Here is a 57,039-nt window from a genome sequence, read left to right as displayed (position 1 = left end):
TCCAGGTCTTGACCTGGACGTGCCCGAGGTCGAGTTCGCCTGCCTGTGCGGTCAGTTCGACTTGGCGCACTGGCGCTCCGGCCTTACGCCGGGCTGCCTCGGCGCGCCCGACCAGCGGCGAGGACGGTCCGATTTTGGCCGGTGCCGCGGCCGATCCTCCGGACGAGCAGGCGGCCAGCCCGAAGGCGGCGGTCGCGCCCGCGCCGAGCACGAGGAAACCGCGCCGGTCGAGCAGGCGGTTCGGGGCGGTCGGCGAAGGGTCGGCAGGCGTCATGGGGTCCTGATTCCGTTGTCGTTGCGGGGCGGGTGTGCTGTGAGGGGAACCTTCACGGACTCTGAGTCTCAATGCCAGGAACTTAAGGCTGTGACGTGGACGCGCTGCTGCCGTGTCTCTGCAGCTCGGCTGACTCGATCCGGTTGAGCGCACGTCGCTGTGGGCCCCGGGCCCGGGAGCGGAAGCCGGGCAGGAGTCCTTCACGGACTTCACGGCACAGCCATATGGTGACAAATCGGTCATTTTCGGCACTATTGGCGTCCTTTGTGGACGGTCAGCGGGCCGCGTCGACGCGGCTTAAGTTCCTGGCATTGACTCTGAGTCCCTCATGGTTCCCTCACGGCACGTCGCGTCCTCCCGGAACAGCTCCGGGGGCCTACTAGAGCCGATAGTACATATCGGGCGGGTCAGCCGCTCCCGGCGCAGACGACGGTAGGCTCCGGGTTGTAGCGCACGTTGCGGGTGTGCCGGCTGAGTTCCTTGCCGCCGAGGTCGCGGATCACCCGGGTGTCAGAGGCGGTGAAGCCGGGCTTGCCCTGGACCGGCTTGCACGAGGCGTCGGATTTCGTGACGGTCGGCGGGTTCACGAAGTCGTGCTTCGGGCCGGGGACCGACTCGACGTTGACGTGCTTCGTGCCCCACAGTTTGACGGTGATCGACGAACCCGTCCAGATCGTCTGGATCGCGACGCCGGTGGCGGAGTCGTTGGCGAATTTCAGGTCGATCACGCTGCTGCCGTCCGGGTTCTGGAACACCGTTGCCTCGCGCGCCGCGGGGTAGCGGCTGATGTAGAAGCTGTGTTCCTTGTGCCCGGCGTCGGTCATCCCGGCGAAGTACGCCGCGTTGTAGGTCGTGGTGGCGAATTGCGAAATGCCGCCGCCGACTTCGCGGGCGGGCACGCCCTCTTCGATCACGCCGGCTTCGACGTAGCCCTGCGGTGTGCCGCGCGGGCCGGTGTAGCCGTTGAGGCTGAACGTTTCGCCGGGCTTGACGATCGCGCCGTTGACCTTCTGCGCGACGACGCGGATGTTCACGCCGGAGTCCGCGGCGAACCCGGTGGTCGTGAACTCGCCGATGACTTCCTTGATGCCGAGGCTCTTGACGGCGTCGGTCGTGACCTTCGCCGGCGCGTCGGTGTATTTCGCTTGCACCGCCCGTTCTCCTGGTCCGGTGATCGCCTTCAGGAGACCGGCCAGGGTCTGGTCCCAGTCGATCTTCCGCCCGTCGCTCGAGGGCGCGACGACGGGAGCGCCGCTGGAGAAGTCCATCCGGGCGTCCTGGCCCGGCTTTTCGGTGGCGGAGAGTTTGTCGACGACCGCGCCGAGCTTGTCTTTGTCCAGGCTGGGCACCAAATTTCCGTTGCCGCCGGGCCGGAAGCGCAAGGCGGCCGCGATATTTTCCGGGGTCACGGCGACGTCGCGTCCCTCGCCCCGCACGGTCGCGGCAGCCGACACCGCCGGTTTGGCTACCTGCTCGACCGCTCGCCGGACCTGCTCGGCCGGCACCTTGGGCTGGAGCGTCCGGATCGGCAGCTTGACGTCCGCGGCGTGCGCCCACTCCGTCACGAGAGCCTGGCGGGCCGCGGTTTCGTCCAGCTCCTGCCCGGATTCGGGCTCCACAGGCACCGGGGTGGTGCCGTCGAAACGCACGTCGCCTTCCGTCATGGGACGGTCGACGGCCGGGCGGAGGCCGGCGATGACGGCGTTGAGCGCCTGGTCGTCTCCGCTGGACACCACGCGGAATTCGCGGTCTCCGAACAGCGAGCCGAGAAGACCCCACGGGGTCAGGGACTGGGTTCCCGCCTGGGCCACCGTGGCGGTGTAGTCGACCTGGATCTTCGCTGACGCGGGCACGAACTGGGCAGTGCGGTCGCCCGCGCTGATCTGGACGGGCTGGGCGAGGCGAGGCGTCAAGGCCGCGGTCAGCTTGGCCTGGGCCTCTGCCGGGGACAGCCCGCCGACCGCCACGCCGGCGACGGTGGTGCCGCCGGGCACCTCGCCGGCCGTCGCGATCGCGCCGACCACGTACGCCACGGCCAGAAACCCCGCCGCCGCGGCGAGCGCGACAGTCAGCGGTCGTCGCCACCAGGGGCGCGCGGCGGCATTTCCGCCGCCAGGTCCCTGGTCGTCCGGATCCGTCGACGGCCAGCTCGCGTTGTCGGTCGCTGGATGCAAGAAAACCCCCGGGTCGCCGTGGTTTCGCCGCGTGCGGCGGCGCGCAGGGTGTCCAGGCTACTATTGACCATAGTTTCCGGGTCGGGCGGCCCAGCGCCAAGGGATCCCGCCGTCACATCGAGGCCAGGTCTCCGCGCAGGGCGGCTAGCGCGAGCCCGGCGAGCGGGCCGAGCACGAGGGACCCGGCTGCCGTGACGTACGCGGTCGCGGCGGCCCAGCCGCCGGGAACGGCCGGGTTCGGCCCTCCGCCGCGGCGGAGGGCGGGGGCGATCCAGCGCAGGTAGTAGAACAGGCTCGCCGCGGTATTGACGGCTGCTACGACGACGAGCCACGCGTAGCCGCCGTCGAGGGCCGCGGTGAAGATCGTCAGTTTGCCGGCGAACACCGCGGTCGGCGGGGTCCCGACCAGCCCGAGCAGGCAGACAACCAGGCTGAGGGCGAGCCACGGCTGCCGTCGCAGGAGCCCGCGGTACTCGTCGATGGTCCGCCGCCCCGGCAATGCGCACACCACGGCGAAGGCGCCGAGGTTGGTCACCGCGTAGGCACCGAGGTAGAGCAGCATGCTGGGCAGGGCGAGTTCGTTGCGCCCGGCGACGGCGACGGCCATCAGAAGGTAGCCGACCTGGCTGATCGTGGAGTAACCGAGCAGGCGGCGGACGTCGCGCTGGAAGAACGCGGCGAGGTTGCCGAGCGTCATGGTGGCGGCCGCGACGATGGCGATCAGCAGGGCCCAGTCGACGTGCGAGCCGGTCATCGCGGCGGCGGCCAGCCGGTACGCCGCGATGACGCCGCCGATTTTGGGGACGGTGGTGAGGAACGCGGCGGCGGGCGGGCGGGTTCCTTCGGTGACGTCCGGGATCCAGAAGTGCGCCGGGACCGCGCCCATCTTGAACAGCAGTCCGGCGAACACGCCGACGAAGCCGACGGCGACGGCGGCCGCCGGGGCTGTGCCGAGGGCCTTCTGCAGGTCGGCGTAAGCGGTGGAGCCGCCGACGCCGAACAACACGGTGGCCCCGGCCAGCATCGTGATCCCGAGCAGCGCGCCCAGCAGATAGAACTTGAGCGCTCCCTCGGTACCGGCGTCGTCTTTGGCGAACCCGGCCACCGCATACAGCGGGATGCTCGCGAGCAGGTACGCGGCGACGAGCAGCAGCAGGTCGTTGGCTCCGGTGAGGCCGATCGTGCCCAGCGCCGCGAGCAGGACGAGGACGTACCACTCGCTCTCGCGCGGCGCCGACCGGAACTCCCGCGCGCTCACGCCGAGGGTGAGCAGCACAGCGACCAGGACGATGACGCGTCCGGCGTTGGTGCCGACATCGACGGCGTAGCTGCGGCCGAAGACGGTGCGGACCGGGTCGCCCCACACGGCCACGGTCGCGGCCAGCCCGCCGACGCAGGCGAGTGCGGCGAGGAGGCGGACCGGCCATTGCTTCCGGCGCGGAAGGTAGGAGCCGAGCAGCAGGCCAGCGACGGCGACGGCGGCGAGGATGATCTCCGGCAGCAGTGCGAGCGGGTCTTCGTTCATCGTCTCCACGGCGCGGTCACCGGGCCAGGAGGTTCAGGACCGACCGCGACGCGGGTTCGATCAGGTCTAGCAGGAACCTCGGGAAGATCCCGAGCACGACGGCGAGCACCAGCAGGGGTGCGATCGAGACGCCCTCGGCGACGGTGAGGTCGGCGGCCGGCGTGCCGGGCTTGCCGAGGAACACTTTCTGGAACGCGCGCAGGAACAGCGCCGCGGTCACCAGGATGCCGAGGAAGGCCAGCACGGTCGCGACCGGGGCGGCGCCGAGGGAGCCGGTGAAGATCTGGAACTCGGCGATGAACCCGGAAAACCCCGGCAATCCCAGCGAAGCGAAGGCTGCCGCGGCGGTGAGGCCCGCGAAGCGGGGCGCGCTGGCGGCCAGCCCGCCGAACCGGTCGAGATCGTAGGTGCCGCCGCGTTCGTAGAGGACCCCGGCGAGGAGGAACAGCGCGCCGGTGATGAGGCCGTGGCTCACCATCTGGGTGACCGCGCCGGTCACGGCGAGTTCGCGGGCTTCGGTCGCCGAGCTCGCGGCCATCCCGGCCGCGCCGATCGCCAGGATGATGTATCCCATGTGGTTGACCGAGGTGTAGGCGATCATTCGCTTGAAGTCCCGCTGTCCCAGCGCGACCAACGCTCCATAGAGGACGCTCACCACGCCGACGACCACGAACACGACCGCGTAGCGGCGCCAGGTGTCGGGCAGGATGGGCATGGCGATCCGGATGAATCCGTAGGTGCCCATCTTCAGCAGCACCCCGGCCAGGACCGCCGAACCGGCGGCGGGTGCTTCGGTGTGCGCGGGCGGGAGCCAGGTGTGGAACGGCACGGTCGGAGTCTTGATCGCGAACCCGACGCCGAGCGCCAGCAGCACCAGGCCCGCGGCCCAGCCGCCGCCGGCCAGCTGGTTCTGGCGAGTCAGCTCGACGATGTCGAAGGTGTGCGGCGACGCGGTGACGTACAGCGCGATGAAGCCGACGAGCAGCGCGAGCGACCCGACGAAGGTGTAGAGGAAGAACTTGAGCGCGGCCCGCGCGGCGTCGCGGTGGCCCCAGCCGGCGATCACGAAGTACATGCCCACAATGGACAGATCGAAGAAGACGAAGAACAAGATGAGGTCGAGCGCCACGAACAGGCCGAGGCTCACCGTCTCCAGGAACAGAAACAGCGCGGCGAACGACCGTGCTCGCTTCTGTTGGCGCAGCGAATAGACCGCGCAGGCGAGGAACAACCCGGCCGTCAAGACGACGAGCGGCAGGCTGAGGCCGTCGACCCCGAGGTGGTATCCCGAGCTGATGCTGGGAATCCACCGCAGGTTGACTTCGTAGGCGTAGCCGTCGCCGCCGGGGCGGGCCGCCCACAGGACAATCGTCAGCAGGAAATCGGCCGCCGCGACGGCGAGCCACCACCAGCGCACGAACCGGTCGGTGACGCGCGGGATCGCGAACGGGACCACCGCGGCCGCCAAGGGCAGGAACACCACGACGCTGAGCACGCGTCACCTCACGTTCGTCACAGGAAGATCACCAGAATGGCCAGGACGCCCAGCGCGATCGCCGCTTGGGCGTAGTAGTGGTGCAGCTGCCCGGTCTGCGGCCGGCGCGCGAGCCGGCCGAGCGCTTGCGCGCCACCGGACACACCGCGGACGACGGCCTCGATCGACACCTCCACGCGCAGATCGGCCACCCGGGCCAGCGCTGCGGCGGTCGCCGCTGCCGCGCGCACGCCGCCGTCCACGACCCGGTCGTCGAAGCGGGCGAGACTGCGCGCCAGCCAGTCGGCCGGCACGACGAAAGCCCGGTGCGCCAAGCGTTCCAGCCGCAACCAGTCGGCCAGCGCTCCGCTCTCGGGCAGCGTTCGGGCACGGGTCCAGGCCGCGGCCCCCGCGACACCGGCGACGGCGATGACGCCGGACGCGGCCAGCTGCGCCCAGCCGGGCTCGACGGGCTCCGAGGCGCCGAGCAGTTCCGCGAACCGCCGCGACAGGCCGGGCACGCCGCCGATCCCGAGCAGCGCGGCGGCGGCCGCGAGGACCGGCAACGGCACGAGCAGCAGCGCGGGCAGGCGGTCGCCCGGCGCGGCGTCGGCAGGAGCCCAGAGGATGGTCAGGACCCGCCCGACGTAGGCGCCGCTGATCAGCGCCGCGGCCAGCCCGGTGACGTACAGCGCCGGCGAGTGCGCGAGCGCGGACGCGAGCACCGCGTCCTTGGTCACCCAGATCGACAGCGGCGGCACTCCGGCCAGCGTCAGCGCGCCGATGCTGAACACCGCGCCCAGTAACGGATACCGCCGTGCCGCGCCGCGCAGCTGATGCAGGTCCTTGGTGCCCAGCCCGGCCAGCCAAGCCCCGGCGCCGAGGAACAGCAGGCTCTTCGTCGCCGCGTGCGCGACCAGCTGGCCGGTTCCGGCCGCCTGGCCCCCGGCTCCGGCGGCGAGCACCATGAACCCGATCTGCGAACACGTCGAGGCCGCCAGCACCTGCTTGAGGTCCCGTTGCACCACTGCCACCACGCCGAGGACGAGCGCCGTCGCCACCCCGGCCCACGCAGCCGTGTCCGCCGCCCAGCCCGTCGCCGCCAGCAGCGGCTGCACCCGGATCAGCAGGTACGCCCCGGCGGCGACCATGGTGGCCGAGTGCAGCAGCGCCGAGACCGGGCTGGGGCCGTCCATCGCGCGGGAGAGCCAGAAGCTGAACGGCAGCTGCGCGGACTTCCCCAGTGCGGCCAGCACCAGCCCGGCCGCGACGGCGTCGCGCCAGCCGCCCGCCGCGCCGGGGAGCCCGGCCAGGGAGAGCCCCGGGACCCCGCCCGCCAGCGCGGCGCCTGCCGCGAGATACAGGCCGAGATCGCCCGACCGCGTGGCGAGAAACGCGATCGCCCCGGATTCCACCCGGTGGTTCTCCCGCCACCAGAAGCCGATCAGCGCGTACGAGCAGGCCCCCATGACTTCCCAGGCCATCAGCAGGACGACGAGGTCGCGTGCGGTGACGGTGACCAGCATGGCCCCGGCGAACACCAGCATCAGCCCGTGAAAACGCGCCCGGGATTCGTCGGAGCCGAACTCGCCGGCCGCGAACACCAGCACTGCGACCAGAATCGCGGCGACGGTGATCACCATGACCGCGGACAGCCCGTCCACCGCCAGCCCGATCGGCAGATTCGCGAGCAGCGGGACACTCGTCGCGGGTCGCGCGATCGCCGTGGCCACCGCCAGCACGAGCGTCACCACGGCGGTGCCCACCCCGGCGGCGGGCGCGATCCGGTCGCCGCCGCGGCGCGAGAGCAGCAGCGCCGCGCCGGCGACGAGGGGGAGCCCGATCAGCAGCCACAGCGTCATCGGATCAGCCCTTGAGGTCGGCGGCGGAGTCGGTCAGGTCGACGTCGCGCCGCCGGAAGATCGCCGTGACGACGGCGAATCCGATCGCCATGTCCACCGCCATCAGCGTCACCGCCACGAGCACGACGACCTGGCCGTCGGGCCGGTCAGGGGAGGCGAAGTACCAGAAGGCGGCTCCGGCGACGATCACGGCGTTCGCCATCAGCTCCAGGCCCATCATGATCATCACGATGGACTGCTGCGACAACGCGCCGTACAGACCGACGCTGAACAACGCCGCGCCCAGCAAGAGAAAAGCCTGCAGGGTCACCGGTTCAGCCCTCCTCGCACCGGATCGTCCGGCCGTTTCGCGTCCAGGCGATCGCCGTAGCGGTCATACCGGCCGCGATGAGCCGCCAGCACGATCGTGGCGACCATCGTGGCGAACAGGCACAGCCCGAGCACCATCATCACGAGCATCTTCGAGCCCATCAACGCTTCGCCCAGCGCCCGCGTCGGGTCGGCCGGACGCGGCCGGCCGGAGGTCGGCCACCGCACCAGGAAAATCCCGGCCGCCAGCGCGGCGAACACTCCGCCGGCGATCGCGAGCGAGCCCTTCTGGTTGTGCACCATCGTCATCGGCATCAACCCGGCCGGGTTCATCATGTACATGATCATGAAGACGACCATCACGACCATCTCCATGATCATCATGAGCACGACCAGGATCCCGAGGTAGGCCAGGTTCAGCAGCAGAAGCGTGCCCGCCGCGAAGACGAACGACGCCAGCAGCGCGAAGGTCGCCCGCGCCATCGAGTCGACCCGGAACACCGCGACGCCCGTCGCGACCGCGGCGACGGCGCAGACCCAGAACGCGACCTGCGTCCACATGCGACTGCTCCCTTCCTCAGCGAACGAGCACGACGACGGCGACGATGAGCGCCTGCACCAGGGTGACCGGAATCAGCACGACCCAGGCGATCTCCTGGTAGCGCTCCATTCGCACGGTGGGGAGCCGCCGTTTCAGCCACACCAGAACCGCGAGCACCGCCAGCGTCTTGACCAAAGACCACAACCACGGCGGCAGCGCCGGCCCGGCGCCCCCGCCGAGGAACAGCGGCACCGCGAACGCCGCCCCGGACACCAGCAGCAGCCAGCGTCCGCCGAGGAACACCAGACGGTCCACACCGGACAGTTCGGCGGCCGCCCCGCCCGCCGCGTCCGCACCGACCGGATGATCGAACGGACCCCAGAACGCCATCGCCGGAACCGACAGCAAATACCCGACGAACGCGGCCGGCATCCACACGACGAACCACAGCGAACCCTGCGCAGCCGCCACATCCGACACCCGCAGCGAGCCCGCGCCCAGCGCCGCGGTGATCAACGCGAACATGTGCGGCAGCTCGTAGGCCAGCCCCTGCGCGATGAACCGGTAGCCGCCGACCAGGCCGTACGCCGAGTTGGCACCCCAGCCGACCAGCCAGACCGCGGCCCACGCCACCACCTCCATGGCGTTGAACCAGACGATGCCGATCGAGAAGTCCGCGACCGGCCACCGGCCGAGCGGGGTCGCCAGCGACGCGAGCACCGCGGCGACCAGGAGCGCGAACGCCCCGCTCCGTCCCAACAGGACATCCGCCGCCAGCGTGCGCCGCCGTTGCTGGACAAGAAGTCCGCCGATGTCGCGCAGCGGGAGCGTCAACGCCTGCCGTGCCGGTGCGCCCGCGGTTCGAGCGGTGAGCACGGCGTCCGCCGACGCGGTCGCCGCGGCGAGGGCCACCAGCACGAGCGGCAGGAGCAATCCCGCCCACCAGGGCAGTTCGTCACCCATGGGCCGCCCGCATCCGTTCGAGATCGGGGTCGAGACTCGCGATGATCAACCGTGCCGCCGCGAGTTCCGCGCCGGCCAGCAGATCGGGCAGGAGCGCGAGGATTTCGTCCGGGTCCTCGACGGCGGCCGGTGCGGTGCCGGTCGCCTCGTCGAGCCAGCGGCAGAGGCGATCGGCGGTGTCGCCGGCGAACGGTCCGCGGTCGAGCCGTCCCAGTCCGGCCAGCGACCAGCGCAGCGTCCTCGACCGCCGGACCCGGCGGGCCCACCGGGTCAGCTGGCCGTCGACGTCGCGCCCGGCGAGCAGATCGTCGCGCAACCGGCCGGCGGCGACCGCGGCGTCGTCCCAGCCCGCGACGGACAGCAGCCGCACGCAGCTGTCGAGCCGCCGCGCGGCGACCCGGGTGCTGTCGAGCGACACCGTGTCCCAGAACGGGGTCACGACGTGCGCGTGGCCGCGTACTGTCTCGACTTCGGCGTCCTGGATCACGTCGCCTTGCAACGTCGTCCGCACCAGCAGCCCGGCCGGCCACGCGGGCAGCACCGGGCCGAGCGGCACCGCGAGCCGGTCGAGTTTCAGGCCGTCGCGGTCGTCGGCGCGGTCCGCCATCGCGATGCCGCCGGGCATGGACATGCCGCCCATGTCGTGCCCGCCCTCGCCCATGTCGTGGGCTTGGTGGCTGCTGTGGTCCATGGCGTTCTCGTGATGTCCGCCGTGCTCCCTGCCGGGTTCAGCGTCGCCGCCGTGGTGCACGGCATGGCCGTGCCTGCCGTGGTCGTCGGCTGGAGGCTGGTGGTCGTGCGCTGCCTCGTGGCGTTCCTGGCCGGTCTCCGGCGGCAGCGTCCCGGAACGGAGCTGCTGTTCCGCCTCGGTCAGCCTGGCGTCCGCCTCGGCGGGATCGGCGATGTCGGCCCGGGACCGGGGCCCCGGGACGACGCGCCACACGGCTTCGACGAACGGGTCCATCGCCGGATCCCGCGGTCCGGCGACAATCAGCAGATTCGCCTCGGCCGGGTTCAGCGCGGGACGCCAGCCTCGCCGGCGGAACCGCCGTTCCACGGCGAGCCGGGCGGCAGTTCCCCCCACCGTGCTGACGAGCAGCGGCCGCACCGAGATCCGCTGGAGCAGCCACGTGGTCAGGTCCATCGGAACACGCCTTCCCGCCGTGCGTACCAGACTCCGGCGAAGAGCACGGCGAGGAACGCGAACATCTCCACGACCGCCGTGGTCCCGACCTCCTTGACGACCAGCGTCCACGGGTACATGAAGACCATCTCCATGTCGAAGGCCAGGAACACCATGGTGATCGGGTACCAGCGGACGTGGTAACGAGACACCGCGTGCTCCGCCGGGGAAGCGCCGGAGAGGAACGGCAGGACGTCCCGTGCGGTCGGCGCGAGCCGGACCAGCCGCGCGACCGCATAGCCGGCGGCGACCAGCAGGACAACCGCGGCAAGGGCCGCGAGCGCACCCAGCACTCCGCCTCCTCGGTCCACGTCGGTCTACTACGGAGCTTAGAGGGCCGGATCGGGACCGGCAGCTCGACGCTCCGATACGGGTACGGGGTAAAGCTATCGACGAGTCTGCCGGGCAGTCGACCCGGGATCAACCTCGGGGTGGAAGCAAGCGAGCGAGATCGTTCGTATGGTTCGGCCATGGCATCGACGCACGACAGCTTCCCCGCGCGAACCGTGGAGCTGGAAGACGGCAGGCGGGTCGCGTTCGAGGAGCGGGGCGACCGCGACGGATTCCCGGTGCTCCGGTTCCACGGCACGCCCGGGTCGCGGTGGGAACAGTTCCCCGGCGAAGAGGCGACGGCCGGACTCGGCGTCCGGCTGATCACCTTCGACCGTCCCGGCTACGGCCGCTCCGACCCGCGGCCGGACCGGACGCTGCTCGACGTCGCCGGCGATGCCGAGCAGCTGGCGGATGCTCTCGGTGTCGACGCGTTCGCCGTGACGGGGATGTCCGGCGGTGCGCCCTTCGCGCTCGCGACGGCATGGTCCTATCCGGACCGAGTGACCGCGGCGGCACTCACGTGCGGCATCGGACCCCTCGACCGGCCGGGCGCGTTGGAGGGCATGCACGCGCCGAACGCGCGCGAATTCTCGTGTGCGGCACAGGAGCCGGAGCGGTTGGAGAACCTTCTCTCCGACGGGAGCCTGGCGGCGGACTTGCCTGCGGAGGAGGTGCGGGCATTCGGCGAGATCGACGGGCTCGGCGAAGCGCTGGCACCAGGCTTGGCCGAGGCGGCCCGGCAAGGCTGGGTCGGGGTGCTCGCGGACGACCTGGCATTCGTGCGACCGTGGGGATTCGACCTGGCCGCGATCACCGTCCCGGTGTCGCTGTGGCACGGCGACCGCGATTCGCTGGTCCCGTTCCACCACGCCGAACACCTCGCGGCACAGATCCCGGGCGCGACCCTGCACCGCTGCCGGGGCGAGGGGCACCTCGCGATGTTCGGCCGTCAGGAGGAAGCGCTGGCGAGTCTGCTCCCGCGGCTGATCCGCGGGGGTTGCCGTCAGGTGGCGACGGGCAGGTCGGCCAGTCGCCATTCGAGCATGCCGTAGGCGAGCCGCCGGGCCGGCCGGCCGCGGGCGGTCAGCAGCCGGACCGCGTCGTGGGCGAGCACGCAGTAGGCTCCGCGGCAGTAGGCGACTATCTCCTGATCGGAGGGGAGCTCGGCCAATCGCGCGGCGAGTTCCTCGAACGGAACGGAGACTGCGCCGGGAATGTGCCCTGCGGTGTATTCCTCGGCGGGCCGGACGTCGATCACGGTGGCCTGGCCGGTACGGACGCGGTGCAGCAGCTCCTCACGGGTCACTTCGTCGATGTCCGGTCCCAAGTAGGCCGCGCGGGCGGGCTCCACGTCGGAGAGATGCTCGCTGGCCACGCTGCGCACCAAGGCGTAGAGGGAAGCGACATCGCCACCGGAGAGCCGGTAGTGGATCTTGGTTCCTTCGCGGCGGGTCGCCACCAGTCCGGTCTGCTTGAGGGTCTGCAGGTGCGCTGAGGCGGTGCTCAACCCCAGTTCCGCGGCCCGCGCCAGTGAATCGACCGTCCGCTCGCCCTGTGCCAGCAGATCCAGCAGCTCGAGTCGCTTGCCGCTGCTCAGCGCCTTGCCGACGCGGGCGAACTGCTCGAACAACGCGGTCTTCGCGCCTCGCTCACCCATCGTTCTCCAATCATCCTTGGAATAATGTAGAACGGAACCCGTGCGGGCAACCCGTCCCGCCCGCGAAGCCAGGGAGGTGCCGGGTGAGCACGGTCGAGATCGTTCCGTTCGTCGACGAAGGACTGGGCAACTCCGCCTACCTGCTGGATCTCGGCGATGGCCGCGCGATGGTGGTCGACGTCAGTCTCGACTTGCGTGCGACCTCCACCGCAGTCCGGCGCCGCGGGCTGACGGTGGCGTTCGCCGCTGACACCCACCTGCACGCCGACTTCCTTTCCGGCGCCCGCCAGCTGTCGGCCACCGAGGGCACGCAAGTGCTGGCCTCGGCGGCTGGCCACCGCGAGTTCGCGCACAACGGTCTGCGCGACGGTGACGAGGTCGACCTCGGCGGGCTGCGGCTGCGCGCATTGGGCACGCCGGGTCATACCCATGAGCACCTGTCGTTCCTGCTGCTGGACGGCGACAAGCCGGTCGGCGTGTTCACCGGTGGCTCGCTGCTGGTGGGCGCGGCTGCCAGGACAGACCTCGTCTCGCCCGAGCAGACCGAGGCGCTGGCCCGCGCCCAGTACGCGTCGCTGCGGCGACTGGCCGCGCTGCCGGACAATGTGGCGGTGTGGCCCACCCACGGCGCGGGTTCGTTCTGTTCCGCCCCGCCGGGCGCGGAACCCACCAGCACGATCGGCCAGGAGAAGACCACCAACCCGCTGCTGAGTGCCGCCGACGAGGACTCCTTCGTCACCGCGCTGCTCGGGTCGCTGGGCAGCTTCCCGCCGTACTTCCTGCGCCTGGGCGAGATCAACCGCCGCGGACCCGGCGTGTTCGACCAGCCTCCGGCGCTGACCGGCCTGGACGTCGCCCAGACGCGATCGCTGCTCGCCGATGGCGCGCTGCTGGTGGACGTGCGACCGGTGGCGGACTTCGCCGCCGCGCACGTGCCGGGCGCGTTGTCCATCCCGCTGCGGCCGGTGTTCGCGTCCTGGCTCGGGTGGCTCGTCCCGCCCGACCGGCCGCTGGTCATGCTGCGCAACCCCGATCAGGATCCGGCGGAGATCGCCTGGCAGGCCACCAAGATCGGCTACACCAACCTCGCGGGGGAGCTCACCGGCGGCCTGGCCGCGTGGGTCGCTGACGAGCAACCGACGACTACGACCCGGCTTGTCGGACCCGGCGACGTCGGTTCGCCGGTGCTGGACATCCGGCAGAGCCCGGAGTTCGCTGCCGGACACCTGCCCGGCGCACTGCATCTCGAACTCGGCGACGTGTCCCGCCGGGCGACCGAGGTGCCGCACGGGCCGCTGGTGGTGATGTGCGGACACGGCGAGCGCGCGATGGGCGCGGTCAGCCTGCTCGAACAAGCCGGCCACCGCGACCTCGCCGTGCTGACCGGCGGCCCCGACGACTGGGCGGCGGCCACCGGTCGCCGGCTGGAGACCGGAACGTGAGCGTCGCTGGCGGGCTTCGGTTGGGGATTCGCGCCAACCTGGCCCAGTTCAGCCTGCTGGTCGCGGTCAACGCCTTGGTCGGCGGCGAACTCGGCCAGGAACGCACCGTGCTTCCGCTGCTGGCCGAACAAACCTTCCACCTGACCGGCTACACCTTCCTGCTCACCTACGTGCTCGCCTTCGGCATCACCAAGGCCGCGACCAACTACGTCGCCGGCGCCTTTTCCGACCGCTACGGCCGCAAGCCGGTGCTGCTGGCGGGGTGGCTGATCGCGCTCCCGGTGCCGCTGATGTTGATCTGGGCGCCGTCGTGGGGCTGGGTCGTGGCCGCCAACGTCCTGCTCGGGGTCAACCAGGGCCTGACCTGGTCCACCACCGTGATCATGAAGATCGACCTCGCCGGACCGGCCCGCCGCGGCCTGGCGATGGGCCTGAACGAGGCCGCCGGGTACATCGCGGTCGCGGTGACCGCGCTGGCCACCGGCTACCTCGCCGCCCGCTACGGACTGCGGCCGGCGCCGTTCCTGCTCGGCCTGGCCTACGCTGCCCTCGCCCTCGGCCTGGCCACGTTCGCCGTCCGCGAGACCCGCGAGCACGCCCGGCTCGAAGCCGCCCAGCACACCGCCCGCGCCGACGGGCGCCACGATCACCTCCACGCTGGCCTGACCGACAACCAGGTCTTCGCGCACACCAGCCTGCGCGAACCCGCCTTGTCCGCGGCCAGCCAGGCCGGCATGGTGAACAACCTCAACGACGGCCTCGCCTGGGGCCTGTTCCCCATCCTGTTCGCGACCGCCGGGCTGTCGGTGGCCCGGATCGGGATCCTCGCCGCGCTCTACCCCGCGGTGTGGGGGCTCGGGCAGCTGGTCACGGGGCCGCTGTCGGACCGTTGGGGCCGCAAACACCTGATCACCGCTGGCATGCTCGTCCAAGCCGTAGCCCTTGCCCTCATCGCGGTCGCCGACGTGTTCGCGGTGTGGGCGGTGGCGGCGGTGGTGCTGGGCGTCGGGACCGCGCTGGTCTATCCGACGTTGCTCGCCACGATCGGCGACGTTGCCCACCCGGCGTGGCGCGCCCGCGCGGTCGGGGTCTACCGGCTCTGGCGTGACGGTGGCTTCGCCGTCGGCGCTCTGCTCGCCGGCATCGTGGCGGACCTCTGGGGCCTGCGCGCGGCGGTGTGGGTGGTCGCCGCGATCACCGCCGCCTCCGGGCTGATCGTGGCGATCTGCATGTACGAAACACATCCACCAGCCAACCGCAGCACCACCGCCCCGGCGCGGGAGAAAGGCGCATCGTGACCGTCCCCAGTGGACTCGCCGAGGGTCCGATCTACCTTGACTACAACGCCACCACCCCGATCGACCCGGCCGTCGTCGAGGCGATGCTGCCGTACCTGACCGGCGGGTTCGGCAATCCCTCCAGCGACCACCACTACGGCGTCGCGCCCGGCGCGGCGCTGGAGCATGCCCGCGGCCAGGTCGCCGCCCTGGTCGGCGCACGGGACGGGCGGATCGTGTTCACCGGATCCGGCTCCGAGGCCGACAACCTCGCCCTGCGCGGCGTGGTCCTGGCCGCCGAAACCGACCGGCCGCACGTGATCACCCAGACCATCGAGCACCCCGCCGTCCTGCAAGCGTGCCAAGCGTTGCGGCGCCACCACGGCGTCGAGGTGACCTACCTGCCCGTCGACGCCGACGGCGTGGTCGACCCTGCCGCCCTGGCCGCCGCGTTCACCGACCGCACCGTGCTGGTGTCGATCATGGCCGCCAACAACGAAACCGGTGCCCTGCAACCGATCGCCGAACTCGCCCGCGTCACCCATGAGCACGGCGCGGTGTTCCACTGCGATGCCGCCCAGGCCGTCGGGAAGATCCCGCTCGACGTGACCGATCTCGACGTGGACCTGCTCACCGTGGTCGGGCACAAGATGTACGCACCCAAAGGCATCGCCGCCCTCTACGTGCGCCCCGGCCTGACGCTGGAACCTCTGGTGTACGGCGGCGGGCAGGAACACGGCCTGCGCGCCGGGACCGAGAACGTCGCCTTCGCCGTCGCACTGGGCACCGCAGCCAAGCTTGCGTCCGCCGATCTCGCGGCAGGCGGACACCGCCGCGTCCAAGACCTGCGGGACCGCCTGCACGACCAGCTCACCAAGCGCCTGCCTGGTCGGGTGCTGCTCAACGGACCCGCGGCGGCGCGGCTGCCGAACACGCTCAACATCAGCATCCGCGGCGTGACCGGGCACAGCCTGCTCGCCGCGATGCCGGGCATCGCCGCGTCGACCGGCTCGGCCTGCCACGCCGGCAACCACCAGCCCTCGCCGGTACTGACCGCGATGGGCCTGGATACCGACCGGAGTATGTCCGCACTGCGGCTCTCTCTCGGCCGCTGGAGCACCCCCGCCGACGTCGACCGCGCCACCGACTTGATCACGACCGCAACAGGAAGCAGGGATTGATGACTGAGCCGAAGGTGACCACCACGCCCGCGCAGCCGCGGCCCGGCTTGTCCACCCGGTGTGTGCACGCCGGCGACGTCCGCGATCCACAAGGCGCCATCCACCCACCGCTCTACGGGCACTCCACCTTCGCCTTCAACTCCACCGCGGACCTGCTCGACGTTGTCGAGGGCCGCACCGAGGGCAACCTCTACACCCGCTACGGCCTCAACCCCACCATCCGCGCCCTGGAACGCAAACTTGCCGACCTCGAAGACGCCGAGACCGCACTGGCGTTCGGGTCCGGCATGGCGGCCGAAGCCGCGACTTTCCTGTCGCACATCAAAACCGGTGAACACATCGTGTGCCTGGGCGACGTCTACGGCGGCACCTTCGAACTGCTCGGCGAGAACCTGCCCCGCCTCGGGATCGAAACCACCTTCCTCACCGCCGGCGAAGTCGACCGGCTCCCGGACGTGCTCACCGACCGCACCCGGATCGTGTTCTTCGAAACCCCGTCCAACCCCGGCCTCGACGTCTTCGACATCGCCGCGATCACCACCCACGCGCACCAGGTCGGTGCGCTGGTCGTGGTGGACAACACCTTCGCCACCCCGGTCAACCAGAACCCGCTGCACCACGGCGCCGACCTGGTCATCCACTCCGCCACCAAGTACCTCGGCGGGCACAGCGACCTGACCGCCGGAGCTGTCGCCGGCCCCGCCGAGCTCCTCGCCCCGATCGCCGGCTGGCGCAAGAACCTCGGCCAGGTCATCGCCCCCGAGATCGCGTCCCTGCTCGCCCGCAGCATCCGCACCCTGGTCGTCCGGGTCCGCGCCCAGAACACCGCCGCCACCGCCGTCGCCGAGTTCCTGGCCGACCACTCCCGCGTGGCCAAGGTCAATCACCCCAGCCTGGCCGCCGGAGACCAGGCCGCCGTCGTCAAAGCGCAGATGCGCGGCCACGGCGGGATGCTCAGCTTCCTCGTCGATGGCGACGCCGCAGCCACCGCGGCCGTGGTCGACCGGCTGCGCGTGTTCAGCATCGCGGCCAGCCTCGGCGGCGCGGAAAGCCTGGTCACCCAGCCCATCACCACCACCCACCACGGCCTCGATCCGGCCGAACGCGCCCGCCGCGGCATCGCCGACAGCATGGTCCGCCTGTCCGTCGGCCTCGAAGACGCCGACGATCTCATCGCAGACTTGGCCCAGGCCCTCGACGGCACGGTCGTACCCAGCGGCGGGTGATCGCCCGGACAACAGCATCGAGACAGTTCAGCCTCGCATTGGTAGCCGTCGCTGGGTGGGCAGAGCAGCAGCCGTCGACTCGGATCACCTGGCTGCCGCGCCGCGGCGCGGTCAGCGCAGCGTTCGGCGGCGGCACCGCGGATCAGCTTCCGGGTGACGAACTGCGGTGGGCTTTGCTGCGTGAGCTCGCCGGCAGTGATCGGCGGGTCGGCTAGCTCATCACCGCTGTCGCGCAGCGATCAAGCTGCGTATGCGGTTTCTCTGTAACGGTCGTCGATTCGAGTACGCCGTCGAGCTGAAACGTGAGGACGGTGAAAACGGGCTGCCGTCATGGCCGGCGGATCGTCAGCGGCAACGACGTTGCCGTAGTGCTCGTGGCAGCGTTCGTGGCAGGAGCGCAGCAAGCACACCCGTCGCTGTTCTCTGTCGCTGTGGCAAGCGGAATCTGTTGCGGGGAAAGCGATTTGGGTTTCGCCGCACCGGCGAGAGGACGCAGACGTCCGGCGCGGACGCCGTTGCCGATGACGAAGACTTCGGCGAGTTCGTGGATGAGCACGACAGTGGCCAGGCCGAGGACGCCCAGCGCGGCGAGCGGCACGAGAGTGAGCACGATCGCCGCGGACAGTCCGATGTTCTGCAGCATGATCAGCCGGGCGCGGCGGGCGTGGGCCAGGGCTTGGGGCAGGTGACGGAGGTCGGTGCCCATCAGGGCGACGTCGGCGGTGTCGATGGCGACATCGGTGCCCATGGCGCCCATGGTGATGCCGACGTCGGCGGTGGCCAGCGCTGGAGCGTCGTTGACGCCGTCGCCGATCATCGCGACCGCACCCCGGTGCCGTGTGCGGAGCTGTTCGATGAGCGCGGCTTTGTCGGCGGGATGCAGTTCGGCGTGCACGTCGGTGATGCCGGCCTGCGCGGCCAGCGCGGTGGCGGTGCGGATGTTGTCGCCGGTGAGCATGGTGACCGACACCCCCGCCGCGCGCAGCGCGGTGACCGTCTCGACCGCTTCGGGGCGCAGTTCGTCGCGGATGGCGATGAGTCCCAGCACGGTGCCACCGTGTTCGACGACGGCGACGGTCGAGCCCGCGTCCTGCAGGCGACTCACCTCGTCCGGTAACGCCTCCGGCTGGATCCAGCCGGGTTTCCCCAGCCGCGCGGGACGGCCCTCGACCGTGCCCTCCAGACCGGCACCGGGCACAGTCGACACATCGTGTGCCGCACCCGGTTCTGGTGCGGCGGCGAGGATCGCGGCGGCGAGCGGGTGTTCGCTGCGGGCTTCGAGCGCGGCGGCCACCGCGAGTACCTGGTCGGTGCCGGTACCGTCGGCGGCCACGATGTCGGTGACGACCGGTCGGTTGCGGGTCAGGGTGCCGGTCTTGTCGAGCGCGACTGCGCGGACCGCGCCGAGGGTTTCCAGGGCGGCGCCGCCCTTGACCAGCACGCCGAGGCGGCTGGCGGCGCCGACCGCGGAGATCACGGTGACCGGCACTGAGATCGCCAGCGCGCACGGCGCCGCGGCGACCAGCACAACCAGCGCCCGTTCGATCCAGGTCGCCGGATCGCCCAGCAGTGCGCCGAGTCCGGCGATGAGCGCGGCGAGGACCATGATCGCAGGCACCAGCGGGCGGGCGATGCGGTCGGCGAGACGCTGGCGGGCGCCCTTGCGCTGTTGTGCGTCCTCGACGATGCGCACGACCTTGGCCAGCGAGTTGTCCTCGACCGTGGCGGTGGTCTCGATCATGAGCACGCCGTTGGCATTGATGGACCCGGCGAACACCACGTCGCCCGGTCCGGTCTCGACGGGCATCGACTCGCCGGTGATTGCCGAGGTGTCCATTGAGGACCGGCCTTCGCGGACGATGCCGTCGCTGGCGACGCGTTCCCCGGCGCGCACCACCATTCGATCGCCGACACGCAATTCATCCGGTGTGATCGTGGTCTGGACGCCGCCGTGCAGCACGGTGATCTGGGTGGGCACCAGGGCCAGCAGGGCGCGCAGGCCGCGGCGGGTACGGGCGAGTGAATAGTCTTCGAGGGCTTCGCTGATGGAGAACAGGAATGCCAGTGCGGCGGCTTCGGCGAACTGGCCGAGGACCAGCGCGCCGGCCAGGGCGATGGTCATCAGGGTGCCGACCCCGATCCGCCGCTTCCCCAGGGCACGCAGAGTGCCGGGCACGAACGTCCAGCCCCCGATCGCCGCTGCCAGGAGGTGCAGCACGACACTGACGATGTGCCAGCCGACGAGTTGGGCGAGGAAACCCGCGCCCAGCAGGATTCCCGCGACGGCGGCCAACTGGAGTTCGCGCACCTGCCAGAGCCGCTGCGGAGTGCCGCCGTCGTCGTGCGTGTCGTCGTGGCCGTGCTCATCTGGCCCGCAGCAAGCGTCACTCATGCCAGCTCTCCGGTCACCGGGACGCCGACAGCGGCGCCGAGCAAGAGGTGTCCGGTCTGGTTGAGCCGGTACATGACCAGCTTCCCGTCCCGGCGTGAGTCGACCAGCCCCGCCGAGCGCAGTTGCCGGAGATGATGCGACACCAAGCCCTGAGCGGCGCCGACAATCCAGGCCAGGTCGCACACGCACAGCTCATCGCCGACATGCAGGGCGTGCGCGATCCGGAACCGGGTCGGATCACCCAGCGCGCGCAGCCGCTCGGCACGCACGGTGACCTGCTCCGCCGCGGGCAGGGCGGCTCGCAGGGACTCGGCGTGGTCGAAGTCGATGCACAACAGCTCGCAGCGGTCGTCGCTCATATGCTCAATCTAACGTGTGTAGATATGTTCGGGCAATCGTGACGGGTGGCGCATCCGCATCGGCGGCGCGGTCGAGACGCAGGCGGCTCGGATCGGCGCGGGCGGCTTCGCCGCGGGGATCAGCTCGCCGCACAAGTTCTCGGCACTGCGGTGGTCGGGCCAGATGCGGGTCAGAGCCCGAACGCGCCGCCTTCGATGAGGATCAGGAGGCCGATCCCGACCAGTACGACCGGGAGCACGACGTGGCCCCAGCGCGCCAGCGCGCGGGCGACCACCGGCCGGGCGGCGAAAAACCGGCCGACCACGCACCAGACCGCAACAAGAGCGAGGAAGACCGCGGCGAACACAACCAGTCCGCCGGTTCAGGCGGTGGCGAAGACCGGCACGTACACGCCGATGTTGTCGCCGCCGTTGGCGAAAGTGACAGCCGCGACGGCCAGTACCGCCGGGCCGTTTCCAGTCTTGGCCAGCTCGTCGTCAGCGTGGCGCTCGCGCCATGCCTGCCATGCCGCCCGGAGGCCGAGCAGCAGCGGCATCAGCCCGAGGTAGGGGACCGCCTTGTCCGGAAGCAGGCCCGCGCCGAGCGCCCCGACGATCGAGGTGGCCAGGATCGCGGCGAACCCCAGGTACTGCCCGGCCACCACGTGCACGGCGGCCCGGCGATCGTCGCCGGCCTGACCGAAGAACAGGGCCAGAATCACGAGGTCGTCGACGTTGGTCACCGCGAACATGCCGACGGCCTGCCCGGCCTGCCCCAGCACCATCCTGGATCCCCCGTCCTCGCTCGCCACCGTAGGAACCTACGGGCCGGTGCTACCAGGCCGGTCGGATGGCAGGGCGATAGGACCGATGCGCCGTCGGCCAGATCATTCCGGCGGTGCACTTGGCGGGCCTGCGCTGCGCGCGGTGGCTGCAGCGGCGCGCGGTTCGGCGTCACGACGAGCGCCATCCGTCGCCGGGCGCACGACTGCGCGGCGGGATCAACGTCGTTCGGGAAGCGGTGATCCGGAAGGGCTGGCACAGGCGCGGCAGGCTGGGCGCCATGCTGCGCCGACTCGACCGGCACCTGCCGTAACGATATCGGCATCGCTCGCCTTGACCCTGTACCGGGGTACAGGGTTCATGCTGGTGAGGTGCGAACGAGTCAGTTGGCCGCGCAGGCCGGGGTGAACACCGAGACGCTGCGCTACTACGAGCGTCGCGGCCTGTTGCCTGAGCCGGATCGCACCGTGTCGGGATATCGCGCGTACACCTCCGCCGCGGTTCGGACGGTGCGGTTCATCAAACGCGCCCAGCGACTCGGTTTCACTCTCGACGAAATCGCGGAGTTGCTGCACCTGGCCGACGGCGGCCCCGACAGCTGTGACTCGGTCCGGTCGATGGCAGGGGCCCGGGTCGCCGATCTGGAGCGCCGCATCGTCGAACTGCAGGCCATGCGCGACGCACTGGGCCGTCTCGCCGGCACCTGCGACAAGCCCCGCGAACAACGGGAGTGCCCGATCCTGCACGCGATAGCCCTCGACGCCCCACCGGGAGAAACATTGTGATCACGACCGACTCGACGGGGCGATCCCCGGTCGATCCTCGCGACGGCGCTTCGGGAGTGCGCGTCGAACTGCTGTCCGCGCCCGGTTGCCCGAACGTCGCCGCGACCCGCCAGATACTCGTGGACTGCCTGGCCGAACTCGGCCTGTCCACGCGCCTGATCGAGCGCGTCGGCCGCTACCGGTCGCCGACCGTCCTGATCGACGGCGTCGACGTCATGAGCCCGGCAGCAGGCGACCGCGTCAGCGGAGATGCCTGCCGGCTTGATCTGCCGAGCCGGGACCGGGTGCTCACCGCGCTCGCCGCGATCCGCACCGGGCGCAGCAGACCGCTCACCCTGGACTCGCTGCGCGACGCGGCGCGAGACGGCACCGCGGCGCGCGCGGCTGCGCTCCCCGGCACCGTTCGTGATCTGCACCGCGAGGTGCTTCGCGCGTTCCTGACCACCGGTCGGGCACCAGGCCCGGCGGAGCTTCAGTCGATCGGCGACGCGGTCGGGGCGAGCCTGCCGGAAGCGTTGCGCCGCCTCGGCGAACTCGACTTGGTCCATTGTGGACAGGACGGGCGGGTCCGGGTGGCGTACCCGTTCTCCGGCGAGCCGACCGGGCACGTCGTGCAGCTGCCGGATTCGCCGGCGACAGATGCCATGTGCGCCATCGACGCCCTGGGCATTGCACTCATGACCGACCAGGACGCGGTGGTCACCAGCACCGACCCCTCGACGGGACAGGCTATCTGCGTGCGGCGGCGTGATCGGGGATGGCTGTGGGAACCGGCTGCCACGGTCGTGCTGCTCGCGCAGGCCGTCCGGGCCGGAATCGCGGCCGAGTGCCTGTGCCCGTCGATCACCTTCCACATCGACCATGACCACGCCCGCCGCTACCTGTTGCAGCATCCGGAACTTCGGGGCTCGATTCTCGGCCAGCGGGACGCAGTCGAGATCGCCCGCTTGTCCTTCGGCTCGCTCTTGACCGGATAGCCGTTCACGCCGGGGTTCTCCCGCGATTGCCGTGCCGGGCAACTTCCGGACGCTGCCCGCGCGAGCCGAAACCGGGGCAGGATGGGACATCCGAGGCCACTGTCGTCGTGCTCGTCTATGAACGCAGGTCATTCACGAAGGCCTGAACTAATTCCGGCGAGGGGGGACCCGGAGGCAACGCTCCCCTCCGGGGGTCTAGATGCATCAAACTAGGTTGATGTATTGTCCGTCGCGTGCCGACTGCTGAACCGTCCGAACCGCCGCCCTTCGTGCGGCTGGCCGGCGACCCGCTGCGCTGGCGGCTGATGCGCGAACTGGCGCAGAGCGACCGCAGGGTCCGGGAGCTGGTCGAGGTGGTCGGCCAGCCGCAGAACCTGGTGTCCTACCACCTGGGGAAGCTGCGTGCGGCGGAGCTGGTCACCGCGCGGCGAAGCAGTTTCGACGGGCGCGACACCTACTACCACCTCGATCTGCGGCGCTGTGCTGATGCGTTGACTGAGGCGGGGAGTGCGCTGCACCCCAGCCTCGGCGGACCGCGCACCGACCGGAAACCGGTTAAGCCGCGCGTGCTGTTCCTCTGCACTGGCAACAGCGGACGGTCGCCGATGGCTGCGGCGCTGCTGCGCCACCGCACGGGGGCAGAGGCGGTCAGCGCGGGCAGCCATCCCAAGCCGCTGCGCCCGGAGGCGGTGCGGGCGATGGCCGAGTACGGCATCTCGCTCGCCCACGAGCCGACGCACCTGGACGCGTTCCGGCAGCGGCGTTTCCACTGGGTGATCAGCCTGTGCGACCGGGTTCGCGAGGTCTGCCCGGAGTTTCCCGGCCGTCCCCGGACGATCCACTGGAGCATTCCCGACCCGGCGCGGGACGCGGACGGCTACCCGGCCTTTCGCCGTGTTGCCGCGGAACTCGACACCCGGATCGGATTCCTGATGGCAACCATTCCCGAAGAAGCGAGCCGAGCATGACCACGGAGCTGGTGAGCGTGCGGTATCTGGTCGGCGACGTCGAACCGTTCGTCGGCTTCCGCACCGCAAAACTCGGCTTCACGATTCAGCTGAATGTGCGTAAGGCCGGTGTTGAGTTCCGCCGGGACATCGTCACCGGCCCCGGAGGCCGCCAGCCCGTGTTCGAGGACGCGGCAGGCAATCCGGTCGAAGCGTTCCAGCCCGCCGTCTGATGACGCCGAACCCCGAGCAGGAGCCGATGTCCGACCACCCCGGGTCCACGTCCGAACCGGCCGCTGCCGACGTCGTGCCGAGCCTCGGCACGGTCCTGAAAGAATGGGGCCGGATCGGGTGCATCGGGTTCGGCGGGCCACCGACGCACATCGCCCTGCTCCGCGCATTGTGCGTGCAGCGGCGGAAGTGGTTGTCGGAGCAGGAGTTCGAGGACGCGATCGCGGCCTGCAACCTGCTGCCCGGCCCGGCGTCCACCCAGCTCGCGATCTTCATTGCCTGGCGGGTGCGCGGCCGCGTGGGCGCGCTGGTCGGCGGCGCCGCGTTCATCGTGCCCGGCCTCGCCGTCATCCTCGCGCTGGCCGGCTTGTTCCTCAGCGGCTCCCAGCCGGCCTGGGTCCGCGGCGCGGGCGCCGGAGCCGGTGCCGCAGTGGCGGCGGTCGCCGTGCACGCCGGAGCAGGCCTGCTCCCGGCCGGCTGGCGTCGCGCGGCGAAGACGAGCAGGGTCCGCTGGAGTCTCTACGTCCTTGCGGGCGGCGCGGCGGCTGCGACGCTGGGGCCGTGGCTCGTCCTTGTCTTGCTCGGTTGCGGCGCCATCGAACTCACCGTGTACCGCGCTCGACGTGGCGGCTCGGGGCCGGCGTTGCTCGCCGTGCCAGCCAAACCGCTGGCCGCCGCGGCGGCGGGCGTCGCCGGGGCTGGGGTGTTCCTGTCGGTCGCGTGGGTGGCGCTGAAGGTCGGGGCACTGTCCTATGGCGGCGGCTTCGTGATCATCCCGCTCATGCAGAACGACGCGGTCAACAACTACCACTGGATGACGGGCGGCCAGTTCCTCAACGCGGTCGCGCTCGGCCAGATCACCCCCGGCCCTGTCGTGCACACCGTCGCGGTGCTCGGCTACGCCGCAGCGGGACTGCCCGGCGGCATCCTCGCCGCGGTCGTCGCGTTCTGCCCTTCCTTCGCCTTCATCCTGTTCGGCGCCCGCCACTTCGACCGGCTGCGCGGCAACCAGCACGTGCGGGCGTTCCTGGACGGCGCAGGCCCCGCCGCGGTCGGGGCGATTCTCGGATCGGCTGTCCCGCTGGCTCTCAGCCTGACCCAGCTCTGGCAGTACGCCGTCCTGGCCGGCGCCGCGATCCTGTTGCTGGCGCTCAAACGCGGAGTCGTCACCACACTGCTCCTCGGCGCAGCCGCAGGATCGCTGCTCGCGATCGCCGGAGCCGCGATCCCGCACTGACAGATCGGCTCTGCGGCAAAGCCAGCGGCCCGAACGGCAGACCGGTCAGCAGCGGCCGGAGCGGCTTGCGTCCTCGACGGTGGCGATCCGGTCGACGAGCGGGCCACCCGTGTCCAGCAGCGTCCGGAGGCCCTCCAGGGGTTCGGGGACGAGCCGGTACCAGCTCCAGGTGCCGCGGCGTTCGCGGGTGAGCAGCCCCGCGGAGACCAGGACGCGCAGATGGTGGCTGAGCGTGGGCTGGGGCATCGCGAACTCTTCGGCGAGGTCGCAGAAGCAGGCTTCGCCGCCGGGCGAGTGGCGGATCAGGGAGACGAGCCGGATGCGCAGCGGGTCGCCCAGCGCCTTGAACAACGGCGCGGCCCGCTCGGCGTCGGCATCGGCGACGACCGCGGCCGGTTCGGCCAGCAGCAGCGTGACGGGGGTCGGAGTGTGCCGGTGTTCGGCAGCCATTCGTCCTCCCGTCGTTCGGTGTGCCGTATTCGACCATACTCGCTGGATTGACAAAGTTCGATCCAATCGAGTTCACTTGCATTGAGAGAAATCGATCCAAGGGGTTGGGGGGTGCCAGACGGGCAGCCGCTGGCGGCGGTGCGGCGCATCCGCTACGACCTCGACGCCCGCGTGCGCGGCGAGCTGACCGCGTGACCCTCGTGCCCGCTGTTTCCCTTGTGGAGAAAGGAATTCCTGTGCCGCGAGTTCCGGAAGTGCTGTTCGTGTGCGTGCACAACGCCGGCCGTTCCCAGATGGCCGCGGCGCTGCTGGCGCACCACGGCCTGGGGCGGGTCGCAGCCCGCTCGGCCGGGTCGGAACCGGCGGAGAAGGTGAACCCGGCCGCCGCGCAGGCGCTGGCCGAATGGGGCCTGGACATCACCGCGGAGATCCCGACGAAGCTCTCCGCCGAGGACGTCGAGACCTCGGACGTGGTGATCACGATGGGCTGCGGCGACAGCTGCCCGGTGTTCCCGGGCAAGCGCTACCTCGACTGGGCGCTGGACGACCCGGCGGGCAAGGGCGTGGACGCGGTGCGCCCGATCCGCGACGAGATCGACCGCCGGGTCCGCGGCCTGCTGGCCGAACTGCTCGACGCCTGAACCCACGCTGCTGCGAGGAGAATCCCCAGTGACTCAGACCGCCGACGAGCCCGCGTCCGCCGAGGGCGACGTTCTGCACAAGCTCTCGTTCCTGGACCGGTTCCTGCCGGTGTGGATCATCGTCGCGATGGCCGCCGGACTCGGCCTGGGCAGCGTCGTGCCCGGACTGGCGAGCGTGCTGGACGCGGTGAAGATCGGGCAGGTGTCGCTGCCGATCGCGCTCGGACTGCTGCTGATGATGTACCCGGTGCTGGCGAAAGTCCGCTACGACAAGCTCGACACCGTCACCCGCGACACCCGCACGCTGGTGCTGTCGCTGGTGCTGAACTGGATCGTCGGCCCGGCGCTGATGTTCGCCCTGGCGTGGCTGCTGCTGCCGGACCTGCCCGAGTACCGCACCGGGCTGATCATCGTCGGCCTCGCCCGCTGCATCGCGATGGTGATCATATGGAACGACCTCGCCTGCGGCGACCGCGAAGCCGCCGCAGTTTTGGTCGCGCTGAACTCGGTGTTCCAGGTGATCATGTTCGGCGTGCTGGGCTGGTTCTACCTCGACCTGCTGCCCGGCTGGCTCGGCCTCGACACGGCCAGCATCTCCTTCTCCCCGTGGGAGATCGCGCTGGCTGTGGTCATCTTCCTCGGCATCCCGCTGGCGGCCGGGTACCTGTCGCGGCGCATCGGCGAACGCACCCGCGGCCGCGAGTGGTACGAGGGGAAGTTCCTGCCGAAGATCGGGCCGGTCGCGTTGTACGGGCTGCTGTTCACGATCGTGGTGCTGTTTGCGCTGCAGGGCGACAACATCACCTCCCGCCCGCTGGACGTCGCCCGGATCGCGCTGCCCTTGCTGGCGTACTTCGCGATCATGTGGGGCGGCGGCTACCTGCTCGGCAAGGCGTCGGGCCTGTCGTATGCGCGGACGACGACGCTGGCGTTCACCGCGGCGGGCAACAACTTCGAACTCGCGATCGCGGTCGCGATCGGCGTGTTCGGCGTGACCTCCGGCCAAGCCCTGGCAGGGGTGGTCGGGCCGCTGATCGAGGTCCCGGTGCTGGTCGCGCTCGTATACGTGAGTCTGTGGCTGCGCAAACGCTGGCACGCCAACGCATCCCGGACGTGAACCGCGCACAGGTCGTGGTGATCGGCGGCGGGCAGGCCGGGCTCGCCGCCGGGTTCTATCTGCGCCGTGCCGGGCTGGACTTCGTGATCCTCGACGCCCAGGCCGATCCGGGCGGGGCGTGGCGGCACGGGTGGGAGTCGCTGCGGCTGTTCTCCCCGGCCCGCTACAGCGCCCTGCCCGGCTGGCCGATGCCGCCCCACGCCGGAGACGGCTATCCGCCCGCTGCGCATGTCGTGGACTACTTGGCCGCGTACGAGAAGCGCTACGCCCTGCCTATCGTACGCGGCGAGACGGTCACCTGCGTCGTCCGCGACGGCGACCGGTTGCAGGTCGTCACCGACGCCGCGACGTGGGAAGCGGCGGCGGTGATCTCGGCGACCGGGACGTGGTGGCGGCCGTTCCTGCCGCTGGTCCCCGGCGAGTTCGCCGGTCGGCAGCTGCACACCGTCGACTACGACGGTCCCGCCGCGTTCGCCGGGCAGCGGGTCGTGGTGGTCGGCGGCGGCAACTCCGGCGCGCAGATCGCCGCCGATCTCGCCCCGGTCGCCACGGTGACGTGGGCGACGCGGCGGCCGCCGCGATTCCTGCCCGACGACGTCGACGGCCGCGCCCTGTTCGACCTGGCCAGCCGCCGCGCCCGCGCCCTCGCCGCCGGGAACGAGGATCCGGGCGGGGTCGGGAGCCTGGGCGACATCGTCGCAGTCCCGCCGGTCCGCGCCGCCCGCGACGCCGGGCTCCCGCGGCGGCGGCCGATGTTCGCGCGCCTGGCCGCGGACTGTCCGGTGTGGAGCGACGGCAGCCGCCTCTCCACCGACGCGGTGGTGTGGTGCACCGGATTCCGGCCCGCGCTCGGGCACCTCGCCCCGCTCGGGCTGCGCACCGCGGGCGGAGCGATCCGCACCGACGGCACCCGCGCCCTGGACGAGCCGCGGCTGCACCTGCTCGGCTACGGCGACTGGACAGGCCCCGGTTCGGCCACCCTCGCCGGAGTCGGCACGACCGCCCGCGCAGCCGCCGCTGACCTCGCGGCCCGCCTCGACGCGGCACCCGCGTGATCCCGGGGCTCCGCGTTGTCCGCCGAGCAGGCGGGATCGTTCGCGGCCGGGTTCACAGCGCTGGGCGATCCGATGCGGCTACTGTCGCTGATCTGCACCGCCGGGGACACTTCGGCCGGCGAGTTGGCGGCGGCGTTCACGCTGACCGGCCCGACCATCTCCCACCGCCTGAAGGTGCTGCGCGAGGCCGGGCTGGTCGACTCCGACGGGTGTACGGCACCTCGATCCGCTACCGGCCCCGCGAACACGCCCTGGCCGCGTTGTCGGGGCTGCTGGACGTCCGGCTCAGCTGACCGGCTGGCAGCAGCGCCGCCGCGCCGGTACGGCTGTGTCGATCAGCCGGTCGACGAGGTAGGCGGCGTCGCGGCCGACGCCGCGCAGCGTGGCGGAGGCGAAGCTGCGCTGCCATTCCAGCCCGACGTAGCCGAGCCCGGGCACCGTGGTGGACAACCCTTTCCGCTGCACGGGGAGCCCGTCCCGCAACGCCCCGGTTCCGTCCAGATAGGACAGTCCGGGCCGGAACCCGGTCGCGAGAATGACGGCGTCGGCGCGCTCGCGGGTGCCGTCGGGCCAGCACACACTGTCGCCCTCGATGCGGGTGAACATGCGCCGCTGGTCGGGGCGTCCGGCGGCGATCGCGGCGCGGTAGCGGCCGGGGTCGGCCACGGGCGTGGCGGGCGGGGCGGACAGGAGGTGTCCGACGGGCAGGTGGTCGAGGCCCAATACGGCGGTCCACCAGTGCGCGTCGCGGCCGAGCGGGCGTTGCGGGGCGAAGCGGATCGGGGCGCGGGTGGCGAGGGTGACGCGGGACTGTTCCGCGAGTTCGGCGGCGATCTGCACGGCGGAGTTCCCGGCACCGACGACGATGACCCGCTGCCCCGCGAACGGTGCGGGGTTGCGGTACTGGCTGGAGTGCAGGACGGTCCCGGCGAAACCGTCGAGCCCGGGCAGGGCGGGAATGCGGGGCTGGCTGAACCCGCCGGTCGCGGCGATGACAGCGGGTGCGGCGAAGGTGTCGCCGTGCTCGGTGCGGACAGTGAAGCCGTCGCGGTCGCGGGTGACGGCAGTGGCGCGGTGGCGGGTGCGGATGTCGGCGTCGAGCGCGGCGGCGTAGCGGCGCAGGTAGGCGACGACCTCGTCCCGGTGGGGGTAGCGCTCGGGGTCGCCGGGGAAGGGGCAGCCGGGCAGGCTGCTGTAGCGGGCGGGGGAGAACAGGGTGAGGCTGTCGTAGTAGCGCGGCCAGGACCCGACCGGTTCGGGTCCGGCTTCCAGCACGAGCGGCCGCAGGCCTTTCGCGCGGAGGGCGTAAGCGGCGGCGAGGCCGGACTGGCCGCCGCCGAGGACGATCGCGTGCGGGTCTTCGGTCATGGTGTGCTCCGGGTCGGGGTGACGGTCAGGGCGAGGATCGCGGCGGCGAGGTTGACGGCGGCGAGGGCGAGGAAAGCGGGACGGTAGCTGCCGAACACTGCGGCGAGGGCGGACCCGGCGAACGGTGCGAGCGCCATCGTGACGGTCATCGGTGCGGAGAGCAGTCCGTTGAGGCGGCCATAGTGCGCCGGGCCCCAGCGGTCGGTGATCGCGGTGGCCTGCAGCAAGGTGAACACCCCGCGCGCCATCCCTGCCACGACCGAGGCTGCGATCAGCGCGACGGTGGTGGTGAGCAGGCTCAGCAGGACGGTGGTCAGCGACGTCGCGGCGAGGACGGCGGCGGTGCGGACGCGGACGCCGGTGCGGCGGGAGAGCGCGGCGTAGCCGAGACGGCCGAGGACTTGCCCGGCACCGCCGAGGCCGAGCGCGAGCGCGGCCGTGCCGGGGCTGATCCCGCGTTCGAGCAGCAGCGGCACCAGGTTCACCACGACGGCGAACACGGAGAACGCCGCCAGGCTCAGCGTCGCCACCAAGATCCGGAACCCGCTGCTGCGCGCGATCCGCGCCGGATCCCCGTGGAGATGCTCGTGTCGTGCGGGCTCGGCCGGCGGCCACGGGCCGCGCAGTCCCCACCAGTGCCCGGGGATCGTGATCGCGGCGAGGATCGCCAGCAGCACCAGATAGGTGTGCCGCCAATCCAGGTGCGCGGCCAGCAATGCGGTGAGCGGCGCGAACACGGTGCTCGCCAGCCCGGCGACCAGGGTGAGAGTGGTGAGTGCCGGGACGCGGCGCGGGCCGTGCCAGCGGGTCAACGCAGCGAACGCGGGCGGATAGAGCACCGCGCTCATCGCGAGCCCGGCGAGCGCCCAGGCCGCGAGGAACCACGCGAGGTTCTGCGCGGTCGCGACCATCACCACCGCCGGGACCGCCAGCAGTGACCCGACAGTCATCAACGCCCGCGGGCCGTGCCGGTCCAGCCACCGGCCCACCCCGATCCCGGCCACCGCGGACACCAGCTGCGCGCCGGAGAGGGCTGCGATCACCGCGGTCGCGGGCCAGCCGGTGTCGCGGCTGATGTCCGGGGCCAGCACGGGAAACGCGTAGTAGAGCACGCCCCAGCTGGTGATCTCGGTGAGGCAGAGGACGGCCAGCACCCGGCGCAGCCCGGACACTGGCAGTGTCGCGGGCCGCGCCGAGGTCATGTCCGCCACGTCGGTCAGCTCCGGGAGCGCGACGGCGCGGCCAGCGTCAGTGCCTCCGCTTCAGCCGGACCGCAACACCCGCCCGAGTCGGCCTGTGTGCCTGGGTCGTCGAACAGCCCGGCCCCGCCGCACACGCCCGTCTCGGCGAGGACCAGCTCCACCCGCCCTGCGGCGTCGTGGTCGCCGGCGAGTTCGGCGGCGATGCTGCGGACCTGTTCGTAGCCGGTCATCGCGAGGAACGTCGGCGCGCGGCCGTAGCTTTTCATCCCGGCCAGGTAGAACCCGGTCTCCGGGTGCGTCAGTTCCTTTGCTCCGTGCGGATACACCGTCCCGCACGAATGCACGTTCGGATCGACCAGCGGCGCCAGCCGCACCGGGGCCTGCAGAGTCGGATCGAGTTCCAGCCGGATCTCCGACAGCCACCCCAGGTCCGGGCGGAACCCGGTCAACGCCACGACTTCGTCCACATCGGACAATCGCTGCCCGTTCGCCGACACCAGGCTCAACCGGCCCGTCTCGTCGCGCTCCACGGTCTCGGTGCGGAACCCGGTCACCACCGACACCAGCCCCGCCTCCACCGCTTCCCTCGCGCGCGTGCCCAGCGCGCCGCGAGCGGGGAGCTGGTCGGCGTCGCCGCCGCCGAAGGCGGTGCCGATCCCGCCGCGGCGCAGCACCCAGCTGATCCGCGTCGCCGGATCCTCGGCCGCCAGCCCGGACAACGCCACCAATGCCGTCAGCGCCGAATGCCCGCTGCCCGCCACCGCGATGTGCCGCCCGGCATACCGCGCCCGCACCCCCGGATCGGCCAGATCCGGGACCCGGTAAGCGATCCGGTCGAACGCGGCCTGTTCGCCGATCGCGGGCAAACCCTCGCCGCCCAGCGGGTTCGGGCCGCCCCACGTCCCGGACGCGTCGATCACCGCGGACGCCAGCAGCCGCTCCTCGCCCTCGGCGGTGCGCACGTGCACCGAGAACGGCTCGCCCTCGCGGCCGCTGTCGACCACCCGGTCCCGGCCCCGCCTCGCCACCCCGACCACCTCGGCCCCGAACCGCACCCGCGACCCCAACACCTCCGCCAGCGGCCGCAGATACGACTCTGCCCACTCCCGCCCCGTCGGATACCCCGACCCGTCCGGCCGGACCCATCCGGTCGGCTCCAGCAGACGCCCGCCCGCAGGGTCGACCAGCTCCGACCACGCCGAGAACAACCGGACGTGATGCCACGCCGCCACCGCCGCGCCCGCGCGCTCGCCGCGTTCCAGCACCAGCGGCTCCAGACCCTGCTCCAGCAGCTGCGCCGCCGCGGCCAGCCCCACCGGGCCCGCACCCACCACCACGACCGGGTACTCGCTCATCCCAACCCCTGATTCATCGATCGGATTCGATTAACGAGGCAGACTGTATCGACCGGAATCGATGTATGCAACCATCGATTCCGGTCGATACACTGTGCGCATGCCGATCGCGCTGCCCCAGGCCCAGGTTCTGCCCGCCGCGGACGCCGCCACCTACGCCGAGTGGTTCGCCTGCCTCGCGGAACCTGTTCGCGTGCGGCTGCTGCACGCGGTCGCGACCAGCCCCAGCGGCGTCACGGTCGGCTCGCTCACCGGCATCCTCGGCACCAGCCAATCCACGACCTCCCATCATGTGCGCAAGCTCGCGGACGTCGGGTTCGTGCACCTGGAGAAGGTCGGCACCGCCACCGTTGTCACCGTGAACGGAGCCTGCTGCGCCGGTCTCCCGCACGCCGCCGACGCCGTCATGGGCATGCTCGGCCCTCGCCCCTGCTGCGCGGACAACGTGCCGGCCGACGTCACCATCCGCGCCTTGGAAGCCGGGGACTGGACCGCCGTGCGGCGGATCTACGGCGAAGGCATCGCCACCGGCACCGGCACCTTCGACACCGCCGTCCCCACCCGCAAAGCCCTCGACGCGAAGTGGCTGCCCGAACACCGGTGGGTCGCCGAACTCAGCGGTCAGGTCGTCGGCTGGGCCGCCGCCAGTCCCGTATCCGACCGCGACTGCTACTCCGGCGTCGCCGAAACCTCCGTCTGCATCGCCGAGGAACACCGTGGCCGCGGCGTCGGGAAAGCGTTGCTGCGCAAGCAAGTCGCGGCCGCCGACGACGCCGGACTCTGGACCCTGCAAACCTCGATTTTTACCGAGAACCGCGCCGGCCTCGCCCTGCACCACTCCGTCGGCTACCGCACCGTCGGCGTCCGCGAACGCATCGCCCAGCGCGACGGCACCTGGCATGACACGGTCGTCCTCGAACGCCGCAGCCCTGTCAACTGACCGGCCGACGGAGCATCCGCCGCTGGATTTCCTGCGGGTCGGGGCGGACACTGAACGGGTGGACAGGCAGGCCGTTCACGACGAGATGGAGCGTGCTCGCATCGAGTTTCACCGGCTTCTCGACCAGGCGAGCGACGCGGACCTGCGCCGCGCCAGCAACGGGACCCGCTGGACCAATCGCGAACTGCTGTTCCACATGCTGCTCGGCTACCTGATCGGCTGGGCACTGCGGAACCTGGTCGCACTGTTCAACCGGCTCCCTGCCAGCGTCGGCAAGCGCTACGCACAGGCCCTGAACGCCGTGACCGTCCCCTTCGACGCCGTGAACTACGTCGGCTCACGCCTCGGCGGGAACCTCCTGAAACGTCGGGGGATGGCAGCTGTTGCAGACCGGGCGATCGCGCGTCTGCACCAGCGACTCGACCGGGAAACCGAGGCCGGCCTCGCCCGGACGATGCACTTCCCGACCCGCTGGGACCCGTACTTCCGCGACCGCATGTCACTGGCCGACGTCTACCGGTTCCCGACTCAGCACTTCGACCACCACGCACGACAGCTCACGCTGCACTCCGGCTCCGAGTAACCCCCCAGTCAGATCGAACTGCGGCCCGGCGTGCGGGCCCGGGCGAGCACGGCCAGCGCGAAGGCCATGCAGACGGCGACGTAGCCGAAGGCGACCGTGGGCGAAGCGACGGTGCAGAGCAGTCCGAACGCCGAGCCGCGCAGATACTCGGGAGCGAGCGCGGCGACGGCGGCGTGTTCGGCGGTTTCCGCGCAGCCGATCCCGGCCCCAGCGGTCACCACGCCGGCGGCGGCGACCAGCAGCGGGCCGCGGTCGCCGAGCCGGTCGGAGATCTTGCCTGCGGGAAACGACACGACGGTCGCGGCGACGTTGTAGGCGGTGTAGAGCCCGAGCGCGATCTGCGTCGCGGATTGGAGACCATGCGCGGGGGAGAGCAGGTCGATGGCGCGCAGGATGAGCAGGGTCGCGGCGAGGTTGCCGATCTCGAACAGCGCGAACGCGCCGATCAACGGGCCGAGCTGCCGTGCAGGACCGGCCGGAGCCGGAACCGCAGCTTCCGCCGCCCCCGTGCGGCCGGGAGCCGGGTCTGGCGGATGGCGTAGACGATCGCGGCGGCGGCGAACAACCCCGGGACGACGGAGACCAGGATCGCGGTGCGGACGGAGAAAACCGCGACCAGTGCGAGCGCGAGCAGCGGGCCGACGATCGCGCCGAGGTTGTCCATCGTCCGCTCAAACCCGTCCGCCCGCTGTAGGCACCGGAGGGAACGACGTAGGCGAGCCGCCCGCAACAGCCCGGCGGTGACGACGTTCCCGGCGGTCCCGATCAGCGAGGAGAGGACCGCGGTCGCGGTGTAGCCGCCGACCGCGAGGCGCTGACGGCGGGCCGGGTCGTCGGCCAGCGGGCCGCCGAGCAACCGTCCGGCCCGGCGAGTCCGTCGGAAATGCCCTCGATCAACCCCAGCGCCGACGCCGGGGCGCCGAGCGTGCGTCTCGATCCGCCGTCACCGGCTCGGCGCGGCCGATCTGGAGGCGCTGCGCGACCGCGGAATGATCTCCACCGCCCAACTGGCGCTGCTGCGCGCCGCGGTCCGCGCGGAGAAGAACATGGTGGTCAGCGGCCGGCAGAAGGCCGGCGCTGGTCCCGTTCCACCACGCCGAACACCTCGCGGCACAGATCCCGGGCGCGACCCTGCACCGCTGCCGGGGCGAGGGGCACCTCGGGATGTTCGGCCGTCAGGAGGAAGCGCTGACGAGTCTGCTCCCCCAACGGATTCGTTGAGGTAAAAGCCCTTTCCGCGGTACCGAAACCCCTCCTGGTTCTCCGGCCGAGGTCACCTGGCAGCGTGGAGCGCGCGGCAGAAGGCGTCGATCTCGTCGACGGTGTTGTAGTAGTGCAGTGACGCGCGCACGACCTCGGTCAGGCCGCGACGCTCCATGTCCCAGCGAGTCGACGGTGCACGGGACACGCTCACGTTGATCGCGTGTTGCGCCAGCACCGTTTTCACCGCGTCGGCGGCCATTCCATCGACGGTAAAGGAGACGATTCCGCACTGCTCGTGGCCGACGTCGCGCACGCGGACCCCCGGCAGTTCGTCCAGGCGGAGGCGGAGGTCGGCGGCAAGCCGGTAGACGCGAACCCGGATGGCGTCGATACCCCAGCCGAGCGCGTAGTCGACCGCCGCGCCGAAGCCGATTTTCGCGGCGACGTTGAATTCCCAGGATTCGAACCGGCGGGCGTCCTCGCGCACCTCGTAGCGGTCGCGGGCCACCAACGTGGCGGCGTGCAGGTCCAACATTGGCGGTGCCATCTCGGCCAGCCGTTCGCGGCGGACGTAGAGGATCCCGGTACCGCGCGGCCCGCGCAGATATTTGCGCCCGGTCAGCGACAGCAGGTCGCAGCCGATCGCGCCGACGTCGAGCGGGATCTGGCCGGCCGACTGGCACGCGTCGAGCAGGAACAGCACCCCGGCCTCGCGGGCCGCGCGGCCGACCTCGGCCGCCGGGTTGACCAGGCCGCCGTTGGTGGGCACGTGGGTGAGCGACACCAGCCGGACGCGGTCGTCGAGCATCTCGCGCAGCCGCGGCACCGAAATCTGGCCGGACTCGTCGTTGGGCACCACGTCGACCTCGATGCCGTGGCGTTCGACGGCCTGGAGGTAGGCGATGAAGTTGCTCGCATACTCGGCTTCGCTGGTGAGGATGCGGTCGCCGGGCCGGAACGGAATCGCGTAGAACGCCAGGTCCCAGGCTCGGGTGGCGCTGTCGAGGAACGCGATCTCGTCCGGTGCGCAGCCGAGCAGACGCGCCGCCGACGGGTAGACGCCTTCCAGGTCGTCGTTCGCGGCGGCAGCGGCCTCGTACCCGCCGATGCGCGCCTCCAGATTGAGATGCCCGATGACGCTGTCCAGCACCGGACGGGGCATCAAGGCGGCACCGGCGTTGTTGAAGTGGACGACCGTTTCGCAGCCGGGTGTTTCCTTGCGTGCGGTGTCCACATCGAACGGGGTCATACCGCCTCCTCTCCGGCGCGGGGAAGCGGCGCGGCCGCCGTCGCGCCCGGGTGGTCGACGAGGCGCAGGAACGAGCGGGCCCGTTCTTGGGTCGGCCGGGTGAAGAAGTCTTCGGGCGCGGCCTCTTCGACGATCACGCCGCCGTCCATGAACACGATGCGGTCGGCGATCTCGCGGGCGAAGTGGGTTTCGTGCGTGACGATCACCATGGTCATGCCTTCTCCGGCCAGCTCGCGGATGACTTCCAGCACCTCGGCGTGCAGTTCGGGGTCCAGTGCGGAGGTCGGTTCGTCGAAGAGCACGGCCTGCGGTTCCATTGCCAGTGCTCGGGCGATGGCTACTCGCTGCTTCTGGCCGCCCGAGAGGCGGGACGGGTATTCGTCGCGTTTGCCGGACAGCCCGACCCTGGCCAGCAGCCGTTCGCCGAGGGCCGTGGCTTCGGCCCTCGGCAGCTGACGGACTTGGCGCGGCCCCTCGATGACGTTGTCCAGCGCGGTCATGTGCGGGAACAGGTTGAAGTGCTGGAAGACCATGCCGGTCCGGCGGCGGGCTTGCTGCGCGAGCCGCCGGCCGGCGCGGTCGCGGCTCCGGCCGCAGTCGAAGGCGCAGTCGCAGACGCTCAGCTGCCCGGAGTCGGGCTCTTCGAGCAGGTTCATGCAGCGCACCAGGGTGGTCTTGCCTGATCCGGACGGGCCCATGAGGACCACGACCTCGCCAGTCTGGATTGTCAGGTCCACGCCGCGGAGCACCTCGAGGTCGCCGAACCGCTTGTGGATGCCGCGAAGTTCGATCATCGGCTGGGTCATTGTCAGTACGCCCTTCCCATCCGTTTTTCGAGTACGCTCTGCCCGAGCGACAGCAACGTGTTGATCAGCCAGTACGCGAGTCCGGCGAGCAGGAACGCCTCCATGTAACGGAAACTGGCGTTCCCGACGCTTTCCGCGACCCGGGTCAGCTCGACCACGGTCACCACTGAGGCGAGCGAGGTGTCTTTCATCAGCGCGATGAAGCGGCTGCCGACGGCCGGTGTGGCGATCCGGATCGCTTGCGGGAACACGATTCTGCGGAAGGTGCGCCAGTACGGCATGCCGATCGAGGAGGCGGCTTCCCACTGTCCTTTGTCGACACCGAGGATTCCGCCGCGGAAGTTCTCGCTGAGGTAGGCGGCGGAGAACAGCGTCAAGGCCAGGATCGCCGACGGGATCGGCTCCAGCTGGACACCCAGCTGAGGCAGTCCGAAGTAGATCACCATGATCTGAATCAGCAGCGGGGTGCCGCGGAACACCGAGACGTAGCCGATCGCGACGGCCCGCAGCACCCGGATCGACGAGATCCGGGCCAGTGCGATCAGCGCGCCGAGCGCCGAGCCGAGGACGAACGACACCACGCCGAGCAGGACGGTGACGCCGAGCCCTTTGGCCAGCATGGGAAACGCGTTGGCGAACAGGTCCATGACGTCCTCCCTAGTTCGCTGGCGCGGTCTTGAGTTCGGCAGCCATGTCCAGGCCGCCGAGCCATTGCTTCGAGATGCGGGTGAGGGTGCCGTCGGCGATCATCGCGGCGATGGCCTTGTCGGCTTCCTGTTTGAGCGCGGGCGAATCCTTGCGGAAGGACATGCCGTTGACCTCGCTCTCCAGCAGCGGGCCCACCGGCTTCACGGCGAGGCCGTTCTTGCCGGCCAGGTAGCTGCCTTGGAACCGGGAAACCAGCATCGCGTCCGCGTTCCCGCGGGACAGATCGGTCAGGCCGAGTGTCGCGTTCTCGTAGGTCTTCACCCGTACGTCCCGGATCTTGTCCTGTGCGAAGCTTTGCTGCGTCGTGCCTGCCGACACCGCGACCGTTTTGCCGTTGAGGTCGGCCAGCGAGGCGATCTTCGGATTCGACGCCTGAACGAAGACCGAGATCCCGTTCACCTCGTAGGGCCGGGAGAAGTCGACCTGCTGCTTGCGGGCCGCGGTGATGGTCTGTCCGGAGACCACCACGTCATATCGGCCCGCCTTGATCCCTTCGATGAAAGTCTGGAAACTCGCCTGGACGAATTCGACCTTCCCGACGCCCATCCTGCGCGCCAGTTCGTTCGCGATATCGACGTCGTAGCCGATCGGAGTGCCCGACGGGCCGACGAAATTCCACGGTGGATTCGCTTGCGTCAGCGCGACCCGTAAGGTCCCGCTGTCGCGCACCTTCTGCAGCACGTCTCCCGAGGCGGCGTTCGAGCAGCCGAGCAGCGTCCCGGCCGAGACGAGCAGAACCGAGAACAAGACCATCGTTCGAGATAACTGCACCCCGGTCGGATCGGACGGGTTCCGGTCCGGATTAGCCCTGGGTCGTGCTGCTGGCCGCTTCGATGGCCTATGTGTTCGCGCCGTCGGAGGAGCGATGGATGCCCGGGATCGGGGTCAGACGGGGAAACCATGCGGTCCGATTGGTTGGCCGGTTGCGCTGGCGCGTACTGCCGACGTGCCGGCTGAGCCGGTCAGGTCCGGGTCCGGTTCCAGGCGGCGGTCCGCAGGAGCCGGAGGCCGTTGAGGCCGACGATGACGGTGGAGCCTTCGTGTCCGGCGACGCCGAGCGGCAGTGGCAGGGTGCCGATGAGATCCCACAGCACGAGGCCAGTGATGAATATGGCAGCGATGATCAGGTTGGCGGTCACGACGCGCCGCGCGCGGCGGGAGAGGGCGATGACGGCGGGGATGGTGGTGAGGTCGTCGCGGACGACGACGGCATCGGCGGTTTGCAGGGCGAGGTCGGAGCCAGCGCCCCCCATCGCGATCCCGGTGTGGGCGGCGGCCAGCGCGGGCGCGTCGTTGATGCCGTCCCCGACCACGGCGACTCGCCCGCCGCGGGCTTGCAGCTCGCGCACGGCGGTGACCTTGTCCTCGGGCAGCAGCCCGGCACGCACGTCGGCGATTCCGACCTGCGCGGCGAGCTGGGCCGCGGTGACGTGGTTGTCGCCGGTTAGCACCACAGGGGTGCGGCCGGTGAGCCGGGTGATGGCAGCGACCGTGGGGGCGGCTTCAGGGCGAACCTGGTCGGTGATGCCCAGCACGCCGACCGGGCGCTGCTCGCAGAGCACGACGACGGCGGTCATGCCACGGTCCTGCAGGTCCTTCACCGCCGCCTCGGCCGTACTGTCGCTGGAGGTCGGCATTACCGCCGGTGAGCCGACCTCGAGGTAGTGATCCTCGACCAGGGCCGAGACACCTCGGCCGGGCTGGGAGGAGAACTCGTCAACGGTAGGCAGGTCGAGGCCGCGGGTGCGGGCGGCGCGCACGATCGCGGCGGCCAGCGGGTGCTCGCTGGGGTGTTCGGCCGCGGCCGCGAGGCGCAGGAGGTCGTGCTCGGCGAACGGTGCCGCGGGCAGCGGGTGGATAGCGGCGAGTTCGGGTGTGCCGCGGGTCAGGGTGCCGGTCTTGTCGAACGCGACCTGGGTCGTGGTGCCTAGCTGTTCCATGACTACGGCGGATTTCACCAGCACGCCGTGTCGCCCGGCGTTGGCGATCGCCGCGAGCAGCGGCGGCATCGTTGCGAGCACCACCGCGCAGGGCGAGGCGACAATCATGAAGGTCATCGCGCGTAGCAGCGAGTCTTGCAGCGCCGCGCCCCACAGCAGCGGGAGCACGAACACCGCGATCGTGACGATGACCATGCCGACCGAGTAGCGCTGTTCGACCTTCTCGATGAACAGCTGTGCCTTCGCCTTGGTCCGGCTCGCCTCCTCGACCAGCGTGGCGATGCGGGCGACGACCGAGTCCGCGGCGCGGCGGTCCACCCGGACCCGCACGGATCCGGTGCCGTTGAGCGTCCCGGCGAACACCTCGTCGCCGGCGGTCTTGTCCACCGGCAGCGGCTCCCCGGTGATGGTGGCCTGGTCGACCTCGCTCGCACCGGCCACGACGACACCGTCGGCGGCGATCCGCTCGCCGGGACGGACCAGGACCACGTCCCCGACCTCCAGGTCGATGGCCTGCACGGTCTCTTCGGTACCGCCGTCGGTGAGCCTGGTCGCGGTGTCGGGGGCCAGATCCAGCAGCCCGCGCACGGAGTCCTCGGTACGGGCGGTGGCCAGGGCTTCGAGCGCGCCGGAGGTGGCGAAGATGACGATCAGCAGGCCGCCGTCCATCACCTGCCCGATGGCCGCGGCGCCGATCGCGGCGACGACCATCAGCAGATCGACGTCCAAAGTCTTGTTCCGCAACGCTTTCAGACCCGCGAGCCCAGGTTCCCAGCCGCCGGTGACGTAGCAGGCGAGGTAGAGCGGCCACCACAGCCAGCCCGGCCCGCCGAGGAACTGCGCGGCCAGCCCAGCTAGGAACAGCGCCAGTGCCGCAGCGGCCCACCGCATCTCCGGCAGCGCGAACAACCGCGTCCGCCGCACCGGTACCGCAGCCGGGCGAACGGGGTTCGGGCGGGTCGGTGTGGCGGTGGACGAAGTCACAGGGCACCTCCAGGAAGAACAGCAGACTCTTCCGACCATAGCAGCACACATGAAGATGTCTTCATAGATACTGGGATGGGTTAGACTCCACGGCCATGGGACATGGTGTGGAGGGTCGCGATCGCCCGGCGGGCCGACTGGACGCCGACGCCGCTGCCCATGTGGCGACCACGCTGCAGGCCTTGGCCACGCCGAGCCGGCTGCTGATCCTCACCGAGCTGCGCCAAGGCCCCCGCCCGGTGACCGAGTTGGCGGACGCAGTCGGTATGGAACAGTCGGCGGTGTCCCACCAGTTACGTCTGCTGCGCAACCTCGGCCTGGTCACCGGGACCCGGGCCGGGCGCAGCATCGTCTACAACCTCTATGACGACCATGTCGCCCAACTGCTCGACGAAGCTGTCTACCACACCGAACATCTTCGACTCGGTCTTACCGATCGCTCCGATGCCGTCGGCTGAGCAGCCGACGGCGCCGGGACCGGCTGCGGGTGGGGCATCTGGACGCGATGTTCGAGGCGATCGTGGAGCGCAACGAGCTGATCGCCTAGTACCGCACCAGCGGCGACCCGCGCAAGATCGCTACGGTGAAGTGGCAGCGCCCGGTCGGGCCGTCGTCGCTGCACCGGATCAGGGAGTCGTTGCGGGCGATCCTGAGTCCTGCGGTGAACGAGGGGCTGTTCCCTCTTCGGGTTCGGGAACAAGACCCTGGCGTTGAAGCTGCAGGTGCCAATGTTCGTGGCGTCGCTGGTGGTGCCAGCTGTCGACTTGACGGTGCTGGGACACGTTGACCGGACTAGCGAGCTGGTGGTCAGCGTGTCGTAGTTGATCGTCTCCGCTTGCCAGATAGACCTCGCGCAGTTCCTAACGAGAGGTCTGCGTGCGATGTCTGACGATCTTGATCGTGTGATCGAGGTGATCGATCCGCCGAGGTGGGGACGCGTGATCCGGGCGAGCGGTATCGAGCCGTTCTGTCTGGTTGACGACGCGGGGCGGCCGGTCGAGCCGGCCCGGCGGTTCTTGCGTGATCCGGTGGCTCAGGGCAGCTCGGCCGCGACGGTCCGCAGTTACGCGTATGCGCTGCTGCGGTGGTGGCGGTTCTATTAGTGGTGGAGGTCGAGTGGGTGCGGGCGAGTCCGGCGGAGGCGCGGGATTTTGTGTTGTGGCTGCAGCACGCGGTCAAGTTGCGCCGGTCACCGCGGACGACTTCGGTGTCAACGGCGGGCACGGTGAACCCGATTACCCGGAAGCGCTACCAGGACGACACGTACATGGTGGCGACGATCCGGCATTCGAACGCGGTCATCCGGTCCTTCTACGCTTTCTGGATCGAGTGTGGCGAGGGGCCGCTGATCAATCCGGTGGTCCTGGCCAGGTCACGCGGACGTCATCCGAACGCGCATCACAATCCACTGGAACCGTTCGCGCCGGAAGGCAGGCTGCGCTACAACCCTTCGCTGCCGAAGCGTCGGCCCCGGGCGATGCCGGACGGACTATGGGACGACCTGTTCGCGGTGATGCGGTCGAACCGGGACCGGGTGATCCTCGCCTTGGCGGCCGGCCCCGCTGCCCGAGCCGGTGAGCTGCTGGGCATGCATGGCACCGATCTGGACTGGGGCGACCAGCTGTCCAGGTCCGACTGTGCCTCGCACGCGGCGGATGAAGGTCGAACAATAGCGGCCCTGACGCGTTTCGGCCTAGCGGCATCGGAACGCCCCTGGCGGGATTCGAATGGAGGAGTTCCCGGTTAGCGTCGCGGTCGTGTGTCGTCGCAACGGGTGAATTAGCGCTTGCCCTCGGCGAGGGGCAAGGATCAGATCCAGCAAGGGAGACGCAGGTCGCTCTGAAGGTCGTGGCGAAGCGGGTCATGACTTGAGGAGGGTCTGTGATGAGTTCACCGCATGCTGACGAAGTCCGGGACAGCCCGTCGACGGTGTTGCAGGGTCGTCTTCGGCACCCGCGCGCGGTCAAGAGGTTCGACCAGGCGTTATCGGGCTGGTCTCGCACGGATCCGGCGTTGGCCGAGACTCCGAGCCGGGAGGATCTCGCGCGGGTGCTCGCGACGCGAGAGTACGAGACTCACGACCGGGTCCTGCACGCGTTGCTCGAACGTGCCGCGGTGTCGGGGCGAGACGGTGCGACAGCGGCGGAGATCGTGCTCTCGGCGATGCTGCCAGCGGTCCCGGGCGTGACTGGCAGGGTGATCCGCGTGGTGCGGGCCTCGACCGGCGCGAGGGGTGTTCGAAGGGGCGTTACCGGTGGGGGAGCCTCGGCGGGCGAGGAGAACATCGACGTGCAGGCGACGGTGATCGGGCATTTGTGGGAGCAGATCCGGTGTTTTCCGTTGCGTCGTCGTCATCACGTGGCGGCGAATCTGGTGCGGGAGACGCAGCGGGCGGCGTTGCGCTCGTTCGGGGTGGACCACGTTCAGGCTGCGGTCGACGTAGTGAGTGTGGACGATGACGCGTTCCGCGGCGCGTTGGCGCAGCCGGAGCGCGAGATCGCCGCGTCGGAAGAGTTGCTGTCGGTGCTGTCGTGGGCCGTGGCGCGCGGGGTGCTCGACGAGCGGGGCCAGGCAGTGCTGACGCGTCGGTTCTTCGGTGACCGGGCGGGCCGGGACGGAGTGGCCACGGATCGTCAGGTCGGCGAGGAACTGGGGGTGAGCCAGCCGACGGTGACCCGGTGGCGCAACCGGGCGATCGCCACACTCGCGGACGCCGCAGAACAGTACCCGGGCGGAGGGCTGCCGTGGGCGAGTTGAACACGGCCGCATCAAACCGGGTTACAGCGGGCGTGTCTGTGCGGTCAGCGTCCGTAGGCAGGCAGGAGAGTGCCATGGCGTGCGGCGCGAGGTCCGTCGTTCCGACTGCGGGGACGCCTGGTCAGCGACGGAACCGTGCGCTGGCACGGATGTTGCCGGACGCTGCGGTCGAGCCCACAAGGCGCGCGATAACCGGCAGGGCAGGGCGGGCTGTGGCATGGCTCGTTGTCCTGGCCAGCCCGTTGGCGACCGTCGGAGGACTCGTCGCGTTGCGTCCCGGGGCAGCTCCGAACCCGGGGGCACCGGCGGCCGAGGGAATCCAGCGGGGTCCGGAGGGGTGGGCGGAGATGTATGTGCGTTCGTGGTTATCGGCGAGCCGCGATGACACTGCAGGCGTGGCGGCTTTCTACCCGGACGGGATGCGGTCCGAGCGGGAAGTAGGGTCGCAGATCCCGGTGGCCACCGCTGCGGTCTCGGCGGTCTCGCCCGAGCCGGGGGTGTGGATGGTGATAGTCGCGGCGAACCTGCTCACCCTGCAGCCGGACAGCACTCGCCCCGCCAAAATCACCTGCGAGCAAGTCAGCTTCGTCGGGGACGGCACCTCGTACGCGGCGACGTCGCTGCCGACCCCGGTGGCTTGCCCCGCGACTGCGGCGCAGCCCCTGCTCGCTTACGGCCAGTCCGCTGATCCGGCGGGTCCGATCGGGCAATCGGCCATCGGGTTCCTGACCGCGTATCTAGCAGGGCAGGGGCAACTCGACCGGTATGTCAGTCCCGGGGCGAGCGTTGCGCCGGTGTCGCCGACGCCGTTCGCGTCGGTCCGGCTGCAGGACCTGCGGACCCACGAGACGTTCGAGCCGGGCCAGGCCGCGCGACCGCTGGACGGCACGCTCGTCCATGTGCTGGCGCGGGCGAGGTGTTTCGACGCGACGGGGCAGAGCACGCTCGCGGACTATCCGCTCACCCTGTCCGCGCGGTCGGGCCGATGGGAACTGACGCGCATCGACCCGGTCCCGTTGCGGGAACAGAGCGCAGGAAGGCGTTAACGATGGGCATGCTGCTGGCAGCGGACGTGAAGTCGTGGCTCGATGCGAATCTCGCGTGGGGGAGCGAGGCGGTCCGGCGGTTGATCCTGCTGGTCGCGGTGGTGGGCGGTATCGGGCTGTTGGTCGGCACTCGCGGGAATTTCACGAGGGCGATCAAGTACGGGGTGATCGCGGCGGTGTTTCTCGGGATTCTGCTGAATCTTGATGCGGTGTCGGGGATGTTCGGTTCCTGGTTCACCCGCTAGCCGTGCCCGCGGCGAAGCCTCGCGGCGAGATACTGGTCGGCCGGTCGTATACGCGGTCGCGGCGGTATCCGCGGATGTTCGGCCGGATGCCGGGCCGGGACGGCGGGTATCTGCTGGGCGGTCCGTACACGCTGACCCAGGGCGTGGCGTTCCTGCTGTTGTTGGTTGTGGTGTGGAAGCTGCCGCTGCTGGACTGGCTCGGCGCGGCCCGCTGGTGTGTGCCGTTGTCGGCGGTGTTCTTGCGCCGGGCACGGATCGAGTCGCGCACCCCGCTCGGCTGGTTGTGCGGATTTCTCGCGCACGTGCTGGCTCCGCCGTCGGGGATGCTCGGGCGCCGCCCGTACCGGCCTGCCCGTCCTGTGCGGACACAGCACCGGATCCACCTCCACTTCGGCGCGACGCGGGAAAGGCCGCAGACCGGGGCGGAGAAGGCGTGCGCCCCGAAGGAGCGGTGATGGAGCAGATCCTCGACCTGAGCGGGAACCTGGTGTTCTGCGCGGACGGCTCGACCTGGGCTGTGTGGCGGGTGCTGCCGAGGGAGAGCGCGCGTTCGAGCGGGCGGCAGCTGCGCACCCTGTACGAGCGCACGGTGACATTCATGAAGTCCCTGCGCGGCGAAGCGCTGATCGTGTCGCTATGCGAACAAGCCGAACCGCACGCGATCGTCCGCCGCTGCCTGGCAGGGGTTGACGTCGAGGCCAACCCGCATTGGGCCGAAACCGTGCACAACGCCTGGGACCAGATCGACGCACTCGACCTGCTCGGCCGGACCTACTGGATCGCGCTCCCGCTGACCGGCCACGGCTGGCGGGACACCACAAGCGGCCTGCTTCGCGCGACGGGTGCCGCGCTGGCGGCCAGTCTCGGTCTACCCACGAGACCAGCGACAACCACAGCCCAAACGCAGGCCAAGGAACGGGCCCGAGTTGCGGGCCAGGAACTCGGCGGAGCATTGCCGCTGCGGGCGGCGACGGAAGCCGAATTGCTGTGGTGGCTGTGCCGCGCCCCGGTCCGCGGCGTGGGCGAGCCACAGCTCGAGACCAGCGAGATCGTCCACAACACACGAGCCTCGGTCTCGAACCAACGGAGAACTGCTCTCGCGACGTTCCCGGCGAGCGTGCTCGACGAAGGCGGCCGCACCGACCACAACGGCCGCGGACTGCTGTCTCCGCTGGCGACGTTGAACCGCCGATTCCTCAAATGCCTGACCCCGTCCGACGACGGCCTCCTCGCGAGCTACCAGGCCTACCTTGTCCTCGCGGAAATGCCGCGTGCATTCACCTTCCCCGGCCACGAAATCCTCGCCCGCCTGGCCGACCTCGGGTTCGGCATCGACTACGCGCTGCGGATCACCGCGAAAACCAACGAGGAAGCCCGCGGGGCCAACCGCCGCCGCACCCGCGACCTGATGGGGCAGGACGAAGAGCATGCCGCCGACAGCGCCGGTGTGCCTGCTGACGTGCATTCCGCGCAGGAGGAGATCCAGCACAAGAACGCCCGCCTCGGAGCCAGCTCGACCGAGGTCGACCTCGACGTCGGCGTCATCGCCTGCGTGTGGGGCCAGACCGCGGACGAGTGCGACGCCGCAGCGAAGTCCCTGCGGCAAGCGTTCCTCGGCGGCGAATACCGGTGGGAACGCCCGCTCGGCGGGCAACGCCAGCTCTACCAGGCGATGCTGCCCGGCTACCGCACCCCGACGGTCGTGCGCGAATGCAGCCAGAACCTCCTCGCCACCGACGCCGCAATGCTCCTGCCCTTCTCCGCCACCGACTTCGGCGACCCGACCGGTGCACTGCTCGGGCTTGCTCTCGACGGCGGGGCACTTGCCCCGTTCCTGCTCGACCCGACCTACGGGCCGACGCACGACTCGTCCGGCGGGATCGCCGTCGTTGGTGAACTGGGTGCCGGGAAGTCGGTCGTGCTCAAGAACGTCGCCGCCATCGTCCGGCTGATGCTCGACGGCCGCGTCATCGCCATCGACCGCACCCGTAGCCGCGAATGGGTCCCGGTCGCCGACGCCCTGCCCGGCAACAGCCAGGTCGTCGACATCGTCGACCCCGTCCTCGACGGCGAACGCGCCAGCAGCGCCGAGCTGCGCTACTCCTGCGACCCGCTGCGCGTGTTCCGCGGCAAGACCAGCACCGGCATCGCCGAGATCTTCTTCGCCGCCTGGCTCGACCTCGAATCCGCCTCACCCGAACGAGACGCCCTCGGCCGCGGTCTCGACACCGTCACCGCCGCGGCCGACGCGTCCAGCAACAAGCTCATCGAAACCCTGACCGCGCAGGGCAAACGCGACACCGCCGCGCAGGCGCTGGCATCGCGTTTGGACCGGCTCCGGCGCGATCCGATCACCCGGCCGATCTTCGACCCCGATCTCCCTCCGGTCGACGTGCACACGGCGGACTTCGTCGTGTTCTGCACCCACGAAGTCCCGCTGCCGACCACGCTCGAGATGAGCAGCGAACGGATGGCCGCGCGGATCCCGCCGCGGAAACTGTTCGGACGCGCCTTCCACCTGCTCGTCGCCGCCATCGCCAAGGAAGTCTGTTTCGGCACCACCCGGTGGGGCGAGTTCATCTGCGACGAGGCCTACAACGTCACCGGCACCCCCGAAGGCCAGCAGATCGCCCTGGACTTCGTCCGCGACGGCCGCAAACACGGCGCCGACGCGGCATTCGGGTCGCACGCGCCGCAGGACCTCGGCGACGACGTCCTTCGCGGCCTGATCGCTGTCCGGCTCGTCGGCCGCCATCGCGACGACAGCCTTGCTCGGCACAGCCTCGCCTGGCTCGGCGTCGACCCCGCCGACTCGCGCCACCACGACGCCGTGACCAAAGACCTCTCGCCGCTCAACCCAGTCGGCGGCGAGGCGGAGCGGAAAGCCCGCGCCGGGGAGTTCCTCGTGCGGGACCACTTCGGAAGGACCGGGAAGATCAAGGTGCTCGCTCAGCCGTACCGGTCGTTCCCGAAGGCGGTCCTCACCACGCCCACTGTCACGCGCAGCGGGAAAACGCCGCGTTCCTGAATCGGAGACGTCTGGGCACGTGCGTGTCCAGGACGTGTCCCGTCCCAACGTTTTGGCCGTGTGCGCGGCTGTTCTCCTGGTGCTGCTGGCTGCGGCGCTGGCGGGTGCACCACGCGCGGTTGCCCAGCCTGCACCGCCGAAGCCGCACTCCTGCGAGCCCTACCCCTACTGCGTCACCAACCCGGACGTGGTCGTGCCGCCTCCGGCGGACAAGCCCGTGCCGCCGACCGCGCTGCCACCGCTTCCTCTCGTCGATCAGCAGGGACACGCAGGACACGGCAACGGGCTGTTCAGCATCGACGACGGCTACGGGCGCGATCTGCACAACTACGACCTTTTCGCGAATCTCCCGTCGTTGTTGAGCGATCCGATGCCGACGATCTGGCTGTGGCTGGGGAACATGGGTTTCGCTGTCGGCAAGTACGCGGTGGGTTTCTCGGTGTGGTTCACTGAATGGTCGATGTCCGCGGGCGTCGTGGACTGGGTGAAAGCCCCGGCCGAAAGCCTGGAGCAGGTCTGGCAGACCTCGGTCATCGGCGACCTGCACCTGCGCCAGATCGCCCTGCTGATCGCGGTCTGCTATCTCGGTTTCCTGTTCGCGCGCGGGCTCACGACGCGGGCATGGCGCGAGATGCTTTCGACGATCGTGATCAACGCGCTCGCGGTCTCGGTCGTCACGCATCCGATCGGGTTCCTGCTGGGCGACGACGGAGTGCTGAGCCTCAGCCGCGCTCTCGGCGCCGACGTCAGCGCAGTGGTGCTGGGCCAGCGGCCGGGCGGCACCGGGAACCCCGCCGCTCCGATCGGACAGGCGTTGATCGACAACCTCCTGGTGGCGCCGTGGGAGCTGCTGAACTACGGATCTCCGATCACGGGCGACCGCAAGGCGGACGGTGCGTGCCGGTATTCGGTGAAGAAGGTGCTGGACGACGGTCCGTGGTCGGGCAAGGACGACAGCACCAAGGCCCGCGAGCTGGACGGCTGCCCGGACCGGTACGGCAAGTACAACGAGGTCGCCGACGCCGATCGCGCGTTCGGCGCGTGGGGCTACGCGATCGCGATGGTGCTGTTCGCGATCCTCACCGTCTGCCTGAACGCGATCCAGGTGCTGGCCCCGTATCTGCTGTTGTTCGAGGGGCTGCTGCTGGCGCTGGCGCTGGTGGTCGCGGTGGTCCCGGCGTGGCAGCACCAGCTTGCCTACCGGGTCAGCTCGATCGCGGCGACGGTCGCGAAAGTGCTGACGGGCATGCTGTTCGTGGCCGTGATGACGGTGATCGTGCGGTCGTTGATGACCGCCGACCTCGGACCGCCTCTGGTGCGGTTCGCGGTGATCGACCTGGTCGTGTTCTCCGGTTTCCTGTTCCGCAAACGGCTCGCCGCCAACGTCGCGCGCGTGCGGTCGCGCGTCAGCGCCGGAATGCAGCGGCTCGGACAACCGCGCACCGCACCGAAATCCCTTCCTGAACCCCTTGTGGAACCCGGACCGCACCGGTTCTCGCGGACGGTGAAAGCGGGGACGGACGCGTTCGCCGAGTCTCTCGCCCCGGTCGGAGAATTGAAGAACCGGCTTGTGACAGCAGGAAAAGCAGGTGGCAAAGCCGGAAGCACGGCGCTGTCCTACACGATCGGCGCACCGGTGTCGTGGCCGCGCGCCGCGAAGCGAGCCAGCACCGCGCTGACCGCGAAGAGCAGCGCCGCGAAAGCCGCGCTGGCACAGCGAGTCGCGGCCGCAAGGTCTTATGGAGCCCGATACGCGAGCGGGCTCGGCACGATGTCCAGCGCGACACCGACGTGGCACGCCGTCACGACCGCCGCCGCAGCACTGCAGGCCCGCGGCACGGCAGGGGAGAAGACGCACTTGTCCAACGACGTCGCCGCACACGTCCCCGCGCGCATCGCCGCCACGCCGCGTTTCACCGGCACGGACCACGCTCCACCGGCCGGACCGCGCGCTGGCGCAGCACCGGAGGCGACGCCGTTGCCGCCCGGCATGCTCGCGCCGCCCGCTTCGTGGAGCCAACGCCTGCGCGACCGGCTGAACCAGAACAAGGGGGCATGAGATGAATCCGTTGCTGGCACTGCGCTTGGCTGGATATGCCCGCGACGCGTATCGGCAGCATCCGTGGCGTTGGCGTGTCATTGCCGCGCTGCCTCTGGCCGGACCGCTGCTCGCGGGAATCCTGGTCACCGGCGTCCTGATCGCGATCGCCGACGACTCCGGCGGATCCGCCGACACGCCCGCGCAGGTGCCCGGCATCCCGGCGGTCATGCTCACCGCCTACACCCGTGCCGCACAACGGATCGCGCAGCTCCGCCCCGACTGCCGCGGGATGCGCTGGCCCGTCCTGGCCGGCATCGCCCAAGAAGAATCACATCACGCCGCGGGCCACGCCATTGCGCCGAACGGTGACATCGCCCCGCCGATCCTCGGTCCTCTGCTTGACGGCAGCGGCACCGGCGGCAACCGCAGCCCGGTCCGCAATCTCCACGGCACGTTCGCCCGCGCCGAAGGACCGTTCCAGTTCCTCTCCACCACCTGGAGCACGGTCGCCCAGGACGGCAACGACGACGGAAACCGCGACCCGCAGAACGCCTTCGACGCGGCGCTCACCGCCGCTGTCTACCTCTGCGGCCGCGGTCCCCGCGACCTCGGCAAGGACCCTGACCTGCGCGACGCGATCTACTCCTACAACGCCAGCCAGGTCTATGTCGACCGTGTCCTGGCAGACATCCGCAACTATGATGCGCTGCAACGCAAACCCGTGGCGAACGCCCCGGCAGGCGGGCGGGCGAAGCAGGTCATCGACGCGGCGACGTCCCAGATCGGCGTTCCGTATGCGTGGGGCGGCGGGACCGCGACCGGCCCGAGCCGCGGCATCCGCGACGGCGGCGAAGCCGATCGGCACGGCGACTACAACAAGATCGGCTTCGACTGCAGCGGCCTCACCCTCTACGCCTATGCCCGCGTGGGAGTCGTCCTGCCGCACCAGAGCGGAGCCCAGTTCGCTCTCGGCACCCGACTGTCCAAAGCCGATGGCCTCACCGCGTTGCGGCCGGGCGACCTCGTGTTCTACAGCCCCGGCGTCATCCACCACGTCGGGATCTATCTCGGGGACGGTCAGATGATCAACGCGTTCGCCTCGGGAACCGTCGTCCGCAAGGACCCCGTCGACCTGCACGAGTACGCCGGCGGCGCGCGCCTGCTTCCGTAGCGGCATGCCGAAAAGCGGCGCGGTCCTGCTCGGTCTCGGCGGCATCGTCGCGATCGGCAGTCTCACCGTGGTGATCCTCGGCTTCGGATCCTCCACATCCGCGATCTCGCCGACACCGCGATTAGCGCCATCGCCGATGGCGTCGCGCGACTCCTCGCCGCCGGAGCAGATCCGCGGTCTGCCTGCCGGCCGCGAGAACGACAACGACCTCGACCGTGCCTTGCGTGCCGTAGAGCCGACCGATCTGGACCCGCAAGTCGAGCGACCGCTCCTCGCGCTCGCCGAGGCCGCGCTGCGCGCGGACCTGACCGGTGTCGGCCGTGAACGTTTCCCCCGCTACCTTCCCGGCCAGCCGCCGAACCAGGTGTACCGGGACATGCGCATTCAAGCCAGCGTCGCGCACCGCATCGACGGCGCCACCGTCGATGCGCACCTGCTCTGGACAGCCACTAATCCGAACGGGGAGCGTGTCGAGCGCCGGACCGCGATCATCCGGCTGAAGTACGTAGGCCATTCCTGGGCACCGCAGCCGTCACCGCACCGATGACCGCCACGCTGACCGGAGCACTGCATGGACGGCGTCGGGCAGCATCAGTACGGCTTTTGGTCTCCGTTTCTATCGGTGCGGCGGGCGAGACCTCGTAGGCGGCTTGCGGCTGCGTGGTGGTGTGGCGAACCTGATCTGGGCGTCTCGTCGGTCGATGACGAAACGGTCTCGGCGTTGAGATTTGAGGCTTGATGCCGTAACAATCGTTCGGATCAAGGCGACGTGTGTGGTGCGATCGGGAAATTGCCGTGCGGTGTCGAGGTTTCCATGACTTCCGAACCAGTGCCATCGGCGAGATCGCGTTTCCATGGCGATCGATCAGGAGTCCTCTATGCGCCCGCGTGTGCTGTTGTTCTGTGCCGTTGCGACCGTAGCGGCGTTTTCGGCTGGCTGTTCCGGGAATGGCGATGCTGTTGCGGCGGGTTCCCCGACGACCGTCACTGCGACGGTCACTGCGGAGGCGTCGACCACGGCACCGCCTACGTCGGAGACGGTGCAGGCCGCCGGGCCGACGGGACCGCGAGGTAACCCGGTCAAGAAGGTGGGCGAGGCCGTGCGTTACTCGCGGACGTCGGCTGCGTCGGCGACGGATCCGTCGTTCACGGTTGTCAAGATCGCGAAGCAGCGGTCGAAGTACGGCTCGGAACAGGTTATGGCCGTGATGTTTCATGTAGAGACGGGTGCCGACTCCGAATTGAACAGCGAGTTGAGCCTGGCGTTGAGTCCAGTCGTTTACGTGACAGATCCAGACAGTGGGGAGAGCAAGTCACCGCACGGAGCGATGCAGTTGGGGGAGATGCCGGGCACGTTCGGCTGGGACAAGAAGTACGATTTCGGGTTCGAGTACAAGCTGGCGGACGTCTATGACCACGGATGGCTTACGGTCAACAGCAACGGCGGTCCGGGGGCGGGGGTCGACATCCAGTACGACCTCCGTTGAGGTCGGCCGAAGAACGAGAGGAACTGTCGCCGGTCGGTGAGCCGCCCGTTGTCGCGATCCGCATGCCGATGCGCTGTCAAGGGCGTGTGGCCTTGTCCAGGAACCTGGGGTCCTTGCCGATGCCTGCCTTGCGTTGGTCTGAATGGAGGAGTTCGGCGCTCCGGTTCACGCCAGTGACGGCTACAGAATGTGTTCGGGGTGCTTGACGATGGTGATCATTGGGTGGAGGGAGCTTTTCGGGCAGCGGCGTAGCGACGTTGGACGAGAACCGGGCCAAGTCGCGGTTCGGGGTGGCCTATGTCCGAGCCGTGTGCAGCCAGGCCGGGGTCGGCTTCGACGAGACCAGCCCGGACGAAGACGTCCTCGCGGTGGACGGACACGTCGAGTTCGGCGGTCGCGCCGGTGAGGGGCCAGGTCAAGTGCACCGGCCAGTTTCGGATCAAGGGCGGTGCGACGGCGACCTGGCAGGTCGAAGAGGCTTGGCGCCGGCGCTGGGAGCGCAGCGGGCTGCCCGTATATTTCGTACTCGTCTTTGTCGATCCGGACGACCCGGTGTCTTGGCTGCACCACGACGCCACCGCGACCCTGCATCGTGCAGCTGCCTTCTGGGTGCGGGTCGACACGCTGCCGGGTACTGGTTGCGTTGCCTTTGATGCGGAGCACCGCAAGTCGGATACGGCAGCGTAACTCTCTTGACTGACTTGCCTCTGTCGTAGGCCGGTTTCGATCGAGTACCGGCCGTGCTGCATGAGCTGCGATTCCGTGCGGCGTGTCTGCTGCGGAGTGCGCGAGTAAGAGGAGGCTGCTGTGTTGATCTTTGCCGTCGGGCACTACCTTGGCTCGGCCGTTGGCAGTTCGGTCGGGCTATTCGCCACATCAGATAAAGCCGCTGGTCAGCTGTGGCGCGAGGGGCTTGCTCGTAAAGCCGACATGTTCTCCCGTACGCATGGCCGTCAGGCCGTGCAAGAGAACGGTGCGCCGCAGGCGCTCGATACGGACCACCTGCTCACGAGTGCCGCGCTGTGGTGGGTGACCACGGCGGTGGTCGCGATCCTGATCGCGGTCTTTGTCCTCCACCGACACATCCGTTCCCGCCACCTCCGCTCTCGTGTCCGCTACGACCTGCTGCCGACAGCCGCCTTCGATCCGTCGCTGCCGGCTGTTCTGGCGTTCGCCCATCAGCTGGGCCGGGCGCGTCCGGTGCACGGCTGGGTGCCTCGTTCGGTCGTCGGCGTCCGGGTCCGGTTCGGCACCGACCCGGATTTCGGGAAAATGGTCATGAGCATCGAAGGGCGGGAGTCGATCGCCGGGGTGCTGAACAAGCTCAGCTATCCGCAGGTGGAAATCCGCCGCGCGGTGCCGCCCGGCGACGGAGAAACCGCCCTCGCCGGCGGAGGAGAGGCCACCCCGGGCGACGGGCCGGAGAAATGACCTCGACGGCCGCCGCCCGGGATCGCTGGCGGGGTTATTTCGCGGCGGCTTTTTCGCGGTGCGCTTGCGGGCGGGTTTCGCGTCCTGCTTCAGGCTTTCCTCGTAGGCCGCGACGACGTTGGCCGGGATGCGGCCGCGTTCGGAGACGGCCCAGCCGTTGTCGACGGCCCACGCCCGGATGGCTTTGGACCGCTCGCGGTCCTCGGCGGTCGGCGCGGCTGCGGAGGACCCGGTGGTCTTGCGGCCGCCGGTCCGGCGGGCGGAGGCGATGAACGCGGCGAGCTGGTCGCGCAGGGCCGCGGCGTTGCCGTCGGAGAGGTCGATTTCGTACTGGGCGCCGTCGAGTCCGAAGGGGACAGTCTGGCTGGCTTGGGTGCCGTCGAGGTCGTCGATCATCTCGACGAGGACTTTCTGCGCCATTGCGGTGATTTCTCCTGGGAATGGGGAAGTAATTGCTGCTGACTGTAACAGCGGTCCGCTGTGGCCGGTCAGCGGCGAGAATCATCGAGGTCGGTTGCCGCCTTGTCTCCTCCGCGAATCCGTGCTGGTGGAGGGAATCAACATGGCTGACGGAGCGTTGCGGCACGTCGGATGGCCGGGAGGAGAAGCGTCCGCCCGGGTGAGCGCGGGATGAGCCGGGCGGAGCGCGGCGACGTTCGTGTCGCACGGGCGGAGTTGGTGCTGGCGCGGCCGCCGCGATTCGCGTTGAAGGCGTTGCCGGTGCGGCCGGACGATCCGTTGCAGTCGTTGGCGAATGCGCTGGGCGACGTCCGCCCGGATCTCGGCGAGTCCGTCGACGTGTGCCTGGACTTGGTGCCGTTGACCCCGGCGCGGATCCGGCATGTCTCGCGGAAGCACCAGCCGTCGGGCGAGTCCGCAGGTGTGGTGCGCGCGGTGGGGGAGGGGCTCGCGGAGGTCGTCGGCGAATTCCTCCCGGCAGTACGCGGGCAGGGACGGTTCTCCTCCCGGCAACCGGCGCGGAAGCCGGTGCAGCAGAACAAGTTCCTCACCGATGAGCCGGTGTTCGCGGTTCAGCTGTTGTTGCGGTGCGTCTCGGAGATTCCCGGGCGCGCGGAGGCGCACCTGCGGAGCGTGATCGGTGCGTTCGACGTCTACCTCGGCGAGAACTACTGGCGTTTGCGCGGTGTCCGGTTCCTCGGCCGGCATCTGGGGGCGGACCTGCCGGTGGTGCGGTGGTTGTTCGACCGGCGGTTCGCGAGCGGCCTGGCGAAACCGCGGCCGGGCTCGTTGGTGACGGCGGGCGAGATCGCTGCGTTGCTCAAGCCGCCGTCGGGCCGGTGTTTGTCTCCGGTGATCGCGCGGAGCCGGGGCTGGGTGCTGCCCGCGCCGCGGGAGGTGCCGACGTACCGGCCGGACGCCGGTCTGGTGCGGCTGGGCTACGTGACCGACGTCAACGGCGAGGAGCGGCTGGTCGGCATCCCGAAGCGGGAGCTTTTGTTCTCTGCGCGGTTCGGTAAGGCTGGGTTCGGCAAGACGGAAGAGGCGCTTGCGCAGGCGATCGAGATCGCCCGTGCAGGCGGAGGGATGTGGTTTCTCGACCCGCACGCGGACGGCTGGCAACGCGCGAAGCCTTATCTGTCGGACCCGGAGCTGCGGAACCGGCTCTGGGAAATCAACCTCGACGTCCGCGGCCGCGAGAAGCGTTTGCCGGGCTGGAATCCCCTCAGCATGCAGGGCTACGACGAGACCGATATCGAAGACCGGGTCGACGCCGTGGTCACGTCGTTCGCCGCCGCGTTGAGCTGGGGAGACGCGGCGCCGCGGGCGAAGTCGATTCTGACGAAGGCGTGCGAGGCGTTGTGCTACGTGGCGATGAGGGTGCCAGCCGAGTGCGCGCCCACGATCTTCCAGATCCCGACGCTGCTGGACGACGCGGACTGGCGCGAGGAAATCCTGGGCTGCCTGCGGCCGAGCGTGCGCCGGTACTGGACCGATTCCTTTACCCGGCTTGCTCCGGACGCGACGACGGTGGTCACGAACATCATCAACCGGCTCCGCACGAGTCCGACGCTGTCGGCGTTTCTGGGGTCGTCGGTGACCACGTACGAGGTGCGCAAGGCGATGGACGCGAACCGGATCGTGTTCGTGTGCACCAGCGGGGCCGGCGAGACGAGCAAGCTGATCACCTCGTTCATGATCTACGACCTGTTCCGCGCCGGCCGGTCCCGCGCGAGCACTCCGGTGGAGAAGCGCCGCAGGTTCGACGCTTTCATCGACGAGCTTGCTGCGGTGGACGGCGCGGCGAAAGGCTATGTCGCGGCGATCCTCGAGCAGATGCGGAAGTTCCAGGTCCGGCTGCACGTGATGAACCAGATGCCCGACCGCCTCGCCGCGGAGACGCGTCGTGCGTTGCTGCAGAACCAGTCGCTGCTGATGACCAGCGCCGCGGCGATCGACGGCGCCCGTACGGTCGCGCGCGAGTTCGGCGGTCTCGTCCAGCCGGCGACGATCACCGAGCTGGAGCAGTTCCACCACGTCGTGACCGTGACGCTGGGCGGGCAGCGGACGACGCCGTTCAAGATCCGCGGCCTGCATGTGGACGGCGAGTTCGCCGAGCACTTCCATCCGGAGTGGAACGACAAGGTCGACGAATGCCTGGACCGGAACCTTGCCCGTCGCCCGATCGGCGAGGTCCTGGACGAACTCGAAACCCTCGACGAACGCATCATCACCGCCCTGCACGGCAGCGAACCGCCCCGATCACAGCGCGGCAGACCGCCGGGGCGGGGGAGCGGAGCCGCTGTCGATCTAGACGGCGGCGAGATCGAGTCCAGTGTGGAGTGACGGATGGTGCTCGATCCGTTTCAGCTGCAAGCGCTGTTGCTCGCGTATTGGCACCGGCTCGTCTCGACCGACCAGCTGGGGCGGCTGATCGCGCCGGAGATGCCGCTGCGCACGGTCCGGCACAAGCTTGCTGTCCTCCGCCGTACCGGCTTGCTGGACGCGGTTACCCGCGAGCACAGCCCGCGCGCCTGGTACGCCACCGCGGAAGGCGCGGTGATGGCCGAGCTCTCCGACTCGGTCGAGAAAAGGCAATACCGCGTCGCGGACCCTGAGGTGGCCCAAGTGCTGCTCGCGCACAGTCTCGACGTGGTCGAGA

Annotated in this window: 54 protein-coding genes and 3 pseudogenes (2 of these 57 running past the window's edge); 31 read left to right on the top strand and 26 right to left on the bottom strand. The window is 70.2% G+C overall.

Features of this window, described 5'->3' with window-relative positions:
• The 10 genes from ABD793_RS18330 to ABD793_RS18285 all read right to left on the bottom strand — a co-directional run.
• Positions 1-274: the start of a multicopper oxidase family protein gene (locus ABD793_RS18330; protein WP_344861431.1), read on the bottom strand. 1,313 nt of this gene lie to the left of the window's left edge; the window shows 274 of its 1,587 coding nt (coding positions 1-274); its start codon is at positions 272-274; its stop codon lies beyond the left edge, outside the window.
• Between the two features lie 407 nt (positions 275-681).
• Complete coding sequence (locus ABD793_RS18325; protein ID WP_344861429.1) at positions 682-2,448, bottom strand: VanW family protein; 1,767 nt, start codon at positions 2,446-2,448, stop codon at positions 682-684.
• 112 nt (positions 2,449-2,560) lie between these two features.
• Complete coding sequence (locus ABD793_RS18320) at positions 2,561-3,973, bottom strand: NADH-quinone oxidoreductase subunit N (protein ID WP_344861427.1); 1,413 nt, start codon at positions 3,971-3,973, stop codon at positions 2,561-2,563.
• A gap of 16 nt (positions 3,974-3,989) precedes the next feature.
• Positions 3,990-5,468, bottom strand: a complete 1,479-nt coding sequence (locus ABD793_RS18315; RefSeq protein ID WP_344861425.1) for a complex I subunit 4 family protein — start codon at positions 5,466-5,468, stop codon at positions 3,990-3,992.
• Positions 5,469-5,485: 17 nt separating this feature from the next.
• Positions 5,486-7,309 (bottom strand): NADH-quinone oxidoreductase subunit 5 family protein, encoded by a 1,824-nt coding sequence (locus tag ABD793_RS18310; protein ID WP_344861423.1) that lies wholly within the window; start codon positions 7,307-7,309, stop codon positions 5,486-5,488.
• Positions 7,310-7,313: 4 nt separating this feature from the next.
• Positions 7,314-7,619 (bottom strand): NADH-quinone oxidoreductase subunit NuoK, encoded by a 306-nt coding sequence (gene nuoK / locus ABD793_RS18305; RefSeq protein ID WP_344861421.1) that lies wholly within the window; start codon positions 7,617-7,619, stop codon positions 7,314-7,316.
• Positions 7,616-8,179 (bottom strand): NADH-quinone oxidoreductase subunit J, encoded by a 564-nt coding sequence (locus ABD793_RS18300; protein WP_344861419.1) that lies wholly within the window; start codon positions 8,177-8,179, stop codon positions 7,616-7,618. The genes nuoK and ABD793_RS18300 overlap by 4 nt, the downstream gene beginning before the upstream one ends.
• 16 nt (positions 8,180-8,195) lie before the next feature.
• Complete coding sequence (locus ABD793_RS18295) at positions 8,196-9,122, bottom strand: complex I subunit 1 family protein (RefSeq protein ID WP_344861417.1); 927 nt, start codon at positions 9,120-9,122, stop codon at positions 8,196-8,198.
• The gene (locus tag ABD793_RS18290; RefSeq protein ID WP_344861415.1) at positions 9,115-10,266 is read right to left on the bottom strand and encodes a hypothetical protein; all 1,152 of its coding nucleotides are present in this window, start codon (positions 10,264-10,266) and stop codon (positions 9,115-9,117) included. The genes ABD793_RS18295 and ABD793_RS18290 overlap by 8 nt, the downstream gene beginning before the upstream one ends.
• The gene (locus ABD793_RS18285) at positions 10,257-10,598 is read right to left on the bottom strand and encodes an NADH-quinone oxidoreductase subunit A (protein ID WP_425548717.1); all 342 of its coding nucleotides are present in this window, start codon (positions 10,596-10,598) and stop codon (positions 10,257-10,259) included. Before ABD793_RS18285 ends, ABD793_RS18290 begins: the two co-directional genes overlap by 10 nt.
• A 177-nt stretch (positions 10,599-10,775) precedes the next feature.
• On the opposite strand from ABD793_RS18285, the gene ABD793_RS18280 reads away from it, so the two are divergent.
• Complete coding sequence (locus tag ABD793_RS18280) at positions 10,776-11,690, top strand: alpha/beta fold hydrolase (RefSeq protein ID WP_344861413.1); 915 nt, start codon at positions 10,776-10,778, stop codon at positions 11,688-11,690.
• Here ABD793_RS18280 and ABD793_RS18275 read toward each other — a convergent pair.
• The gene (locus ABD793_RS18275; protein WP_344861411.1) at positions 11,642-12,295 is read right to left on the bottom strand and encodes an ArsR/SmtB family transcription factor; all 654 of its coding nucleotides are present in this window, start codon (positions 12,293-12,295) and stop codon (positions 11,642-11,644) included. The two genes, ABD793_RS18280 and ABD793_RS18275, sit on opposite strands and share 49 nt — an antisense overlap.
• 83 nt (positions 12,296-12,378) lie before the next feature.
• On the opposite strand from ABD793_RS18275, the gene ABD793_RS18270 reads away from it, so the two are divergent.
• Genes ABD793_RS18270 through ABD793_RS18255 form a run of 4 tightly spaced genes read left to right on the top strand, consistent with a single transcriptional unit; the run spans position 12,379 to position 17,421 of the window.
• Positions 12,379-13,737, top strand: coding sequence for an MBL fold metallo-hydrolase (locus ABD793_RS18270; protein WP_344861409.1), 1,359 nt, complete (start codon positions 12,379-12,381; stop codon positions 13,735-13,737).
• On the top strand, positions 13,734-15,035 hold the full coding sequence (locus ABD793_RS18265; RefSeq protein WP_344861407.1) for an MFS transporter: 1,302 nt from the start codon (positions 13,734-13,736) through the stop codon (positions 15,033-15,035). Before ABD793_RS18270 ends, ABD793_RS18265 begins: the two co-directional genes overlap by 4 nt.
• Positions 15,032-16,195, top strand: coding sequence for a cysteine desulfurase family protein (locus tag ABD793_RS18260; protein WP_344861405.1), 1,164 nt, complete (start codon positions 15,032-15,034; stop codon positions 16,193-16,195). Before ABD793_RS18265 ends, ABD793_RS18260 begins: the two co-directional genes overlap by 4 nt.
• Entirely contained in the window at positions 16,195-17,421 is a 1,227-nt protein-coding gene (locus tag ABD793_RS18255; RefSeq protein ID WP_344861403.1) for a trans-sulfuration enzyme family protein, read from the top strand. Before ABD793_RS18260 ends, ABD793_RS18255 begins: the two co-directional genes overlap by 1 nt.
• 328 nt (positions 17,422-17,749) lie before the next feature.
• Here the strand turns inward: ABD793_RS18255 and ABD793_RS18250 are convergent, their stop codons facing one another.
• From ABD793_RS18250 to ABD793_RS18240, 3 genes and pseudogenes are all read right to left on the bottom strand, one after another.
• A complete protein-coding gene (locus ABD793_RS18250; RefSeq protein ID WP_344861401.1) occupies positions 17,750-19,813 on the bottom strand; it encodes a heavy metal translocating P-type ATPase in 2,064 nt (687 codons plus the stop codon).
• Complete coding sequence (locus tag ABD793_RS18245) at positions 19,810-20,172, bottom strand: ArsR/SmtB family transcription factor (RefSeq protein WP_344861399.1); 363 nt, start codon at positions 20,170-20,172, stop codon at positions 19,810-19,812. Before ABD793_RS18245 ends, ABD793_RS18250 begins: the two co-directional genes overlap by 4 nt.
• Positions 20,173-20,342: 170 nt before the next feature.
• Positions 20,343-20,936 (bottom strand): annotated as a pseudogene (locus tag ABD793_RS18240) (cadmium resistance transporter).
• Between the two features lie 384 nt (positions 20,937-21,320).
• Here ABD793_RS18240 and ABD793_RS18235 point away from each other — a divergent pair.
• From ABD793_RS18235 to chrA, 5 genes are all read left to right on the top strand, one after another.
• Positions 21,321-21,719, top strand: coding sequence for a MerR family transcriptional regulator (locus ABD793_RS18235; protein WP_344861397.1), 399 nt, complete (start codon positions 21,321-21,323; stop codon positions 21,717-21,719).
• Positions 21,716-22,696, top strand: a complete 981-nt coding sequence (gene merB, locus ABD793_RS18230) for an organomercurial lyase (RefSeq protein ID WP_344861395.1) — start codon at positions 21,716-21,718, stop codon at positions 22,694-22,696. The genes ABD793_RS18235 and merB overlap by 4 nt, the downstream gene beginning before the upstream one ends.
• A 233-nt stretch (positions 22,697-22,929) precedes the next feature.
• A complete protein-coding gene (locus ABD793_RS18225; protein WP_344861393.1) occupies positions 22,930-23,664 on the top strand; it encodes an arsenate reductase/protein-tyrosine-phosphatase family protein in 735 nt (244 codons plus the stop codon).
• Positions 23,661-23,876 carry a hypothetical protein gene (locus ABD793_RS18220; protein WP_344861391.1) on the top strand — a complete coding sequence of 72 codons (216 nt, stop codon included), beginning with the start codon at positions 23,661-23,663 and terminating at the stop codon, positions 23,874-23,876. The genes ABD793_RS18225 and ABD793_RS18220 overlap by 4 nt, the downstream gene beginning before the upstream one ends.
• A 26-nt stretch (positions 23,877-23,902) precedes the next feature.
• A complete protein-coding gene (chrA, locus tag ABD793_RS18215) occupies positions 23,903-25,111 on the top strand; it encodes a chromate efflux transporter (protein WP_344861390.1) in 1,209 nt (402 codons plus the stop codon).
• Between the two features lie 45 nt (positions 25,112-25,156).
• On the opposite strand, the gene ABD793_RS18210 is transcribed toward chrA, so the two are convergent.
• Entirely contained in the window at positions 25,157-25,561 is a 405-nt protein-coding gene (locus tag ABD793_RS18210) for an ArsR/SmtB family transcription factor (protein ID WP_344861388.1), read from the bottom strand.
• 236 nt (positions 25,562-25,797) lie between these two features.
• On the opposite strand from ABD793_RS18210, the gene ABD793_RS18205 reads away from it, so the two are divergent.
• From ABD793_RS18205 to ABD793_RS18190, 4 genes and pseudogenes are all read left to right on the top strand, one after another.
• Positions 25,798-26,202 carry an arsenate reductase ArsC gene (locus tag ABD793_RS18205; protein WP_344861386.1) on the top strand — a complete coding sequence of 135 codons (405 nt, stop codon included), beginning with the start codon at positions 25,798-25,800 and terminating at the stop codon, positions 26,200-26,202.
• A gap of 28 nt (positions 26,203-26,230) precedes the next feature.
• Positions 26,231-27,319: an ACR3 family arsenite efflux transporter gene (arsB, locus tag ABD793_RS18200; protein ID WP_344861384.1), complete on the top strand. Its 1,089-nt coding sequence runs from the start codon at positions 26,231-26,233 to the stop codon at positions 27,317-27,319.
• Positions 27,277-28,374: an ArsO family NAD(P)H-dependent flavin-containing monooxygenase gene (locus ABD793_RS18195; RefSeq protein ID WP_344861382.1), complete on the top strand. Its 1,098-nt coding sequence runs from the start codon at positions 27,277-27,279 to the stop codon at positions 28,372-28,374. Before arsB ends, ABD793_RS18195 begins: the two co-directional genes overlap by 43 nt.
• 72 nt (positions 28,375-28,446) lie before the next feature.
• Positions 28,447-28,518, top strand: a pseudogene (locus ABD793_RS18190) (hypothetical protein); the annotation flags it as partial.
• Positions 28,519-28,659: 141 nt separating this feature from the next.
• Here the strand turns inward: ABD793_RS18190 and ABD793_RS18185 are convergent.
• Genes ABD793_RS18185 through ABD793_RS18175 form a run of 3 tightly spaced genes read right to left on the bottom strand, consistent with a single transcriptional unit; the run spans position 28,660 to position 32,299 of the window.
• A complete protein-coding gene (locus tag ABD793_RS18185) occupies positions 28,660-29,742 on the bottom strand; it encodes a flavin-containing monooxygenase (protein ID WP_344861380.1) in 1,083 nt (360 codons plus the stop codon).
• Positions 29,739-30,944 (bottom strand): MFS transporter, encoded by a 1,206-nt coding sequence (locus tag ABD793_RS18180; protein WP_344861786.1) that lies wholly within the window; start codon positions 30,942-30,944, stop codon positions 29,739-29,741. Before ABD793_RS18180 ends, ABD793_RS18185 begins: the two co-directional genes overlap by 4 nt.
• Positions 30,945-30,958: 14 nt before the next feature.
• Positions 30,959-32,299: an NAD(P)-binding domain-containing protein gene (locus ABD793_RS18175; protein ID WP_344861378.1), complete on the bottom strand. Its 1,341-nt coding sequence runs from the start codon at positions 32,297-32,299 to the stop codon at positions 30,959-30,961.
• A gap of 100 nt (positions 32,300-32,399) precedes the next feature.
• On the opposite strand from ABD793_RS18175, the gene ABD793_RS18170 reads away from it, so the two are divergent.
• Together ABD793_RS18170 and ABD793_RS18165 are read left to right on the top strand one after the other, a co-directional pair.
• Positions 32,400-33,239, top strand: coding sequence for a helix-turn-helix domain-containing GNAT family N-acetyltransferase (locus ABD793_RS18170; protein WP_344861376.1), 840 nt, complete (start codon positions 32,400-32,402; stop codon positions 33,237-33,239).
• A 58-nt stretch (positions 33,240-33,297) separates the two neighbouring features.
• Positions 33,298-33,822 (top strand): DinB family protein, encoded by a 525-nt coding sequence (locus tag ABD793_RS18165; RefSeq protein ID WP_344861374.1) that lies wholly within the window; start codon positions 33,298-33,300, stop codon positions 33,820-33,822.
• Between the two features lie 8 nt (positions 33,823-33,830).
• Here ABD793_RS18165 and ABD793_RS18160 read toward each other — a convergent pair whose 3' ends face one another.
• From ABD793_RS18160 to ABD793_RS18130, 7 genes are all read right to left on the bottom strand, one after another.
• Positions 33,831-34,271, bottom strand: a complete 441-nt coding sequence (locus ABD793_RS18160; protein WP_344861372.1) for an MFS transporter — start codon at positions 34,269-34,271, stop codon at positions 33,831-33,833.
• A complete protein-coding gene (locus ABD793_RS18155; protein ID WP_344861370.1) occupies positions 34,268-34,678 on the bottom strand; it encodes an MFS transporter in 411 nt (136 codons plus the stop codon). The genes ABD793_RS18160 and ABD793_RS18155 overlap by 4 nt, the downstream gene beginning before the upstream one ends.
• Before the next feature lie 417 nt (positions 34,679-35,095).
• The gene (locus ABD793_RS18150) at positions 35,096-36,274 is read right to left on the bottom strand and encodes an aminotransferase class V-fold PLP-dependent enzyme (RefSeq protein WP_344861368.1); all 1,179 of its coding nucleotides are present in this window, start codon (positions 36,272-36,274) and stop codon (positions 35,096-35,098) included.
• Complete coding sequence (locus ABD793_RS18145; protein ID WP_425548716.1) at positions 36,271-37,080, bottom strand: amino acid ABC transporter ATP-binding protein; 810 nt, start codon at positions 37,078-37,080, stop codon at positions 36,271-36,273. Before ABD793_RS18145 ends, ABD793_RS18150 begins: the two co-directional genes overlap by 4 nt.
• A 2-nt stretch (positions 37,081-37,082) precedes the next feature.
• Positions 37,083-37,727: an amino acid ABC transporter permease gene (locus tag ABD793_RS18140; protein WP_344861364.1), complete on the bottom strand. Its 645-nt coding sequence runs from the start codon at positions 37,725-37,727 to the stop codon at positions 37,083-37,085.
• 10 nt (positions 37,728-37,737) lie between these two features.
• Positions 37,738-38,541, bottom strand: coding sequence for a transporter substrate-binding domain-containing protein (locus tag ABD793_RS18135; protein WP_344861362.1), 804 nt, complete (start codon positions 38,539-38,541; stop codon positions 37,738-37,740).
• A gap of 209 nt (positions 38,542-38,750) precedes the next feature.
• Complete coding sequence (locus ABD793_RS18130; RefSeq protein WP_344861784.1) at positions 38,751-40,619, bottom strand: heavy metal translocating P-type ATPase; 1,869 nt, start codon at positions 40,617-40,619, stop codon at positions 38,751-38,753.
• A gap of 188 nt (positions 40,620-40,807) precedes the next feature.
• On the opposite strand from ABD793_RS18130, the gene ABD793_RS18125 reads away from it, so the two are divergent.
• The 13 genes from ABD793_RS18125 (at position 40,808) to ABD793_RS18065 (ending at position 53,174) form a co-directional block, all read left to right on the top strand.
• Positions 40,808-41,170 (top strand): ArsR/SmtB family transcription factor, encoded by a 363-nt coding sequence (locus tag ABD793_RS18125; RefSeq protein ID WP_344861360.1) that lies wholly within the window; start codon positions 40,808-40,810, stop codon positions 41,168-41,170.
• Between the two features lie 423 nt (positions 41,171-41,593).
• Positions 41,594-41,815, top strand: coding sequence for a hypothetical protein (locus ABD793_RS18120; RefSeq protein ID WP_344861358.1), 222 nt, complete (start codon positions 41,594-41,596; stop codon positions 41,813-41,815).
• Positions 41,815-42,459 carry a hypothetical protein gene (locus ABD793_RS18115; protein WP_344861357.1) on the top strand — a complete coding sequence of 215 codons (645 nt, stop codon included), beginning with the start codon at positions 41,815-41,817 and terminating at the stop codon, positions 42,457-42,459. The genes ABD793_RS18120 and ABD793_RS18115 overlap by 1 nt, the downstream gene beginning before the upstream one ends.
• 266 nt (positions 42,460-42,725) lie before the next feature.
• A complete protein-coding gene (locus ABD793_RS18110) occupies positions 42,726-43,469 on the top strand; it encodes a hypothetical protein (protein WP_344861355.1) in 744 nt (247 codons plus the stop codon).
• 74 nt (positions 43,470-43,543) lie between these two features.
• Positions 43,544-44,515 (top strand): conjugal transfer protein, encoded by a 972-nt coding sequence (locus ABD793_RS18105; protein WP_344861353.1) that lies wholly within the window; start codon positions 43,544-43,546, stop codon positions 44,513-44,515.
• A gap of 2 nt (positions 44,516-44,517) precedes the next feature.
• The gene (locus ABD793_RS18100) at positions 44,518-44,760 is read left to right on the top strand and encodes a hypothetical protein (protein ID WP_344861351.1); all 243 of its coding nucleotides are present in this window, start codon (positions 44,518-44,520) and stop codon (positions 44,758-44,760) included.
• An 86-nt stretch (positions 44,761-44,846) separates the two neighbouring features.
• Positions 44,847-45,215 carry a hypothetical protein gene (locus tag ABD793_RS18095; RefSeq protein ID WP_344861349.1) on the top strand — a complete coding sequence of 123 codons (369 nt, stop codon included), beginning with the start codon at positions 44,847-44,849 and terminating at the stop codon, positions 45,213-45,215.
• Positions 45,215-47,788, top strand: coding sequence for an ATP-binding protein (locus ABD793_RS18090; RefSeq protein ID WP_344861348.1), 2,574 nt, complete (start codon positions 45,215-45,217; stop codon positions 47,786-47,788). Before ABD793_RS18095 ends, ABD793_RS18090 begins: the two co-directional genes overlap by 1 nt.
• Positions 47,789-47,846: 58 nt before the next feature.
• A complete protein-coding gene (locus tag ABD793_RS18085) occupies positions 47,847-49,847 on the top strand; it encodes a hypothetical protein (RefSeq protein ID WP_344861346.1) in 2,001 nt (666 codons plus the stop codon).
• A gap of 10 nt (positions 49,848-49,857) precedes the next feature.
• Entirely contained in the window at positions 49,858-51,000 is a 1,143-nt protein-coding gene (locus ABD793_RS18080; protein WP_344861344.1) for a C40 family peptidase, read from the top strand.
• Between the two features lie 4 nt (positions 51,001-51,004).
• A complete protein-coding gene (locus ABD793_RS18075) occupies positions 51,005-51,547 on the top strand; it encodes a hypothetical protein (RefSeq protein ID WP_344861342.1) in 543 nt (180 codons plus the stop codon).
• A gap of 307 nt (positions 51,548-51,854) precedes the next feature.
• On the top strand, positions 51,855-52,487 hold the full coding sequence (locus ABD793_RS18070; RefSeq protein ID WP_344861341.1) for a hypothetical protein: 633 nt from the start codon (positions 51,855-51,857) through the stop codon (positions 52,485-52,487).
• A gap of 402 nt (positions 52,488-52,889) precedes the next feature.
• On the top strand, positions 52,890-53,174 hold the full coding sequence (locus tag ABD793_RS18065; protein WP_344861339.1) for a hypothetical protein: 285 nt from the start codon (positions 52,890-52,892) through the stop codon (positions 53,172-53,174).
• Positions 53,175-53,966: 792 nt separating this feature from the next.
• Here ABD793_RS18065 and ABD793_RS18060 read toward each other — a convergent pair.
• Positions 53,967-54,338 (bottom strand): annotated as a pseudogene (locus tag ABD793_RS18060) (histone-like nucleoid-structuring protein Lsr2); the annotation flags it as partial.
• Between the two features lie 210 nt (positions 54,339-54,548).
• Between ABD793_RS18060 and ABD793_RS18055 the strand changes: the two are divergent.
• Together ABD793_RS18055 and ABD793_RS18050 are read left to right on the top strand one after the other, a co-directional pair.
• A complete protein-coding gene (locus ABD793_RS18055) occupies positions 54,549-56,723 on the top strand; it encodes a type IV secretory system conjugative DNA transfer family protein (RefSeq protein WP_344861337.1) in 2,175 nt (724 codons plus the stop codon).
• Between the two features lie 3 nt (positions 56,724-56,726).
• Positions 56,727-57,039: the start of a replication-relaxation family protein gene (locus tag ABD793_RS18050; protein ID WP_344861335.1), read on the top strand. The gene runs 548 nt beyond the window's last position; only the first 313 of its 861 coding nucleotides appear in the window; the start codon lies at positions 56,727-56,729; its stop codon lies beyond the right edge, outside the window.

Source organism: Amycolatopsis ultiminotia (assembly GCF_039536925.1).
GTDB classification, from domain to species: Bacteria; Actinomycetota; Actinomycetes; order Mycobacteriales; family Pseudonocardiaceae; genus Amycolatopsis; species Amycolatopsis ultiminotia.
This window is presented reverse-complemented; position numbering and strand designations above follow the sequence as displayed.

Bases quoted from the DNA above. Each gene is read 5' to 3' on its own strand.
- ABD793_RS18275 (WP_344861411.1), bottom strand. From the start codon at position 12,295: ATGGGTGAGCGAGGCGCGAAGACCGCGTTGTTCGAGCAGTTCGCCCGC.
- ABD793_RS18130 (WP_344861784.1), bottom strand. From the start codon at position 40,619: ATGCGGTGGGCCGCTGCGGCACTGGCGCTGTTCCTAGCTGGGCTGGCC.
- ABD793_RS18170 (WP_344861376.1), top strand. From the start codon at position 32,400: ATGCCGATCGCGCTGCCCCAGGCCCAGGTTCTGCCCGCCGCGGACGCC.
- ABD793_RS18120 (WP_344861358.1), top strand. From the start codon at position 41,594: ATGTCTGACGATCTTGATCGTGTGATCGAGGTGATCGATCCGCCGAGG.
- ABD793_RS18245 (WP_344861399.1), bottom strand. From the start codon at position 20,172: ATGAGCGACGACCGCTGCGAGCTGTTGTGCATCGACTTCGACCACGCC.
- ABD793_RS18250 (WP_344861401.1), bottom strand. From the start codon at position 19,813: ATGAGTGACGCTTGCTGCGGGCCAGATGAGCACGGCCACGACGACACG.
- ABD793_RS18150 (WP_344861368.1), bottom strand. From the start codon at position 36,274: ATGACCCCGTTCGATGTGGACACCGCACGCAAGGAAACACCCGGCTGC.
- ABD793_RS18175 (WP_344861378.1), bottom strand. From the start codon at position 32,299: ATGAGCGAGTACCCGGTCGTGGTGGTGGGTGCGGGCCCGGTGGGGCTG.
- ABD793_RS18310 (WP_344861423.1), bottom strand. From the start codon at position 7,309: ATGACGCTGTGGCTGCTGATCGGGCTCCCCCTCGTCGCCGGCGCGGCG.
- ABD793_RS18100 (WP_344861351.1), top strand. From the start codon at position 44,518: ATGGGCATGCTGCTGGCAGCGGACGTGAAGTCGTGGCTCGATGCGAAT.
- ABD793_RS18220 (WP_344861391.1), top strand. From the start codon at position 23,661: ATGACCACGGAGCTGGTGAGCGTGCGGTATCTGGTCGGCGACGTCGAA.
- ABD793_RS18105 (WP_344861353.1), top strand. From the start codon at position 43,544: ATGGCGTGCGGCGCGAGGTCCGTCGTTCCGACTGCGGGGACGCCTGGT.
- ABD793_RS18125 (WP_344861360.1), top strand. From the start codon at position 40,808: ATGGGACATGGTGTGGAGGGTCGCGATCGCCCGGCGGGCCGACTGGAC.
- ABD793_RS18300 (WP_344861419.1), bottom strand. From the start codon at position 8,179: ATGTGGACGCAGGTCGCGTTCTGGGTCTGCGCCGTCGCCGCGGTCGCG.
- ABD793_RS18320 (WP_344861427.1), bottom strand. From the start codon at position 3,973: ATGAACGAAGACCCGCTCGCACTGCTGCCGGAGATCATCCTCGCCGCC.
- ABD793_RS18185 (WP_344861380.1), bottom strand. From the start codon at position 29,742: ATGACCGAAGACCCGCACGCGATCGTCCTCGGCGGCGGCCAGTCCGGC.
- ABD793_RS18210 (WP_344861388.1), bottom strand. From the start codon at position 25,561: ATGGCTGCCGAACACCGGCACACTCCGACCCCCGTCACGCTGCTGCTG.
- ABD793_RS18140 (WP_344861364.1), bottom strand. From the start codon at position 37,727: ATGGACCTGTTCGCCAACGCGTTTCCCATGCTGGCCAAAGGGCTCGGC.
- ABD793_RS18145 (WP_425548716.1), bottom strand. From the start codon at position 37,080: ATGACCCAGCCGATGATCGAACTTCGCGGCATCCACAAGCGGTTCGGC.
- ABD793_RS18180 (WP_344861786.1), bottom strand. From the start codon at position 30,944: ATGACCTCGGCGCGGCCCGCGACACTGCCAGTGTCCGGGCTGCGCCGG.
- ABD793_RS18280 (WP_344861413.1), top strand. From the start codon at position 10,776: ATGGCATCGACGCACGACAGCTTCCCCGCGCGAACCGTGGAGCTGGAA.
- ABD793_RS18135 (WP_344861362.1), bottom strand. From the start codon at position 38,541: ATGGTCTTGTTCTCGGTTCTGCTCGTCTCGGCCGGGACGCTGCTCGGC.
- ABD793_RS18090 (WP_344861348.1), top strand. From the start codon at position 45,215: ATGGAGCAGATCCTCGACCTGAGCGGGAACCTGGTGTTCTGCGCGGAC.
- ABD793_RS18095 (WP_344861349.1), top strand. From the start codon at position 44,847: ATGCCGGGCCGGGACGGCGGGTATCTGCTGGGCGGTCCGTACACGCTG.
- ABD793_RS18075 (WP_344861342.1), top strand. From the start codon at position 51,005: ATGCCGAAAAGCGGCGCGGTCCTGCTCGGTCTCGGCGGCATCGTCGCG.
- ABD793_RS18290 (WP_344861415.1), bottom strand. From the start codon at position 10,266: ATGGACCTGACCACGTGGCTGCTCCAGCGGATCTCGGTGCGGCCGCTG.
- ABD793_RS18055 (WP_344861337.1), top strand. From the start codon at position 54,549: ATGAGCCGGGCGGAGCGCGGCGACGTTCGTGTCGCACGGGCGGAGTTG.
- ABD793_RS18255 (WP_344861403.1), top strand. From the start codon at position 16,195: ATGACTGAGCCGAAGGTGACCACCACGCCCGCGCAGCCGCGGCCCGGC.
- ABD793_RS18070 (WP_344861341.1), top strand. From the start codon at position 51,855: ATGGCGATCGATCAGGAGTCCTCTATGCGCCCGCGTGTGCTGTTGTTC.
- chrA (WP_344861390.1), top strand. From the start codon at position 23,903: ATGTCCGACCACCCCGGGTCCACGTCCGAACCGGCCGCTGCCGACGTC.
- ABD793_RS18295 (WP_344861417.1), bottom strand. From the start codon at position 9,122: ATGGGTGACGAACTGCCCTGGTGGGCGGGATTGCTCCTGCCGCTCGTG.